At 60.4% G+C, this 56,411-nt stretch carries 51 protein-coding genes (1 of these 51 cut by a window edge); 19 read left to right on the top strand and 32 right to left on the bottom strand.

From position 1 onward, the window contains the following. Positions 1–358 carry the 5' portion of an LOG family protein gene (locus tag AC1DQM_RS21030; protein WP_018928486.1) on the bottom strand. It extends 230 nt beyond the left edge of the window, so 358 of the gene's 588 nt are visible here — the first part of the coding sequence; its start codon is at positions 356–358; its stop codon lies beyond the left edge, outside the window. A 345-nt stretch (positions 359–703) separates the two neighbouring features. On the opposite strand from AC1DQM_RS21030, the gene azu reads away from it, so the two are divergent. Then, a complete protein-coding gene (azu, locus tag AC1DQM_RS21035) occupies positions 704–1,150 on the top strand; it encodes an azurin (RefSeq protein WP_064616027.1) in 447 nt (148 codons plus the stop codon). A gap of 71 nt (positions 1,151–1,221) precedes the next feature. On the opposite strand, the gene nadE is transcribed toward azu, so the two are convergent. The 3 genes from nadE to AC1DQM_RS21050 form a co-directional block, all read right to left on the bottom strand. Then, positions 1,222–2,049 (bottom strand): ammonia-dependent NAD(+) synthetase, encoded by an 828-nt coding sequence (gene nadE, locus AC1DQM_RS21040; protein WP_018928484.1) that lies wholly within the window; start codon positions 2,047–2,049, stop codon positions 1,222–1,224. A gap of 4 nt (positions 2,050–2,053) precedes the next feature. Further along, positions 2,054–3,280: a nicotinate phosphoribosyltransferase gene (pncB, locus tag AC1DQM_RS21045; protein ID WP_019650677.1), complete on the bottom strand. Its 1,227-nt coding sequence runs from the start codon at positions 3,278–3,280 to the stop codon at positions 2,054–2,056. A 270-nt stretch (positions 3,281–3,550) separates the two neighbouring features. Further along, on the bottom strand, positions 3,551–4,462 hold the full coding sequence (locus tag AC1DQM_RS21050; RefSeq protein ID WP_305410956.1) for a LysR family transcriptional regulator: 912 nt from the start codon (positions 4,460–4,462) through the stop codon (positions 3,551–3,553). A 187-nt stretch (positions 4,463–4,649) separates the two neighbouring features. On the opposite strand from AC1DQM_RS21050, the gene amaB reads away from it, so the two are divergent. The 8 genes from amaB (at position 4,650) to AC1DQM_RS21090 (ending at position 14,483) form a co-directional block, all read left to right on the top strand. Next, positions 4,650–6,140: an L-piperidine-6-carboxylate dehydrogenase gene (amaB, locus tag AC1DQM_RS21055; RefSeq protein WP_477746789.1), complete on the top strand. Its 1,491-nt coding sequence runs from the start codon at positions 4,650–4,652 to the stop codon at positions 6,138–6,140. 94 nt (positions 6,141–6,234) lie between these two features. Beyond that, positions 6,235–7,518 carry an L-pipecolate oxidase gene (amaA, locus tag AC1DQM_RS21060; protein WP_477746790.1) on the top strand — a complete coding sequence of 428 codons (1,284 nt, stop codon included), beginning with the start codon at positions 6,235–6,237 and terminating at the stop codon, positions 7,516–7,518. 363 nt (positions 7,519–7,881) lie between these two features. Beyond that, complete coding sequence (locus AC1DQM_RS21065) at positions 7,882–9,015, top strand: branched-chain amino acid ABC transporter substrate-binding protein (protein WP_018928479.1); 1,134 nt, start codon at positions 7,882–7,884, stop codon at positions 9,013–9,015. Positions 9,016–9,186: 171 nt separating this feature from the next. After that, complete coding sequence (locus tag AC1DQM_RS21070) at positions 9,187–10,101, top strand: ABC transporter permease subunit (protein ID WP_007939055.1); 915 nt, start codon at positions 9,187–9,189, stop codon at positions 10,099–10,101. A gap of 3 nt (positions 10,102–10,104) precedes the next feature. Continuing rightward, positions 10,105–11,385 carry a high-affinity branched-chain amino acid ABC transporter permease LivM gene (gene livM / locus AC1DQM_RS21075; protein WP_018928478.1) on the top strand — a complete coding sequence of 427 codons (1,281 nt, stop codon included), beginning with the start codon at positions 10,105–10,107 and terminating at the stop codon, positions 11,383–11,385. Continuing rightward, a complete protein-coding gene (locus tag AC1DQM_RS21080) occupies positions 11,382–12,254 on the top strand; it encodes an ABC transporter ATP-binding protein (protein ID WP_018928477.1) in 873 nt (290 codons plus the stop codon). The genes livM and AC1DQM_RS21080 overlap by 4 nt, the downstream gene beginning before the upstream one ends. Then, on the top strand, positions 12,251–12,967 hold the full coding sequence (locus AC1DQM_RS21085) for an ABC transporter ATP-binding protein (RefSeq protein WP_086944073.1): 717 nt from the start codon (positions 12,251–12,253) through the stop codon (positions 12,965–12,967). Before AC1DQM_RS21080 ends, AC1DQM_RS21085 begins: the two co-directional genes overlap by 4 nt. A 745-nt stretch (positions 12,968–13,712) precedes the next feature. Further along, complete coding sequence (locus AC1DQM_RS21090; RefSeq protein ID WP_086944072.1) at positions 13,713–14,483, top strand: SDR family oxidoreductase; 771 nt, start codon at positions 13,713–13,715, stop codon at positions 14,481–14,483. A 117-nt stretch (positions 14,484–14,600) separates the two neighbouring features. Here the strand turns inward: AC1DQM_RS21090 and AC1DQM_RS21095 are convergent, their stop codons facing one another. The 7 genes from AC1DQM_RS21095 to AC1DQM_RS21125 all read right to left on the bottom strand — a co-directional run bounded on the left by AC1DQM_RS21095 (position 14,601) and on the right by AC1DQM_RS21125 (position 19,775). Beyond that, on the bottom strand, positions 14,601–15,728 hold the full coding sequence (locus AC1DQM_RS21095) for an AGE family epimerase/isomerase (RefSeq protein ID WP_477746791.1): 1,128 nt from the start codon (positions 15,726–15,728) through the stop codon (positions 14,601–14,603). A gap of 193 nt (positions 15,729–15,921) precedes the next feature. Then, positions 15,922–16,494: a HupE/UreJ family protein gene (locus AC1DQM_RS21100; protein WP_064616033.1), complete on the bottom strand. Its 573-nt coding sequence runs from the start codon at positions 16,492–16,494 to the stop codon at positions 15,922–15,924. A 28-nt stretch (positions 16,495–16,522) separates the two neighbouring features. Further along, on the bottom strand, positions 16,523–17,137 hold the full coding sequence (gene ureG, locus AC1DQM_RS21105) for an urease accessory protein UreG (protein ID WP_008001031.1): 615 nt from the start codon (positions 17,135–17,137) through the stop codon (positions 16,523–16,525). Positions 17,138–17,160: 23 nt separating this feature from the next. Further along, complete coding sequence (locus AC1DQM_RS21110) at positions 17,161–17,835, bottom strand: urease accessory protein UreF (RefSeq protein ID WP_018928471.1); 675 nt, start codon at positions 17,833–17,835, stop codon at positions 17,161–17,163. Beyond that, positions 17,832–18,332, bottom strand: a complete 501-nt coding sequence (ureE, locus tag AC1DQM_RS21115) for an urease accessory protein UreE (RefSeq protein ID WP_018928470.1) — start codon at positions 18,330–18,332, stop codon at positions 17,832–17,834. Before ureE ends, AC1DQM_RS21110 begins: the two co-directional genes overlap by 4 nt. Before the next feature lie 216 nt (positions 18,333–18,548). Further along, positions 18,549–19,181, bottom strand: a complete 633-nt coding sequence (locus tag AC1DQM_RS21120; protein WP_018928469.1) for a TetR family transcriptional regulator — start codon at positions 19,179–19,181, stop codon at positions 18,549–18,551. 159 nt (positions 19,182–19,340) lie between these two features. Next, positions 19,341–19,775, bottom strand: a complete 435-nt coding sequence (locus tag AC1DQM_RS21125; RefSeq protein ID WP_477746792.1) for a hypothetical protein — start codon at positions 19,773–19,775, stop codon at positions 19,341–19,343. 379 nt (positions 19,776–20,154) lie between these two features. On the opposite strand from AC1DQM_RS21125, the gene AC1DQM_RS21130 reads away from it, so the two are divergent. Beyond that, a complete protein-coding gene (locus AC1DQM_RS21130) occupies positions 20,155–22,230 on the top strand; it encodes an AsmA family protein (protein ID WP_111455291.1) in 2,076 nt (691 codons plus the stop codon). Between the two features lie 25 nt (positions 22,231–22,255). On the opposite strand, the gene AC1DQM_RS21135 is transcribed toward AC1DQM_RS21130, so the two are convergent. Beyond that, positions 22,256–23,200, bottom strand: a complete 945-nt coding sequence (locus AC1DQM_RS21135) for a LysR substrate-binding domain-containing protein (RefSeq protein WP_477746793.1) — start codon at positions 23,198–23,200, stop codon at positions 22,256–22,258. 121 nt (positions 23,201–23,321) lie between these two features. On the opposite strand from AC1DQM_RS21135, the gene AC1DQM_RS21140 reads away from it, so the two are divergent. From AC1DQM_RS21140 to AC1DQM_RS21150, 3 genes are all read left to right on the top strand, one after another. Then, entirely contained in the window at positions 23,322–23,960 is a 639-nt protein-coding gene (locus AC1DQM_RS21140) for an FMN-dependent NADH-azoreductase (RefSeq protein WP_477746794.1), read from the top strand. Next, positions 23,961–24,266, top strand: a complete 306-nt coding sequence (locus tag AC1DQM_RS21145; protein ID WP_007903452.1) for a DMT family transporter — start codon at positions 23,961–23,963, stop codon at positions 24,264–24,266. A gap of 108 nt (positions 24,267–24,374) precedes the next feature. After that, entirely contained in the window at positions 24,375–25,265 is an 891-nt protein-coding gene (locus tag AC1DQM_RS21150; RefSeq protein ID WP_018928464.1) for an esterase/lipase family protein, read from the top strand. 115 nt (positions 25,266–25,380) lie between these two features. Here the strand turns inward: AC1DQM_RS21150 and AC1DQM_RS21155 are convergent, their stop codons facing one another. After that, positions 25,381–26,268: a DMT family transporter gene (locus tag AC1DQM_RS21155; protein WP_477746795.1), complete on the bottom strand. Its 888-nt coding sequence runs from the start codon at positions 26,266–26,268 to the stop codon at positions 25,381–25,383. A 98-nt stretch (positions 26,269–26,366) separates the two neighbouring features. Between AC1DQM_RS21155 and AC1DQM_RS21160 the strand changes: the two genes are divergently transcribed. The 3 genes from AC1DQM_RS21160 (at position 26,367) to AC1DQM_RS21170 (ending at position 28,726) form a co-directional block, all read left to right on the top strand. Next, on the top strand, positions 26,367–27,155 hold the full coding sequence (locus AC1DQM_RS21160) for an AraC family transcriptional regulator (protein WP_477746796.1): 789 nt from the start codon (positions 26,367–26,369) through the stop codon (positions 27,153–27,155). A gap of 72 nt (positions 27,156–27,227) precedes the next feature. Next, complete coding sequence (locus tag AC1DQM_RS21165; RefSeq protein ID WP_305410970.1) at positions 27,228–27,533, top strand: PsiF family protein; 306 nt, start codon at positions 27,228–27,230, stop codon at positions 27,531–27,533. 179 nt (positions 27,534–27,712) lie between these two features. Beyond that, positions 27,713–28,726 (top strand): AI-2E family transporter, encoded by a 1,014-nt coding sequence (locus tag AC1DQM_RS21170; RefSeq protein ID WP_018928460.1) that lies wholly within the window; start codon positions 27,713–27,715, stop codon positions 28,724–28,726. A gap of 130 nt (positions 28,727–28,856) precedes the next feature. Here the strand turns inward: AC1DQM_RS21170 and AC1DQM_RS21175 are convergent, their stop codons facing one another. Continuing rightward, entirely contained in the window at positions 28,857–30,131 is a 1,275-nt protein-coding gene (locus AC1DQM_RS21175) for an Hsp70 family protein (RefSeq protein ID WP_018928459.1), read from the bottom strand. 296 nt (positions 30,132–30,427) lie between these two features. On the opposite strand from AC1DQM_RS21175, the gene AC1DQM_RS21180 reads away from it, so the two are divergent. Together AC1DQM_RS21180 and AC1DQM_RS21185 are read left to right on the top strand one after the other, a co-directional pair. Then, a complete protein-coding gene (locus AC1DQM_RS21180) occupies positions 30,428–31,375 on the top strand; it encodes a DnaJ C-terminal domain-containing protein (protein ID WP_018928458.1) in 948 nt (315 codons plus the stop codon). Positions 31,376–31,400: 25 nt separating this feature from the next. Beyond that, complete coding sequence (locus AC1DQM_RS21185) at positions 31,401–31,706, top strand: chaperone modulator CbpM (protein WP_018928457.1); 306 nt, start codon at positions 31,401–31,403, stop codon at positions 31,704–31,706. A gap of 163 nt (positions 31,707–31,869) precedes the next feature. On the opposite strand, the gene AC1DQM_RS21190 is transcribed toward AC1DQM_RS21185, so the two are convergent. Then, on the bottom strand, positions 31,870–32,997 hold the full coding sequence (locus tag AC1DQM_RS21190) for a sensor histidine kinase (protein WP_477746797.1): 1,128 nt from the start codon (positions 32,995–32,997) through the stop codon (positions 31,870–31,872). 259 nt (positions 32,998–33,256) lie between these two features. Here AC1DQM_RS21190 and AC1DQM_RS21195 point away from each other — a divergent pair, with 259 nt between their 5' ends. Continuing rightward, positions 33,257–38,176 (top strand): NEL-type E3 ubiquitin ligase domain-containing protein, encoded by a 4,920-nt coding sequence (locus AC1DQM_RS21195; RefSeq protein ID WP_477746798.1) that lies wholly within the window; start codon positions 33,257–33,259, stop codon positions 38,174–38,176. A gap of 67 nt (positions 38,177–38,243) precedes the next feature. On the opposite strand, the gene ureC is transcribed toward AC1DQM_RS21195, so the two are convergent. The 17 genes from ureC to AC1DQM_RS21280 form a co-directional block, all read right to left on the bottom strand. Further along, the gene (gene ureC / locus AC1DQM_RS21200) at positions 38,244–39,944 is read right to left on the bottom strand and encodes an urease subunit alpha (protein WP_477746799.1); all 1,701 of its coding nucleotides are present in this window, start codon (positions 39,942–39,944) and stop codon (positions 38,244–38,246) included. 184 nt (positions 39,945–40,128) lie between these two features. Next, entirely contained in the window at positions 40,129–40,437 is a 309-nt protein-coding gene (locus AC1DQM_RS21205; protein ID WP_018928453.1) for an urease subunit beta, read from the bottom strand. After that, on the bottom strand, positions 40,437–40,970 hold the full coding sequence (locus AC1DQM_RS21210) for a GNAT family N-acetyltransferase (protein ID WP_018928452.1): 534 nt from the start codon (positions 40,968–40,970) through the stop codon (positions 40,437–40,439). The genes AC1DQM_RS21205 and AC1DQM_RS21210 overlap by 1 nt, the downstream gene beginning before the upstream one ends. Before the next feature lie 6 nt (positions 40,971–40,976). Then, positions 40,977–41,510, bottom strand: coding sequence for an N-acetyltransferase family protein (locus tag AC1DQM_RS21215; protein WP_477746800.1), 534 nt, complete (start codon positions 41,508–41,510; stop codon positions 40,977–40,979). 9 nt (positions 41,511–41,519) lie between these two features. Next, positions 41,520–41,822, bottom strand: coding sequence for an urease subunit gamma (ureA, locus tag AC1DQM_RS21220; RefSeq protein ID WP_007937143.1), 303 nt, complete (start codon positions 41,820–41,822; stop codon positions 41,520–41,522). A gap of 143 nt (positions 41,823–41,965) precedes the next feature. Next, complete coding sequence (locus AC1DQM_RS21225) at positions 41,966–42,805, bottom strand: urease accessory protein UreD (protein ID WP_064616043.1); 840 nt, start codon at positions 42,803–42,805, stop codon at positions 41,966–41,968. Positions 42,806–42,836: 31 nt separating this feature from the next. Further along, the gene (gene urtE, locus AC1DQM_RS21230) at positions 42,837–43,535 is read right to left on the bottom strand and encodes an urea ABC transporter ATP-binding subunit UrtE (protein WP_019582243.1); all 699 of its coding nucleotides are present in this window, start codon (positions 43,533–43,535) and stop codon (positions 42,837–42,839) included. Positions 43,536–43,655: 120 nt separating this feature from the next. Continuing rightward, a complete protein-coding gene (gene urtD / locus AC1DQM_RS21235; RefSeq protein ID WP_018928448.1) occupies positions 43,656–44,525 on the bottom strand; it encodes an urea ABC transporter ATP-binding protein UrtD in 870 nt (289 codons plus the stop codon). Beyond that, positions 44,522–45,601, bottom strand: a complete 1,080-nt coding sequence (gene urtC / locus AC1DQM_RS21240; protein ID WP_477746801.1) for an urea ABC transporter permease subunit UrtC — start codon at positions 45,599–45,601, stop codon at positions 44,522–44,524. The genes urtD and urtC overlap by 4 nt, the downstream gene beginning before the upstream one ends. Then, positions 45,601–47,103: an urea ABC transporter permease subunit UrtB gene (gene urtB, locus AC1DQM_RS21245; protein WP_477746802.1), complete on the bottom strand. Its 1,503-nt coding sequence runs from the start codon at positions 47,101–47,103 to the stop codon at positions 45,601–45,603. Before urtB ends, urtC begins: the two co-directional genes overlap by 1 nt. A gap of 190 nt (positions 47,104–47,293) precedes the next feature. Continuing rightward, a complete protein-coding gene (gene urtA / locus AC1DQM_RS21250) occupies positions 47,294–48,559 on the bottom strand; it encodes an urea ABC transporter substrate-binding protein (RefSeq protein ID WP_019650644.1) in 1,266 nt (421 codons plus the stop codon). A 407-nt stretch (positions 48,560–48,966) separates the two neighbouring features. Further along, positions 48,967–49,338 carry a DUF6124 family protein gene (locus AC1DQM_RS21255; RefSeq protein ID WP_477744187.1) on the bottom strand — a complete coding sequence of 124 codons (372 nt, stop codon included), beginning with the start codon at positions 49,336–49,338 and terminating at the stop codon, positions 48,967–48,969. Between the two features lie 381 nt (positions 49,339–49,719). Beyond that, entirely contained in the window at positions 49,720–50,751 is a 1,032-nt protein-coding gene (locus AC1DQM_RS21260; RefSeq protein ID WP_477746803.1) for a FecCD family ABC transporter permease, read from the bottom strand. Next, positions 50,748–51,695, bottom strand: a complete 948-nt coding sequence (locus AC1DQM_RS21265; protein WP_413697091.1) for an ABC transporter substrate-binding protein — start codon at positions 51,693–51,695, stop codon at positions 50,748–50,750. The genes AC1DQM_RS21260 and AC1DQM_RS21265 overlap by 4 nt, the downstream gene beginning before the upstream one ends. Continuing rightward, positions 51,692–52,480 carry an ABC transporter ATP-binding protein gene (locus AC1DQM_RS21270; RefSeq protein WP_064616049.1) on the bottom strand — a complete coding sequence of 263 codons (789 nt, stop codon included), beginning with the start codon at positions 52,478–52,480 and terminating at the stop codon, positions 51,692–51,694. The genes AC1DQM_RS21265 and AC1DQM_RS21270 overlap by 4 nt, the downstream gene beginning before the upstream one ends. Before the next feature lie 231 nt (positions 52,481–52,711). Further along, positions 52,712–54,091 (bottom strand): PepSY-associated TM helix domain-containing protein, encoded by a 1,380-nt coding sequence (locus AC1DQM_RS21275; protein ID WP_204123891.1) that lies wholly within the window; start codon positions 54,089–54,091, stop codon positions 52,712–52,714. Between the two features lie 124 nt (positions 54,092–54,215). Continuing rightward, a complete protein-coding gene (locus tag AC1DQM_RS21280) occupies positions 54,216–56,333 on the bottom strand; it encodes a TonB-dependent copper receptor (protein ID WP_477746804.1) in 2,118 nt (705 codons plus the stop codon). Positions 56,334–56,411: the final 78 nt, after the last annotated feature.

Here is a 56,411-nt window from a genome sequence, read left to right on the forward strand (position 1 = left end):
AGACTTCGAACAGCTCTTCCAGCGTGCCCAGACCGCCGGGCAGGGCAATGAAGGCATCGCTGAGCTCGGCCATTCGCGCCTTGCGCGCATGCATGCCGTCGACCACTTCCAGGCGGGTCAGGCCACTGTGGCCGATTTCCTTGTCCTTGAGGCTCTGCGGAATGATCCCGATCACTTCGCCGCCGGCCGCCAGTGCGGCATCTGCCACAATTCCCATCAGCCCGACGGCGCCCCCGCCATAGACCAGGGTCAGCTTGCGCTCGGCCAATGCTCGCCCCAGGGCGACAGCCGCCTCACGATAAGCCGGATTGGTGCCGGTGCTGGCACCGCAAAATACACAAACGGACGTTAAAGACATGCCTTGCTCCATGGTCAATCAGGACCACAGAGTAAAGGCAGGCTCGTATCGTTCCAAGGGTTAAACCGCGCGTTCAGGTGTTTCGTAAGTGCCACTGGCGCCACAGGCGTAGGCGGCCAACAAACTGCTCAACAAGCTGCTGAAAGACATGACAGGCGCTCCAGGTGAGTAATGATGGCCCTGATGATAGGGCCGTCCCAGACGTCTGGCTGGTAGATTGTTTCGATGGGTGTCATAGCCCGAAAGTTGTATACAATTTTTGATTCAGGTCATAGGAACTTGCGAAGATTTCAGGCAGTCTTCTGTCCATTCGCACTTTCGTTAACCCTGCCTTGGAGATTCACCATGTTTGCCAAACTTGTTGCGGTATCCCTGCTGACACTGGCCAGCAGCCAATTGATGGCTGCCGAGTGCAAAACGACCATCGACTCCACCGATCAGATGTCCTTCAACACCAAGGCCATTGAAATCGACAAAAGCTGCAAGACCTTCACCGTTGAACTGACCCACTCCGGCAGCCTGCCGAAAAACGTCATGGGCCATAACCTGGTGATCAGCAAAGAGGCTGACATGCAGCCGATCGCCACCGACGGCCTGTCGGCTGGCATCGACAAGAATTACCTGAAAGAAGGTGATACCCGTGTCATCGCTCACACCAAAGTCATCGGCGCTGGCGAAAAGGACTCTCTGACCATCGATGTGTCGAAGCTCAATGCAGCCGAAAAATACGGCTTCTTCTGCTCGTTCCCGGGCCACATCTCGATGATGAAAGGCACGGTTACACTGAAGTAATCGATTCAAACGCATAAAAAAAGCGTCCACCCGGGACGCTTTTTTTGTGCTCATTTCTACAGGGGACAGAATCAAGGCGCGAACGGCATCACACGCTTGTGATGTGTTTTCTTGTACGTATCACAAATGATCTTGAACGCTTCCTCGCGCACCGGTTCGCCGTGCAGGAAGGCGTCGATCTCGGCGTAGGTCACGCCGTGGGATGCTTCGTCCGGTTTGCCCGGCGACAGGTCTTCGAGGTCGGCGGTCGGGATTTTCTCCACCAGCGACTCTGGCGCGCCGAAGCTGCGGGCAATTGCCCGGACCTGGTTTTTCACCAGGCCGCTCAGCGGTGCGAGGTCGCAGGCGCCGTCACCGAACTTGGTGAAGAAACCCATCACGGCTTCTGCCGCGTGGTCGGTGCCGATCACCAGGCCATGAGCCGCACCGGCGATGGTGTATTGCGCGACCATGCGCATCCGCGCCTTGGTATTGCCCAATACGAAATCCACCCAGACGGCCTCTTTGCCTTCGAAGGCTGCCACTTCGCCGGCCAGGGATTTGACTGCGGGGCCGATGTTCACCGTGTGGCGTTCGTCCGGGGCGATGAAGTCCACCGAGGCCTGGGCATCGTGTTCATCGAACTGCGTCTGGTACGGCAGGCGCACGGCGATGAACTTGTAGCTGTTATCACCGGTACGCTCACGCAGTTCACGGATGGCGCGTTGGGCCAGTAGGCCGGCGGTCAGGGAATCGACGCCGCCGCTGATACCGAGCACCAGGGTCTTGAGCCCGGAATTGACCAGGCAATCCTGAATGAAGGTGATTCGCCGGGCGACTTCAGCCTCAAGGGCGAGTTGATCCACGAACGGCGGTTGGACCTTGAGCTGTTCAGCAATCTCACGCTGTACGGCTTGCATGAATTCACTCCTTGCTTGATGTACTGGAAAGGGTGGCAGGTACTTGGAAAACGTGTCGCAAATAGGCGACGAAATTCGGGTCTTTGCAGTGAGTCTTGCCAGGCTCATCAGAAATCTTGGCCACCGGTTGGCCGTTGCATGCAGTCATTTTAAGCACGATGCTCATCGGTTCGACACCCGGAATATCGCAGGTCAGGTTAGTGCCGATGCCGAAACTGACATTGATCCGACCACGTAACGCCCGAAAAATCTCCAGAGACTTGGGCAACGTCAGGCTGTCGGAAAACACCAGGGTCTTGCTCATCGGGTCGATGCCCAGCTTGTGGTAGTGGGCGATGGCCTTTTCCGCCCAGAGCACCGGGTCACCGGAGTCGTGACGCAAGCCGTCGAAGAGCTTGGCAAAGAACAGGTCGAAATCGCCGAGAAACGCATCGGAAGTGATGCAGTCGGTCAGGGCGATCCCCAGCAGGCCACGGTACTCTCGGACCCAGCAGTCGAGGGCGGCGATCTGGCTGTCGATCAACCGCGGACCGAGTTGCTGGTGGGCCATGATCCATTCGTGGGCCATGGTGCCCAGCGGCTTCATATCCAGCTCGCGGGACAGGTGCACGTTGCTGGTGCCGACGAAACGACCAGGGAAGTCGTGCTTGAGCACGTTTACCACTTCTTCCTGCACGCGATACGAGAAGCGCCGGCGAGTGCCGAAATCGGCTACCTGCAACTCGGACAATTCATCGGTGCTGGCGTTGGCGGTCAACCAGTCGAACTTGCGATAGAGCTGCTCACGGGCCTGTTCCAGGACGATTTCCCGGTAGCGATAGCGGTTGCGCACTTCGCTGACCATGGCCAGCAACGGCACTTCGAACAGAATCACGTGCAGCCACGGCCCGCGCAGGCGGATGAACAACTCGCCGTTTTCAATGCCGGTGTGGATATAGCGCAGATTGAAACGGAACAGCCCGAGAAAGCGCAGGAAGTCCGGTTTCAGGAAGCTGATGCGCTCCAGGAAGCTCAACTGATCGGCGCTCAGGCTCAACTCGGCCAGGCGCTCGATCTGGAAACGGATCTCTGCCAGGTACGGGCGCAGATCCTCGCTGTTACGGCAACGAAACTCCCATTCGACTTCCACGTTAGGGTAGTTGTGCAGCACCGCCTGCATCATCGTCAGTTTGTAGAAGTCGGTGTCGAGCAGGTTCTGCACGATGCGATCGGCAAACACACTCTCGCTCATAACGGGTCTCCAGGCGGGTCGCGGCCCGTGGCAGCGACGTTGCAGCTGTTTCAATGAATGGGGCTAGTGGCGCATATCAGCGGTGAGGATTGCCAGCAATTTTTTAGACGCTAGAGATTTCCGTGGCGAGGGGGCTTGTCCCCGTTCGGCTGCGCAGCGGTCGTAAATTCGGTATGCACGATCTGTCTTAGGGGCCGCGATTGCAGGTTTTGGGGTCGCTACGCGACCCAACGGGGGCAAGCCCCCTCGCCACAGAGGTCGCGTGATATTTCAACTTTGCGGTGCATTCGGATTGTCCATCTGCTCCAGCATCCACTTCACAAAATCCCGCACCTTGGGCACTTCTGCCGAATGCTCCGGATACGCCAGGTAATAGGCGTCGGTGCTGGGCATTGCATGCTGCCAGGGAATGACCAACTTGCCGTCGGCCAATTCCTCTTCCACCAGAAACTTCGGCAACAGCGCCACGCCGCAGCCGACCTGGGCGGCGCGGATGCACATATAGAACGTTTCGAAACGCGGGCCGTGGTAGCTGTGTTCGGTGTGGTAGCCCTGGCTGTCGAACCAGTCGTGCCAGGCCTGGGGGCGGGAAGCGTTTTGCAGCAGGACCAGGTCGGTGAGTTGGGTCGGATCGGTGAACGGCGTGTCCGGCAGACTGCCCGGGGCACACACAGGAACAAGCTCTTCGCCGAACAGCTTCAGGCATTCGGTGCCGGGCCGTGAGCCCTGGCCGAAGTAGAACGCCAGGTCGCTGCGACCTTGCAGCAGGTCGTCGGCTTCCTGTTCGCTGCACAGGTCCAGATGGATTGACGGATGACGTAGGCGCCAGCCTTTCAAGCGTGGCACCAGCCAGCGCGCGCCGAAGGTCGGAGGCGTGGAGACGCGCAAGACTTCGGTGTCTCCGCCGTAGGAGCGCAGGTAATGGGTCGACATTTCGACTTGGGTGAGGATTTTTCGCACCTCCACCAAATACAAATCGCCAGCGGGGGTCATTTGCAGGCGTCGGCGCACCCGGCGGAACAACAGGTGCTGCAACAACTCTTCGAGTTGCGCGACCTGTTTGCTCACGGCGCTCTGGGTCAGGTTCAGCTCTTCGGCGGCGCGGGTGAAGCTCAAATGCCGGGTCACGGCCTCGAAACACTGCAGCGCAGTGATCGATGGCAAGTAGCGTTTATTCAGCATCGGTTCTCCTTGTTCTTGTCTCTCTACGTGGCACGCGTGTTACCGGCAGATTCGCAGCATGAATAAACGGAATGATATCTCGCTTAATCGTCGTTTGTTGGAGAACCTCGGGAGCGCTAAAACTACAGGTCAGATCAGTCGAATCAATCCGGCTGCACGTTTTCTGTTTCTGCTCGAGGAGTGACCCATGGTTGCCGCATTGCTTGATCGTCTTGGTGTGAACCCGGCTCTGTACCAGAACGGCAAAGTGCCGGTGCATTCGCCCATCGACGGTAGTCGGATTGCCGCCGTGAACTGGGAAGGCGCCGCTGAAGTCGAGCAGCACATCAGTCGCGCAGATCATGCGTTCGAATTGTGGCGCAAGGTGCCGGCGCCGCGCCGTGGCGAACTGGTTCGTCAATTGGGCGACATCCTGCGCGAGTACAAGGCCGATCTCGGTGAGCTGGTTTCCTGGGAAGCCGGCAAGATCACTCAGGAAGGCCTGGGTGAAGTTCAGGAAATGATCGACATCTGCGACTTCGCGGTCGGTCTGTCCCGTCAGTTGTACGGTTTGACCATCGCCTCCGAGCGCCCTGGCCACCACATGCGCGAAACCTGGCACCCGCTGGGCATCGTCGGCGTGATCAGCGCGTTCAACTTCCCGGTCGCCGTCTGGGCCTGGAACGCGACGCTGGCGCTGGTGTGCGGCAACCCGGTGATCTGGAAGCCGTCGGAGAAAACCCCGCTGACCGCGCTGGCCTGTCAGGCGCTGTTCGACCGTGTCCTGAAGAACTTCAGCGACGCCCCGCCGCACCTGAGCCAAGTGATCATCGGTGGTCGCGATGCAGGCGAAGCCCTGGTCGATGACCCGCGTGTCGCGCTGATCAGCGCTACCGGCAGCACCCGCATGGGCCGCGAAGTGGCGCCGAAAATCGCCGCACGTTTCGCCCGTAGCATTCTGGAACTGGGCGGTAATAACGCGATGATCCTCGGCCCAAGTGCCGATCTGGACATGGCCGTACGGGCGATTCTGTTTAGCGCCGTCGGCACTGCCGGTCAGCGTTGCACCACCTTGCGTCGCCTGATTGCCCACGAATCGGTGAAGGAAGAAATCGTCACCCGCCTGAAAGCCGCTTACTCCAAAGTGCGCATCGGCCATCCGCTGGAAGGCAACCTGGTCGGGCCGCTGATCGACAAACACAGCTTCGACAACATGCAGGACGCGCTGGAGCAAGCCTTGAGCGAAGGCGGCCGGGTGTTTGGTGGCCAGCGTCAGCTGGAAGACAAATTCCCCAACGCTTACTACGTTTCGCCAGCCATCGTCGAAATGCCGGAACAGAGCGATGTGGTGCGCGACGAAACCTTCGCGCCGATTCTGTACGTGATCGGTTACACCGATTTCGAAGAGGCATTGCGCCTGAACAACGCCGTGCCACAAGGCCTGTCGTCGTGCATCTTCACCACCGACGTGCGTGAAGCCGAGCGGTTCATGTCGGCGGTGGGCAGCGATTGCGGCATCGCCAACGTCAACATCGGCCCGAGCGGCGCGGAAATCGGCGGCGCGTTCGGCGGCGAGAAGGAAACGGGCGGCGGTCGTGAGTCGGGGTCCGATGCATGGCGCGGGTACATGCGCCGCCAGACCAACACCGTGAACTATTCGCTGGAGTTGCCGTTGGCTCAGGGGATTACGTTCGATTAAGCAGCAAGCTACAAGCTGTTGATCGATCGTTCCCACGCTCTGCGTGGGAACGATCGATGGTGTGTTGGTTAGGTTTCATTTTCGGAGTCTGGCAATGCCGTTACGCGAAGAGTGTCTGTGGGAAAAACTGACGCCGCAAAGGCCCGACAATGCGGCGCTCAAGGGTGAGGTGACGGTGGATGTCTGCGTCATCGGTGCCGGTTTCACCGGGCTGTCGGCGGCGGTGCATCTGCTGGAGCAAGGCAAAAGTGTCTGTGTGCTGGAAGCGCATCGCGCCGGCCATGGCGGTTCGGGGCGTAACGTCGGGCTGGTCAACGCCGGGATGTGGATTCCTCCGGACGAAATCGAAGCCGGTTTTGGCAAGGCGGTCGGCAGTCAGCTCAACCGTATGCTCGGAGCGGCGCCGTCGCTGGTGTTCAGCCTCGTCGACAAATACAACATCGATTGCCAGTTGCGCCGCGAAGGCACGCTGCACATGGCGCACAACGCGCGTGGCGAGGCGGACCTGCGCAGTCGCGAAGAACAATGGAAACGTCGTGGGGCACCGGTGGAATTGTTGACCGGAGCTGCCTGCGAACAAGCCACGGGCACCCGGAAGATCGCCGCCGCGCTGCTCGACCGGCGTGCCGGCACGATCAACCCGATGGCCTACACCACGGGGCTGGCCAACGCGGCTATCGGCCTTGGCGGTCAGTTGTTCGATCATTCCCCGGTGACCCGACTCGAACGTCAGGGCCAGCGCTGGTCGGTGCAGACCGTCCAGGGTTCGGTGCTGGCCGAACAGGTGGTGATCGCCTCCAATGCCTATACCGAAGGCGACTGGACGGAGCTGCGTCGCAACTTCTTCCCCGGTTATTACTATCAAGTGGCTTCGGTGCCGCTGACCGAAGACGCCGCGCAGCAAATTCTGCCCGGTGGTCAGGGTTCCTGGGACACCCGGCAAGTGCTCAGCAGCATCCGTCGTGATGCCGAGGGGCGGTTGTTGCTCGGCAGTCTCGGCAATGGCAACCAGAAACCGACCTGGTTCCTCAAAGCCTGGGCCGATCGGGTTCAGCAGCATTACTTCCCCTACCTGAAACCGGTGGAATGGGAATGCACCTGGACCGGTTGCATCGCCTTCACCCCCGATCATTTGATGCGCCTGTTCGAGCCGGCACCGGGTCTGGTGGCCGTTACTGGTTACAACGGTCGAGGCGTGACCACCGGCACAGTGGTCGGCAAAGCCTTCGCCGACTACTTGTGTAACGGAAATCCTCAAGCCCTGCCGATTCCCTTCGCACCCATGCAGCCATTGGCGGGCGTGGGGCTGCGAAGCTGCCTGTATGAGGCCGGTTTTTCGCTGTATCACGCGGGCCAGTGCCTGCGGATCGTGATCTGATTGTTGAAATATGTTGCTGGAAGCAGCGCTTTTCAGCGAAGCGGCTAGCCTGTAATGGTGCGGGTTGTAGCAGTTGTGCACCGGCAGTGTGCAGTTCGGTGACGCGGGCTGTTACAGGCAGGTTGCACATCGTTTGGCGCTGCGGTTGCAATGATGGCGCATGCGGGTTGCGCCTTTTGAAATAAATGGTTTCACCTCCCGCGGTTTAGACGGTTGCACGCCCAATGAAAATGGGATCGAAACAGTCGAAATAACAAGAAAGCAGCGACTTTTTTCAGAATAAAAAACCGATGGCACGGCCCTTGCTCTGAGCATTCAGTGAAGTCGCAGTGCCAACTAAAAAAAACCTTGGAGCACCACCTCATGTCCCAGACGTTTTACAAGAAAGGCTTTCTGGCCCTCGCAGTGGCAGCTGCGTTGGGTGTTTCTGCGTTTGCACAGGCTGATGTGAAAATCGGTGTGGCCGGCCCTATGACAGGCGCCAACGCGGCATTTGGCGAGCAGTACATGAAGGGTGCACAGGCAGCCGCTGATGCGGTCAACGCCGCCGGCGGTGTCAACGGGGAAAAAATCGTACTGGTCAAAGGCGATGACGCCTGCGAGCCGAAGCAGGCTGTGACGGTCGCCAAAGACCTGACTGAAAAGAAAGTCGTTGGTGTGGTAGGTCACTTCTGCTCCTCGTCGACCATCCCTGCCTCCGAGATCTACGATGAAGCCGGCATCATCACGATCACCCCAGGTTCCACCAACCCCAAGGTGACCGAGCGCGGCCTGAGTGCCATGTTCCGCATGTGCGGGCGTGACGACCAGCAAGGTATCGTGGCTGGCGACTATATCGTCGACGTGCTCAAGGGCAAGAAAGTCGCCGTGCTGCACGACAAGGACACCTATGGCCAAGGCTTGGCAGATGCCACCAAGGCTCAACTGATCAAGCGCGGCGTAACGCCAGTACTGTATGAAGGCCTGACTCGCGGCGAGAAAGACTTCAGCGCCGTCGTCACCAAGATCCGTGCGGCCGGTGCCGACGTGGTCTACTTCGGCGGCTTGCACCCGGAAGCCGGTCCACTGGTTCGGCAACTGCGTGAACAGGGCCTCAAAGACGTCAAGTTCATGTCCGATGACGGCATCGTGACTGACGAACTGGTGACCACCGCCGGTGGCCCACAGAACGTTGATGGCGTACTGATGACCTTCGGCGCCGACCCACGTCTGCTGCCAGACAGCAAGACCGTGGTAGACGCCTTCCGCAAGGCCGGCACCGAACCTGAAGGCTACACCCTGTACGCCTACGCTTCGGTCCAGACCCTGGCCGCAGCGTTCAATGGCGCCAAATCCAACAAGGGCGAGGACGCTGCCAAATGGCTGAAAGCCAACCCGGTCAAGACCGTCATGGGCGAGAAGACCTGGGACAGCAAGGGCGACCTGAAAGTCTCCGACTACGTGGTTTACAAGTGGGACAAGGACGGCAAATACCACCAGCTGGAAAAACAGAAGTGATATGAGCGGTTGATCTGCCCGGCGCCTTGCGCGCCGGGCAGTCCTGAAACATGTCCGTGCAGTACCTGTCTTTTCTCGTAGAGCTGCACACAACCGAGTTGCGCCGGCGGCTGAACCCCGGTCCGTCGCACCCGGCTTCTGTGCAGTCTCTCAAGTGCGTGAGATTGCGTTATGGATGGTATTTTCCTGCAGCAACTGGTCAACGGCCTGACCCTCGGGTCGGTCTATGGCCTGATCGCCATCGGCTACACAATGGTCTATGGCATCATCGGCATGATCAACTTCGCCCATGGCGAGGTTTACATGATCTCTGCGTACCTCGCGGCGATCAGTCTGGCTCTGCTGGCTTACTTCGGTATTGAATCCTTCCCGCTGCTGATGCTCGGCACCCTGGTTTTCACCATCATCGTCACCGCGGTGTATGGCTGGGTCATTGAGCGTGTCGCTTACAAACCGCTGCGCAACTCCACCCGACTGGCACCGCTGATCAGCGCCATCGGTATTTCCCTGATCTTGCAAAATTATGCACAGATCAGTCAGGGTGCCCGTCAACAGGGTGTACCAACACTGCTGACCGGTGCATGGCGAGTTGAAGTCGGGAGCGGCTTCGTTCAACTCACCTACACCAAAATCTTCATTCTGGTTGCCGCATTCGTCGGCATGGGCTTGCTGACCTATGTCATCAAGTACACCAAACTCGGCCGCATGTGCCGCGCCACCCAGCAAGACCGCAAGATGGCTTCGATCCTGGGGATCAACACCGATCGGGTGATTTCCTACGTGTTCATCATCGGTGCGGCGATGGCGGCCCTGGCCGGTGTGCTGATCACCATGAACTACGGCACGTTCGACTTCTACGCAGGCTTCGTCATCGGGATCAAGGCGTTCACCGCGGCAGTGCTCGGCGGGATCGGCTCACTGCCCGGCGCCATGCTGGGGGGGATCATTCTCGGGATCTCCGAGTCGCTGTTCTCGGGGCTGGTCAACTCGGATTACAAAGACGTTTTCAGCTTCTCGCTGCTCGTTCTTGTTCTGGTCTTTCGGCCTCAAGGCCTGCTTGGCCGTCCTCTTGTGTCGAAGGTGTAAGCGATGTCTTCAACCACTAAAACCATTGATGTCAAAAAAAGCCTGGTTGACGCGATTCTTGCCGGCCTCATCGCCCTGATTGTGTTCGGCCCGATTGTTGGTGTGGTCCTCGACGGCTACGGCTTCAACCTGCAGCCGACGCGCGTGGCATGGATAGTCGCCATCGTCATGGCTGGCCGCTTTGCCCTGAGCCTGTTCTTGCAAACCCCCAAAGGCCTGAGAATTCTCGAAGGCTTCGAGAGCACCGGTTCCGGGGTTCATGTTCTGGCGCCTGATTACAAATCCCGGTTGCGCTGGGTCGTCCCGCTGGTGATCGTTGTCGCCGTGGTATTCCCGTTCTTCTCCAACTCTTACCTGTTGGGCGTGGTCATCCTTGGGTTGATCTACGTGCTGCTGGGCCTGGGCCTGAACATCGTGGTCGGCCTGGCTGGCCTGCTCGACCTGGGTTATGTGGCGTTCTATGCCATCGGCGCTTACGGCCTGGCGCTCGGTTACCAATATCTGGGGCTGGGCTTCTGGACGGTGCTGCCTTTGGCGGCGATCACTGCCGGGCTGGCGGGGTGCATCCTGGGTTTCCCGGTGCTGCGTCTGCACGGCGACTATCTGGCAATCGTGACCCTGGGCTTTGGTGAAATCATCCGGTTGATCCTCAATAACTGGCTGTCCCTGACCGGTGGCCCGAATGGCATGGCGGCGCCGTTGCCAACTTTCTTCGGTCTCGAATTCGGTAAGCGGGCGAAGGACGGCGGGGTACCTTTTCATGAGTTCTTCGGCATCGCCTACAACCCGGACGTGAAGTACTACTTCATTTATGCGGTGTTGTTCCTGGTGGTGCTGGCCGTGCTGTACATCAAGCATCGCTTGACCCGCATGCCGGTCGGTCGCGCATGGGAAGCCTTGCGTGAAGACGAAATCGCCTGTCGCTCCATGGGTCTGAATCACGTACTGGTCAAACTGTCGGCGTTCACCATCGGCGCATCGACGGCGGGCCTGGCCGGCGTGTTCTTCGCGACCTATCAGGGCTTTGTGAACCCGACCTCGTTCACCTTCTTCGAATCGGCATTGATCCTCGCCATCGTGGTACTTGGCGGCATGGGTTCGACCATCGGCGTGGTGATGGCAGCATTCGTGTTGACCGTCGCCCCGGAACTGCTGCGCGGCTTCGCTGAATATCGCGTGCTGCTGTTCGGCATCCTGATGGTGTTGATGATGATTTGGCGACCGCGCGGCCTGATCCGGATCAGCCGTACCGGTGTGACCCCGCGTAAAGGAGTAGCGCCATGAGTGAAGTCGTACTCTCGGTCGAGAACCTGATGATGCACTTCGGTGGCATCAAGGCGTTGAGTGACGTCAGCCTGAAGGTCAAGCGCAACTCGATCTTCGCGTTGATCGGCCCCAACGGCGCGGGCAAGACCACTGTGTTCAACTGCTTGACCGGGTTCTACAAAGCGTCCGGCGGGCATATCGAGCTCAACACCCGTGGGGTGAAGACCAACGTCATCAAAATGCTCGGGGAGCCGTTCAAGGCAACCGATTTCGTTTCGCCCAAAAGCTTCATCAGCCGGCTCCACTACAAGATGTTCGGTGGCACGCACCTGATCAACCGTGCCGGTCTGGCGCGGACTTTCCAGAACATTCGCCTGTTCAAGGAGATGTCGGTACTGGAAAACCTGCTGGTGGCCCAGCACATGTGGGTCAACCGCGGCATGCTGGCCGGCATCCTCAACACCAAGGGTTATCGCAAGGCCGAAAGCGATGCACTGGACCACGCCTTCTACTGGCTGGAAGTGGTGGACCTGGTGGACTGCGCCAACCGCCTGGCTGGTGAACTGTCCTATGGTCAGCAACGCCGTCTGGAGATCGCCCGGGCCATGTGTACCCGGCCGCAGATCATCTGCCTCGACGAACCGGCCGCCGGTCTCAACCCTCAGGAAACCGAAGCGCTGAGCGCGATGATCCGGCTGCTGCGTGACGAGCATGATCTGACCGTGGTGTTGATCGAGCACGACATGGGCATGGTCATGAGCATTTCCGACCACATCGTGGTGCTGGACCACGGCGTTGTCATCGCCGAGGGCGGGCCTGATGCGATCCGACACGATCCGAAAGTGATTGCCGCCTACCTGGGCGCCGACGAAGAGGAACTGGTATGAGTCAACCGATCCTCGAACTGAAAGAGATCGACGTGTTCTACGGACCGATCCAGGCCCTGAAGAAAGTCTCGTTGCACATCAATGAAGGGGAGACCGTCAGCCTGATCGGCTCCAACGGTGCCGGCAAGTCGACCCTGCTGATGTCGATTTTCGGTCAGCCACGGGCGACTGACGGGCAAATCGTCTATCAGGGTGTGGATATCACTCACAAGTCGTCCCACTACATCGCCTCCAACGGTATCGCTCAGTCGCCGGAAGGCCGTCGGGTGTTCCCCGACATGACCGTCGAGGAAAACCTGCTGATGGGCACCATCCCGATCGGTGACAAGTACGCCGCCGAGGACATGGAGCGCATGTTCGAGCTGTTTCCGCGGCTCAAGGAGCGGCGTAACCAGCGGGCCATGACCATGTCTGGTGGCGAGCAGCAAATGCTCGCCATCGCCCGGGCGTTGATGAGCCGACCCAAGCTGTTGCTGCTCGATGAGCCGAGTCTGGGGCTGGCGCCGATTGTGGTGAAACAGATCTTCGCGACCCTGCGGGAACTGGCCAAGACAGGGATGACCATTTTCCTGGTGGAGCAGAACGCCAACCACGCCCTCAAGCTCTCGGACCGGGCGTACGTGATGGTCAACGGGCAGATCCGCCTCACCGGCACCGGCAAGGAGCTGCTGGTGAACGAGGAGGTGCGTAACGCCTATCTCGGCGGGCACTAAACCGAAGAGCCTGGAAAACGCCCTGACGAACTCAGGGCGTTTTTTTATGCCCGCACAATCCCTACACGAGGCTGTGGTTTGAGGTAAAGGGAAATTGTGGAAAACAATATTCATGACCTCTCAAAGCGCGACATAAAGCCGCTGCAAATTGCTGTTTTGTCACGGTTTTGACTTGTCCCCGTTTGCTGTGGAGCTGGCTGTGAATAACGTGGGAGTAGCTGGCTGTAAGCCTTTGAATCCGTGGCCTGCAGAGTGGTGATTGTTTTTTGATCAGGTGTTTTTGGCGAGCCTCAAGCCGGCTTTGTCAACCTTTTTGTTATGAGCGAACACGGTATGAGCCGAGGTGGACAAGCCTGTGGATAAGTCTGTGGTTAAACTCTGGAAAGACTCGGCTGAGGGCCGTGGTTGCTGGCTTGGCGCCATCGTCGCTCTGACCGCTCGGTCGTGCAAATTGCCCTGGGTTACACAGCGGGTGCCTCAGGGTCAAGCAAAAAACTTTCTAATCTGCCCGCAAAGCCTTGTGGATAGCGGCTTGCAGCTTTTCCACTTGCCCCCGGAAACTGTGGACCGGCCTGTGGATAAGGTGCGCGTACATGGCTGCAAGCCACGGGGCATGGGGTGTTGCCAGTATTGATCGTTTTTTGTACGTTTTTTGCCATGGTTGCCGCTGTGGAAAAGGCCGGGCATGCTGCCGGTTGATTTTCTATTCCAAGGGCTGACTGTCAGCCGACGCAAGGAGAACACGATGTCCAACACCCTGTTTATTACCGGCGCGACCTCCGGTTTTGGTGAAGCCTGTGCCCGTCGTTTTGCCGAGGCCGGCTGGAAACTGGTGCTGACAGGTCGTCGTGAAGAGCGCCTCAATGCCCTGTGCGCCGAGTTGTCGAAACAGACCGAGGTCCATGGCCTGGTGCTCGACGTACGGGACCGCAAGGCCATGGAGGAGGCGATTGCCAACCTGCCGCCATCCTTCGCCAAGCTGCGCGGGCTGATCAACAACGCCGGCCTGGCCCTGGGTGTGGACCCGGCGCCCAAGTGCAATCTCGATGATTGGGACACCATGGTCGACACCAACATCAAAGGCCTGATGTACAGCACCCGCCTGTTGCTGCCACGTTTGATCGCTCATGGTCGTGGCGCCAGCATCGTCAACCTCGGCTCCATCGCCGGCAACTACCCGTACCCGGGCAGCCACGTGTATGGCGCGAGCAAGGCGTTCGTCAAACAGTTCTCCCTGAACCTGCGCTGCGACCTGCAAGGTACGGGCGTGCGGGTCAGCAACATCGAGCCGGGCCTGTGCGAGAGCGAGTTCTCGCTGGTGCGTTTCGCCGGTGACCAGGAGCGTTACAACGCCACTTACGCCGGTGCCGACCCGATCCAGCCGCAAGACATCGCCGAGACCATTTTCTGGGTGCTCAACGCACCGGCCCACATCAACATCAACAGCCTTGAGCTGATGCCGGTGAGCCAGACCTGGAGCGGGTTTGCCATTGAGCGTAATGGCGGCAAGGCGTAATTGTGGCGAGGGGGCTTGCCCCCGTTCGGGTGCGAAGCAGCCGCCTGCGATGCAACTGATAAAACACTAGGGCTGCTGCGCAGCCCAACGGGGGCAAGCCCCCTCGCCACAAAAAACTCAGCAGAGATACTCGGCCAATCCGCGATAGCAGGTTGCCAAGTGATAAGGCGTGGTCGAAGGCATGTCCTTGCGGCTCACTTCGCCCTGCTCATCGCGACACTCATACCAACCGCCCGCATGCAGAAAGCTTTGTTGCAACGCCTGCAATTGGCGTTGCACCGATGCTTCGCTGTCCGGGCGCAAGGTCAGGGCGCGCAGGTATTCGGCTTGAGCCCAGATGCGTTGGGTTGCGTCACGAGGGTGATCATCCAGTTCCAGCATCGCTCGCACGGCACCGGTCTGCTGATCGACACCCCATTGCTCGGTGAACGCAAACGCGCGCTCCAGCGAGGCATGCAGTGTCGAGCCGCGCAGCAATGGCGAGGATTGCAGCAGGAAATACCATTCGAACTGATGGCCCGGCTCGAACCAGTTATCCACAGCTCCCAGCGGCTTCTCCATCAACACCGCATGTCGCGGGTCGATGAAACGCTTTTGCATGGCTGTGCATAACTCGATGAGTGCGTTCTGCACAGCCGCGTCTTCGCGCACCGAAAGGGTGGCGAGGAAGGCTTCGGCCAAATGCATCAGAGGGTTCTGCAATGGCCCGGAGTCGAGCGAGGACCAATCACGGTCCAGGCTGGCTTCGTACAGGCCGTCGCCCGTGGCGAAACGCTGCGCTACCACTTCCAGCGCGGCGTTGAGTACCGACTCCACCAGCGGTTCGCGAACCTTGTCCCAATAATGGGCGCAGGCGAACAGGATGAAGGCGTGGGTGTAGAGGTCTTTGCGCTGGTCCAGCGGCGTACCTTGCGGGTCGATGCTGTAGAACCAGCCGCCATGCTCGGCATCGTGGAAATGCCGTTGCAAGGAACGAAACAGCGCCGCCGCGCGCTCTTCAGCCTTGGGCACCTGGCCGATCAGGCTGGAGAACAGGTACAGCTGCCGCGCGCAGGCCATGGCCCGGTAGCGCTGAGGGGGCAGCGGTTTATGCTCGGCATCCAGCGCCTCATAAGGCAACGCCATGTCGGCGTTCCAGCCGGGGCCCTGCCAGAGCGGCACGATCACGTCCTGGAAGTGCTGGTGCACTGAGGCGAACAGGGCGGTCAATTCAGGCTGGGAGGCAGAGCGGGAAGCATGCGGCATTGGCTGGCGTCGTCACGGCAGGGTTAATTGCGCGACATGTTAGCAGGCCTTGGAGATGCGGTGTCTGTCAGGCCGCCTTCGCGGGCAAGCCTCGCTCCTACAGGTTTCGTGTCATGACACGAATTGCGGGGTCAAACACAATCCTGTAGGAGCGAGGCTTGCCCGCGAAGAGGTCAGTCCAGACGCTAGAGAATTAACCCGCTAATAACCAAGCTCCGGTTACCGCCGACGCCGCACCCGCCAGCCGAACCAATGGTGCCGCGGCCTGAGGCAAGACGCGAACCATCGCATAACCCGCGGCATGCAACGCCGCTGTCGCTGCCACAAACCCTGCGGCATACGCCCAGGGACTGGACATGTCCGGCAATTCCAGACCATGCGCCACGCCATGAAACAGCGCGAACAACGCGGTCGCCGCCACCGCCAGGCTCAGCGGCGGACGCACTGCCAACGCCACCGCCAGGCCCAGCGCCAATACCGATGCCGCAATCCCGCTTTCCAGCGCCGGCAGGTTCAGCCCTTCAAAACCCAGCAAGCCGCCGATCAACATGGTGCCCACGAATGTGCACGGCAGGGCCCAGCGCGCAGCGCCTTTCTGCTGCGCCGCCCACAACCCCACGGCAACCATCGCCAGCAAGTGATCGAGGCCGCCGATCGGGTGGCTGATGCCGGCGATCAAGCCGTTGTCGCCATGGCCCGGGTGGGCGAAGGCAATGGCTGGGGTCAGCAGCAGGGCCATGGCGCCCAGAATGCGTTTCAGTGTCATGGATAAGCTTCCTTGTTGATAAGTGTGATCAGGCCGCAGTCAGCAGGCCCTGGCGTTCGATGAAGGCGATGATTTCTTCAAGGCCCTGGCCGGTTTTCTGGTTGCTGAAGACAAACGGCTTACCGTTGCGCATGCGTTGGGTGTCGCTGTTCATCATCTCCAGCGACGCGCCTACCAGCGGCGCCAGGTCGATCTTGTTGATCACCAGCAGGTCGGATTTGCAGATGCCGGGGCCACCCTTGCGCGGCAGCTTGTCGCCGGCGGAGACATCGATCACGTAAATGGTCAGGTCGGACAGCTCCGGGCTGAAGGTCGCCGAGAGGTTGTCGCCGCCGGATTCCACCAGGATCAGATCCAGCCCCGGAAAGCGCCGGTTCAGTTGGTCCACGGCTTCGAGGTTGATCGAGGCGTCTTCGCGGATCGCCGTGTGCGGGCAGCCGCCGGTTTCCACGCCGATGATCCGCTCCGGTGCCAAGGCTTCGTTGCGCACCAGAAAGTCAGCGTCTTCGCGGGTATAGATATCGTTGGTCACGACGGCCAGGTTGTAGCGTTCGCGCAGGGCCAGGCACAGGGCCAGGGTCAAGGCGGTTTTGCCGGAGCCGACCGGGCCGCCGATGCCGACGCGCAGGGGTTGTGTGTTCATGTGATTCTCCAAACTAAAAGGCCCTAGGAACGGAACAGACGGCTGTACTGGCGCTCATGGGCCATGCACGCCAGGGACAGACCGAAAGCGGCGCTGCCAACGTGTTCGAGATTGATTCGGCTGGCGTCTTGCTGCGCCTGTTGCAGCAACGGCAGCAGTTCGCTGGTCAGGCGTTGTGCGGCTTGCTGGCCCAACGGCAGGGTTTTCATCAACACCGCCAGTTGGTTTTCCAGCCAGCTCCAGAGCCAGGCGGCCAGCGCATCTTGCGGGTTGATGTTCCAGGCGCGAGCCGCCAGCGCCCAGCCGAGAGCCAAGTGCGGTTCAGGGCGTTGCTCGAGAAAGGCGCGAGCAGGCTCGTCCAGCTCCGGCAAGCCGTTGAGCAGTTGCTGCAGCGAATAGCCCATCTGCCGGCTCTCCTGATGCAGCTCACGGGTTTCGCGGCTGGCGCGATGCTCTTCGCAGCGTTGCAGCAACTCGGCCCAGTTTTCTTCGGCTGCGGCGGTGCAATGGGCGAGCAGTAGCGGTGCTTCGAAACGCGCCAGGTTCAGCAGCAATTGATCGCTGATCCAGCGTCGCGCGCTGTCGGGATCATTGACCCGGCCGTTATCCACCGCCATTTCCAGGCCCTGGGAATAGCTGTAGCCGCCAATCGGCAGCTGCGGGCTGGCCAGGCGCAGCAGCGCCCAGGCGGGGTTCATAAACGCACGCCGAACTGGTGCAGTTTCGGCGGGTAGTTGAAGTCCTCGTCACCGTGGCGCGAGTGGTGATGGCCACCACCGTAGGCACCGTGTTCCGGCTGGAACGGCGCTTCGATGTTCTCGGCCTTGGCGCCAAGCTGTTCGAGCATGGCCTTGAGCACGTAATCGTCGAGCAGGCGCAACCAGCCGTCGCCGACTTGCAGGGCCACGTGGCGATTGCCCAGATGATAGGCGGCGCGGGTCAGTTCGAACGCATTGGCGCAGGTGACGTGCAGCAGTTGTTCGGGGCGAGCACAGACGCGAACGACGCGCCCGTCTTCGGCTTGCAGGCATTCGCCGTCATGCAGCGGCGGCTGGCCGCGCTCCAGAAACAAGCCGACGTCTTCACCCTCGGCACTGAAACAGCGCAAGCGACTTTTGCTCCTGGCTTCGAAGGTCAGGTGCAACTCGGCGGCCCAGACGGGTTGAGGGTCGATTCTGCGATGAATCACCAGCATCGGAAGGCTTCCAGCAATGAACAATGTTCAGGCTAGAGCAAGGGGCTTGCCAATCGGGTGAGAGGTAGGAAATGCCTGTCAGAGCGACGGGGGAGACTCACAATGTTGCAGGACTTTGATTGAAGTTGGTGCGTGGCGGGTGTTTACGCACCAATTTGCAGCGCACAAAAAAAGATCGCAGCCTTCCGCCGAAGGCTGCGATCTTTTTCTAACGGGTTACTCGGTACTGCCGAGTCCCTGCCAATGCTTCAGCCCGATAAAGATAAACCGCAACTGCTGGGTAATTTTCGCCTGGGGTGTCAGGTGCTCGGGCAATGCTTCGGCCGGCGGATCGATGATGTCCGGCAGGGTCGCGAACACGCTTTTGACGATCAGATCGGCCATGACGCTCAGGCCGGCGATGTCCAGATGCTGCAGTTTGGGCATCAGCGACAAATCGGCCGCCAGGTCCGAGCTGATGTCCTCGCGCAGGCGGCCGATGGCCTGGCGCACCGGCAGCGAGCCGCCGTACTGCTCGCGGGCAAGAAACAGGAACTGCGAGCGATTGGCCGTGACCACGTCGAGAAAGATCCGCACCGAGGCATCGATGATACCGCCCATGACGAATTCGTTATGGCGCACCAGGCGGATGGTTTCGCGGAAGGTCTGGCCGACTTCGCACACCAGCGCCAGGCCCAATTCGTCCATGTCGGCGAAGTGCCGGTAGAAACCAGTGGGCACGATCCCGGCGGTTCGCGTCACTTCGCGCAGGCTCAAGCTGCCGAATCCTCGGCCGCTTTCCATCAGGTGGCGGGCAGCGTCCATCAGGGCGTTGCGGGTCTGTTGTTTCTGTTCGGCGCGGGGCAGCATCGCAAGGGTGTTTTCTGGACAGGGACAGCGGCGCACTCTAGCAAATCGGCTTCGCTGGCGTCGAACGGACTGTCGGGGGATCACGCGGGGGAAATGCAGCTTCTATAAAGTCAAAAGCCCAATCCGGGGATTGGGCTTTTTTTCCAGGCCGCCATGGGCTTAGCTCACAGCGCTGTTGCGTTCGATCACACGGTCACCACCACCTTCAGCAAGGGTTTGGCCTTGTGGAGTGCGATCGGTACCGTCAGCGGCCAGGGTTTGGCCTTGTGGAGTGCGATCGGTACCGTCAGCGGCTAGGGTTTGGCCTTGTGGGGTACGGTCGGCACCGTCAGCAGCGAGGGTTTGGCCTTGTGGAGTGCGGTCAGTACCGTCAGCAGCCAGGGTTTGGCCCTGTGGAGTGCGATCCGAGCCATCCTGGGTGATCAGGCCTTTTTCTTTCAGGCGCTCGTTACCGTTGGCACCATCGGCAACGGTCTGGCTGAACACCGAGTGGCTGTCTTTGACTTGTGGAGTGGCCTGATCGGCAGCCGGCAGAGCAAAAGCGGTGCTGGCTAACATTGAGAGGGTCAGGCTAAGCAGTAATTCGCGTTTCATGATGGGTTGCTCCTTGGGAGGGCGATAAAGTGGGTACGAGTTCAATGCTACTCTCGATAAGTCGATATAAAAGTTCATAAACGCAATGGTAATAATCAACGGAATTGATTGTTTGGCCGAGCGGCTCTAGAACGGGCGTTTCCGGCGAACGTTTTTGCACTGAGGTGGGTATTTTCGACTCATTTTCGCCTCGCAAAAGTGCGGGGTCGGTAACGCTGAAAAGGGAGGGGCGAGACGGCTATTTGCGTTCGAATCGGCCTTCGGGTTAAACCTGCGGGCCGTTTTCCAGTCGTACATTTCATGGCAGGCCGGTTCTGGCCTAACGTTTCATCAGTGCGTCGCTGTCAGGGCGCTCAGTCGTATTCAGGAGCTCTGTGCAATGACGCGCACTCGTAAAATGCTTGCCTGGACCTCCGCCAGCCTCGTTGTGCTGCTGGCCGTCCTGGTGCTGATCATCGCGTTCTTCGATTGGAACCGGATCAAACCGCCCCTTAACGCCAAAGTCTCCGAAGAACTGCATCGTCCGTTCGCCATCAATGGCAACCTCGCGGTGGTCTGGCAGCGCGAGCCCGACGAAGGCGGCTGGCGGGCCTGGGTACCGTGGCCGCATGTGGTGGCCGAGGACCTGAGCCTGGGCAACCCGGACTGGTCGAAGCAACCGCAGATGGCCACCCTCAAACGCGTCGAGCTGCGTATTTCACCGCTGGCCTTGCTGACACAGCGGGTGACGATCCCGCGCATCGACCTGACCGAGCCCAATGCCGACCTGCAGCGTCTGGCCGACGGCCGCGCCAACTGGACATTCAAGTTCGACCCCAAGGACCCGAATGCCGAGCCTTCTAACTGGGTGCTGGACATCGGTGCCATCGGCTTCGACAAGGGCCATGTCACGCTCGACGACCAGAGCCTGAAAACCCGCCTCGACTTGCTGATCGATCCGCTGGGCAAGCCGATTCCGTTCAGTGACATCGTCGGCGACAAAGCGGCGAAAACCGCGCTTGAGAAGGGCGGTTCGCCGCAGGATTACGCGTTCGCGTTGAAGGTCAAAGGCCAATACCACGGCCAGAATCTGGCTGGCCAAGGCAAAATCGGTGGTTTGCTGGCCCTACAGGATGCCGCCAAGCCGTTCCCGCTTCATGCGCAAATGCAGATTGCCGACACCAGCGTCGAACTGGCCGGCACGCTCACCGATCCATTGAACCTCGGCGCCCTGGATCTGCGCCTGAAACTGGCCGGTGCCAGCCTGGGCAATCTCTATCCGCTGATCGGCGTGACCCTGCCGGATACCCCGCCGTACGCCACGGATGGGCATTTGACCGCCAAGTTGCATGAGTCGGGCGGGGCGGTGTACCGCTATGAGGACTTCAACGGCAAGATTGGCGAGAGCGACATCCATGGCAACCTGGCTTATGTCGCGAGTCAACCGCGGCCCAAGCTCAGCGGGGCGGTGGAGTCCAATCAACTGTTGTTTGCCGACCTGGCCCCACTGATCGGCGCCGACTCCAATGCCAAGCAAAAGGCCCGCGGCGGTGAAAGCAAGCAGCCGGCGGACAAGATACTGCCGGTCGAGGAATTCAAGACCGAGCGCTGGCGCGATATGGACGCTGACGTCGAGTTCACTGGCAAGCGCATCGTCCACAGCGAAAAACTGCCGTTCAACGACCTCTACACCCATTTGGTGCTGACGGATGGTGTGCTCAGTCTCGAGCCCCTGCGTTTCGGCGTGGCTGGCGGCAATCTGGATGCGCAGGTTCGTCTGAACGGGCGCGCTGAGCCATTGGAAGGCCGGGCCAAACTGACCGCGCGCAAGTTCAAGCTCAAACAGTTGTTCCCCTCCATTGAACGGATGAAAACCAGTTTCGGTGAGCTCAATGGCGATGCCGACCTTGTCGGTCGTGGCAACTCGGTGGCCAAGCTGCTGGGCACCGCCGACGGCAATTTGAAGATGCTGATCAATGACGGCGCGATCAGTCGTGAGTTGATGGAGCTGGCCGGGCTCAATGTCGGCAACTATGTGGTCGGGAAAATCTTTGGCGACAAGGAAGTGAAGATCAACTGCGCGGCGGCCAATTTCGACATCAAGAGCGGTCTGGCGACCACGCAGTTGTTCGTCTTCGATACCGAGAACGCGATTGTCTACATCGATGGCACCGCGAACATGGCGACCGAGCAACTGGACCTGACCATCAGCCCGGAATCCAAGGGTTGGCGCTTGATTTCGTTGCGTTCGCCGCTGTATGTGCGGGGCAAGTTCATCAAGCCGGATGCGGGGGTGAAAGCGGTGCCGCTGATGCTGCGCGGGGCCGGGATGGTGGCACTGGGTGTGATTGCCGCGCCGGCGGCGGGTTTGCTGGCGCTGATCGCGCCGAGCGCTGGCGAGCCGAATCAATGTGCGCCGTTGCTGGAGCAGATGAAGGCGGGCAAGGCGCCGGTGACGGTCAAGCCCACCCGGTAGATCAAAAGATCTCGGCCTGCGGCCGCTACATTGGAACGCGTTCCCCTGCAGGAGCTGCCGCAGGCTTCGATCTTGGCAATAGACCAGACAATCGAGCTTCCTCCTGCAACCACGCAAAAAACGCCCGCACCGGCGGATGCCGTTCGCGCCCTGGTACACACAGTGCGCTGTATCCGGCCCCGTCGACCTGAATCTCACCCCGGTAAGGCAGCAATAAGCCGCTGGCCACACTCTCCGACACCAGAATATTGCTCGCCAGCACCAAACCTTGCCCGGCGATGGCGGCTTGCAGGGCGTAATGTTCTTCGTCGTATTCACGCACCGCTGGCTGTCCGGCCAGCCAGGTTTCGCCGGATTGCGCGCACCAGGCTTCCCAGCCGTGGGCATACAGTTTGGAGTTATGCCACTGCACGCTGATCAGGGTAGGTACCCGACGGGTCGCCAGGGCCACTTGTTCAGGCGAGCCATAGACCCCGAAGGACTCGTCGAACAGGCACAACCCATACAGGTTCGGGTAATCGTCGAGGCTGTAGCGCAGCACCAGATCGACGCTGGCGTCCTGATGCAAATCGATGACTTCGCAGTGAGTGTCCAGCCGCACGTTGATGTTCGGATGCCGGGCATAAAACCGTCCCAGCCGAGGCACCAGCCAGAGGGCGGCGAAAGCGGCGGTGGTGGAGATCGTCAGGCTCGTGCCGCTGCGTTGCGGGCGCAAGGTATCGACGCTTTGCGCCACTTCCAGCAGGGCGCCATGCAGGCTACGGAACAGCCGTTCGCCGCCCTCGGTCAGGCGCACCTGGCGTGGCAGTCGTTCGAACAGCGGCACGCCGAGCCAGTTCTCCAGGGAGCGGATCTGGTGGGAAACCGCCGTCGGCGTCACGGACAGCTCTTCGGCGGCAGCCTTGAAACTCAGCAGGCGCGAGGCGGATTCGAAGGCCCGCAGGGCGGTCAATGGCAACGAGGCAAACATTTAAAACTCCATGGGTGAAATAGATTCATCCAGACTGATTTTTGCTCATTTGAAGGCAGGTGGCTGTGCGCTTCAAGCTGCAACCACAAGCCGTTTCAGTTTAGCCCTTAAGGAGATTCAGATGAGCACAATTCTTGCCATTCACGCCAGCCCCCGTGGCGAACGCTCTCACTCGCGGCGGTTGGCCGAGGTGTTTCTTTCAGCCTGGCAGGTCCGTAACCCGCAGTCGCAATTGACCCGCCGTGAAGTCGGCCGGGCGTTGATCCCGGCCGTCAACGAAGCCTTCGTAGCGGCTGCTTTTCATCCGGAGCCTCATGCGCGACCGTTGTCGATGCAGGCCGACCTGGCACTCAGCGATGAGTTGGTGGGGGAGTTGCTCGGTCATGATCTGCTGGTGATTTCCACCCCGATGTACAACTTCAGCGTGCCCAGTGGCCTCAAGGCCTGGATCGACCAGATTGTGCGGCTCGGGCTGACGTTCAATCACACCCTGGACAACGGCATCGCGCAGTACGAACCGCTGGTGCGGGGCAAGAAGGCGTTGATCGTCACCAGTCGCGGCGGGTTTGGTTTCGGCCCCGGTGGCGAGCTTGAAGCGATGAACCATGCCGACCCGTTGCTGCGCACGGCACTGGGGTTCATCGGCATCACTGACGTCACGGTTGTCGCTGCCGAGGGCGAGGAGTCCGCCGAGCGCACCTTCCAGGTTTCCGTAGCCGAGGCCGAACAGCGTTTGCTGGCGCTGGCCAGGGAGTTCTAGATGGCCTGGCTGTTCCTGCTGATTGCCGCCGGGTTCGAGGTCACCTTCGCCATGGGCATGAAGTACGCCGAAGGCTTCACCCGGCTCTGGCCTTCGGTGATCACCGTGGTGGCGGCCGTGGGTGGGATCTATTTCCTGACCTTGGCCATGCGCGAATTGCCGGTGAGCATCGCCTACCCGATCTGGACCGCCATCGGTTCATTGGGCACGGTGTTCCTCGGCTTTGCGCTGCTGGGCGAAAGCCTGACCGCGCTCAAACTGGTGTCGGTCGGGCTGATTGTGGCGGGCGTGGTGGGGTTGAAGTAGGGTGGATGTCATAGATTGGTCACCGGGTTGTCATCTTGGGTGGCGATGCTTGGCTGAGGCCTTGCATCCAGCCTTGCTTCATCTCACCGACCACAAGGATGTTCATCCATGTCGCAAGGCTCTGCCACGCGTTACCCGTTGGTGCTGGTCCCGGGGATGCTCGGGTTTATTCGTCTGCTGCTCTATCCGTATTGGTTCGGGATCATTTCGGCGTTGCGCCGGGACGGTGCAACCGTGATCGCGGTGCAGGTCTCGCCGCTCAACTCAACCGAGGTGCGTGGTGAGCAATTGCTGGCACGAATCGAGGAAATCTTGCGCGATACCGGGGCCGAGAAGGTCAACCTGATCGGCCACAGCCAGGGCTCGCTGACCGCTCGGTATGCTGCGGCAAAACGCCCGGACCAGGTGGCTTCAGTGACTTCGGTGGCCGGGCCCAATCACGGTTCGGAGCTGGCGGACTACCTGCACGATCACTACCCGGCAGACAGCGCCAGGGGCCGATTGCTCACCTTTTTTTTGTGGTTGATCAGCGCGTTGATGTGCCTGCTGGAAACCGGTTATCGCGGGCCGCGACTGCCGGTGGATATCCCGGCTTCGCATCAATCGCTGACCACGGCCGGCGTGGCGCTGTTCAATCAGCGTTATCCACAGGGGCTGCCTGACACCTGGGGTGGGCATGGCCCGGAAGTGGTCAATGGCGTGCGCTATTACTCCTGGTCCGGGACTTTGCAGCCGGGCAAGACCGATCGCGGGTGCAACCTGTTCGACGGCACTAACCGCAGTTGCCGGTTGTTTGCCAGAACCTTCGTGCGTGAAGCGGGGCATTGCGACGGGATGGTCGGGCGCTACAGCTCGCATCTCGGGACGGTGATTGGCGATCAATACCCGATGGATCACTTCGATATCGTCAACCAATCCCTGGGGCTGGTGGGCAAAGGGGCGGAGCCGGTGCGGTTGTTTGTCGAGCATGCCGCGCGGCTGAAGGCAGCAGGCGTTTAGACCGCGTTATCGTTCTTCGCGGGCAAGCCACGCTCCCACAGGTTTGGCGTCGTGCCCATTGCCAGCGTCCGACACAAAACCTGTGGGAGCGTGGCTTGCCCGCGAAGGCGTCCGGTCAGGCAACGCTGTTCTTGCGGCCCAGCACGGTAGTCCAGCGCTCCGACAAAATCACCCCACCCAGCGTCAACACCCCACCCACCAGGTGATACAACGCCAACTGCTCATGCAGCACCACCGCCGCAATCAGCGCGGTGATCAACGGCAGCAGGTTGAAAAACAGCGTGGTCCGGCTCGGGCCCAGGCGCACCACGGCCTGCATCCACGCCAGCGGCGCAAGCATCGAGGCCAGCAGACAGGCGTAAAGCACCAGCGGAATGTTATGCAGGGTCGGGCCGATTTTCGGTGAGGCGAGGAACAGCGGAAACAGCACCACCACCGCCACCAGCACCTGTAAATACAGCAACACCAGCGGCGGCAAGCGCAGCTGCCATTTTTTCAGCAAGGTGCTGTAAACCGCATACGCCAGCGTGGCGATCAGCATCATCGCGTCGCCCAGGTTCACCCCGTGCTCCAGCAACGCGCCAAGGCTGCCGGACGACACCACCACCAGAACACCGGCAAACGACAATACCGCGCCGACCAGGGCTCCGGCGGTCAGGCGTTGGCCGAGGCTGACTATCGCCATGGCCAGCGACATCAACGGCATCAGCGACAGAATGATCCCCATGTTGGTGGCCGACGTCAGTGTTGCAGCGAAATAGGCCAGGCTCTGATAAACCGCCATGCCGAGTACGCCGAGGATGAAGATCCTCCCCACGTTTGGGCGTATTACCGGCCAATGGGCGATCACCGGCTTAAGCATGAAAGGCGTGAACAGAATCCCGGCCAGCAACCAGCGGTAGAAGCCGATTTCGGCGGGAAAGATCGCGCCCACCGCGAGTTTGTTGATCACGGTGTTGCCGGCCCAAATGAAAATGGCCAGCAGGGGATAAGCGTATTGCATCGGGAAAAAGCCAGAACGTTAATGAGGGGCAATTATCCGTCTGTCTGGATGCAAGCCTATACTGCGATCCAGACAATCTGCCTCTGATTCCGGACAGCATGAACAGTAAACACATCGACCTGCTGGATTTCAGCGAACTGCCGTCGGCGGTGTATTTCCGCTATGCCGACTTCAACGCCCACGAATACGCTGCGCCTCACCGGCATCCGTGGGGCACGCTGGAGTACGCCGCCCATGGTGTGTTGCACATGGATGTCGACGGCAGCCGCTTCATGTCACCGCCGCAATACGCGGTATGGGTGCCGCCCGGGACCGAACACAGTTTCTATAGCCATCAGCCGATCAACTATCGCGCGGTCTGCCTCGCGCCGACGCTGTGCCGCAATCTGCCGCAACAGGCCTGCACCCTGGCGATCAGCGACATCCTCAAGGCGATCCTGAAAGACTTCGCCGCCCGCGATGTGAAAATTCCCGAGCACGACGCGGACCAGCGTCTGGCTCAAGTGCTGGTAGACCAACTGCAACAGGCGCCCATGCATGAGTGCTATTTGCCCTACGCCAGCAGTCCCGGGTTACTTGGCATTCTGGAAGCCTTGCAGGCCGAACCTGGGGATAACCGGCCGTTGGCGTATTGGGCCGGGCAGGTTCACGTCAGCGAACGCACGCTGGCCCGGCAGTTTGTTCGCGAGTTGGGCATGAGTTTCGGTGAATGGCGGCAACGGTTGCGGTTTCTGGCAGCGATCGAAGCGCTGGACAGCCACCGCAGCATTCAGGAAATCGCCTTCGACATGGGTTACAGCACCGGCTCGGCGTTTATCGCGATGTTTCAGCGCCAGGCCGGGTGCACGCCGGAACAGTATCGGCGCAGCCACCTTGATAGGAGATGAAGGTGTAACAGGCTTTGTCTACACTCCAGAGCGAGGCCGTACCCATCGGTGCGGTAACAAGGAGAAAACTCCATGAAGATGTTGCGTGCCCCGTTGTTGATGATCGGTCTGCTGCTCTGCTCCCAGGGTTTTGCTGCCACTGCCCAACAGAACAAAATGACTACCTGCAATGCCGACGCTACCGCCAAGAGCCTCAAGGGCGATGAGCGCAAAGCCTTCATGAGCACCTGCCTCAAAGCCGCGCCGGCCGCCGATGCCGCCAAGCCCATGACACCTCAACAAGAAAAGATGAAAACCTGTAATGCCGATGCCACTACCAAGGGCCTCAAGGGTGATGCGCGCAAAGCGTTCATGAGTGAGTGCCTGAAGAAAAAATAAGCAGTGTGGGGGCGAGCCTGCTCCGGACGGCGATCCGATGATGCAGGCGACTCGGTATCACGCAGAAGCGCGTTGATGCTATCGCGAGCAGGCTCGCTCCCAAGGTTCGTGTTTGCTCGCTTCGGCGCCGGAACGCTGGCAGACTGCCAATCCTTTCACGTCGTTCGTTTTGAGGCTGTATGTCAGCGTTTTCTCAGCGTCAGGTCTTGTTGCTCATCAGTTGGGTCATTATTTTTGGCGGTTTGCTGCTGGTGATCCCTCTGCGATTGCTGCCCAGCCTGCTGGCCGGGTTGTTGGTGTTCGAACTGGTCAACATGCTTACGCCGCAATTGCAACGGCTGATCGAGGGCCGCCGTGCGCGCTGGCTGGCGGTGGCGTTACTGGGGACTTTGGTGGTCAGTGTGCTGGCGCTGATCTTTGCCGGTGCGATCAGTTTTCTGCTGCACGAGGCGGAAAACCCCGGTGCTTCCCTCGATAAATTCATGGGCGTGGTCGACCGCGCACGCGGGCAGCTGCCGCCGTTCATCGACGCTTATTTGCCGGCCAGTGCCGCCGAATTCCGAGTGGCCATCGGCGAGTGGATGAGCAAGCACCTCAGCGACTTGCAACTGGTGGGCAAGGACGCGGCGCACATGTTCGTGACGCTGCTGATCGGCATGGTACTGGGGGCGATCATCGCCTTGCAGCGCGTGCCGGACCTGACCAAGCGCAAGCCCTTGGCCGCGGCGCTGTTCGACCGCTTGCACCTGTTGGTCCAGGCGTTTCGCAACATCGTGTTCGCGCAGATCAAGATTTCCCTGCTCAACACTTTCTTCACCGGGATTTTCCTCGCAGTGGTCCTGCCGATGTTCGGGATCAAGCTGCCGCTGACCAAAACCCTGATCGTGCTGACCTTCCTGCTCGGCTTGTTGCCGGTGATCGGCAACCTGATGTCGAACACCTTGATCACCATCGTCGGCCTGTCGCTGTCGATCTGGGTGGCGGTGGCGGCATTGGGGTATCTGATTTTTATCCACAAGCTCGAATACTTTCTCAACGCGCGCATTGTAGGCGGGCAGATCAGCGCCAAGTCGTGGGAGTTGCTGCTGGCGATGCTGGTGTTCGAAGCCGCGTTCGGCCTGCCGGGGGTGGTGGCGGGGCCGATTTATTACGCGTACCTGAAGAGTGAGTTGAAGCAGGTGGGGATGGTTTGATCCAGTGTTGATCTAATTGTGGCGAGGGAGCTTGCTCCCGTTGGGGCACGAAGCGGCCCCCCTTATCTCCAAAAGAAGGGACTGCTGCGCAGTCCAACGGGAGCAAGCTCCCTCGCCACAGGGTTTCAGGTCAATCCATCGGGCCGTAACGCTTGGCCGCCTCGATCGCCAACCCGCTGCCGATGCTGCCGAAGATGTTGCCTTCCACATGCTGCGCCTTCGGCAACATCGCCGAGACGCTGTTGCGCAGCGCCGGAATCCCGCTCGAACCGCCAGTGAAGAACACCGTATCTACCTGATCGACCCGCACATTCGCGTCGTTCAGCAATTGGGTCACGCTGTTGCGCACCCGCTCCAGCAAGTTGTCGATGGCTGATTCGAACAGCGCACGAGTCAGTTCCACACTCAAACCGGGCTCGATGCGGTCCAGCGGCACATGGCGGCTGTCGGCGTGGGTCAGCTGGATTTTGGTCTCTTCCACTTCCATCGCCAGCCAGTGCCCGGCGCGCTGGTCGATCAGCTTGAACAGGCGATCGATGCCGCCGGTGTCTTCAATGTCGTAACGCATGCTGCCCAGGGCCAGGGTCGATTTCTGCGAGTACACCGAGTTGATGGTGTGCCAGGTCGCCAGGTTCATGTGGTGGCTGGTGGGCATGTAGGCGCCGCTCTTCATCCGGCTGCCGTAGCCGAATAGCGGCATCAGTCCTTGCAGGCTCAGCTGTTTGTCGAAATCGGTTCCGCCGATGTGCACGCCACCGGTGGCGAGAATGTCGTCGTGACGGTTGTCGTGCCCGCGTCGCTCAGGGGACAGGCGCACCAGCGAGAAGTCCGACGTACCACCGCCGATGTCGACAATCAGTACCAGCTCTTCCTTTTCGATGGTGGATTCATAGTCGAACGCCGCTGCAATCGGCTCGTACTGGAACGAGACGTCCTTGAAACCAATGGCGCGGGCTACGTCCACCAGGGTGTTCTCGGCTTCCTGGTCGGCCAGTTCATCGTCATCGACGAAAAACACCGGACGGCCCAGCACCACTTCCTCGAACTCCCGACCGGCAGCGGCTTCGGCGCGCTTTTTCAACTGGCCGATGAACAGCCCGAGCAGGTCCTTGAACGGCATCGCCGTGCCGAGGACGCTGGTGTCGTGCTTGATCAGCTTGGAGCCCAGCAGGCTCTTGAGCGAGCGCATCAAGCGGCCCTCGTAACCTTCCAGGTACTCGTGCAGCGCCAGCCGGCCGTACACCGGGCGGCGTTCTTCCATATTGAAGAAGACCACCGAGGGCAGGGTTATCTTGTCGTCCTCCAGCGCGATCAGCGTTTCCATGCCGGGGCGCAGCCAGCCGACGGTGGAGTTGGACGTGCCGAAGTCGATACCGCAGGCACGGGCTGGAGATGCGTTTTTCATGTCTTTCAAGTTCCGGTTAAAAAACGGCCGCGCAGTGTATGTCAGTGCGGCGCAGATTCGAAGGCCGACTATCTGTTAAATCGCATTGATCTACGCTTGAAAGATGCGCCATCACCCCCAAACTTCCCTGCATAGGTTTGGCAATCCTTGGGCGACAGCAAGAACTGCGCCTGGCTGCCGATAAACTACTGATGCGCTGCCCGGTCACAAAATTGAGATTGATCAATCAAGACGCTGTAAACCAGAGCATGCTGTACCGAGTGGCGCGATTTCGATAATGGATGGTGATTCCCTCGATGGACTTCAAAGACTATTACAAGATTCTCGGCGTGGAGCCGACTGCGGACGATAAGGCGATCAAGGCCGCCTATCGGAAGCTGGCGCGCAAATACCACCCCGATGTCAGCAAGGAAAAGGACGCCGAGGCCAAGTTCAAGGATGCGTCGGAAGCCTATGAAGCGCTGAAAAGCGCCGACAAGCGCGCCGAATACGACGACTTGCGCAAATACGGTCACCACGGCCAGCCGTTCCAGGGCCCGCCGGGTTGGCAGAGTCGTGGTGGTTTCGGAGGCGGTGGTCAGGACACGGGCGATTTCTCGGACTTCTTCAGTTCGATCTTCGGCAACCGTGGTTCGGGTTTCGGTGGTGGTGGACGGTCGGGCCATAGCGCCGGTCGTCGAGGGCAAGACGTGGAAATGGAATTACCGGTTTTTCTGGAAGAAACCCTCTCGACCGAATCGAAGAAGGTCAGCTTCCAGGTGCCGCAGTACAACGCTGCCGGCCAGCATGTCAGCAACACCAGTAAAAGCCTGAACGTGAAAATTCCCGCCGGCGTGACCGACGGCGAGCGCATCCGCCTCAAGGGCCAGGGCGCTCCGGGCATCGGTGGCGGGGCCAATGGCGACCTGTACCTGACCATTCGTTTTGCGCCGCACCCCAAATTCGATGTCGAAGGCGAGAACCTGATCATCACCTTGCCACTGGCGCCGTGGGAACTGGCACTGGGGACCGAAGTCGCGGTGCCGACCCTGACCGGCAAGATCAACCTCAAGGTTCCGGCCGGCAGCCAGAATGGCCAGCGCATGCGCGCCAAGGGCCACGGCCTGATGCACAAGGCCGGGCACCGTGGTTACCTGTTCGTGCAGCTCAAGGCGGTGATGCCGAAAAAACTCGACCATGACGTCAAGGCGTTGTGGGAGGAGTTGGCGAAAAAAGCCGCTTTCGATCCGCGAGAGAATTTTTGATTCCGAGATAAGGAGGAGCCCAATCATGAGCGACCCCGTGATCGTTCTATTGGACCTGGCAGAATTCTGTGAGGCGACCGAGTTGTCGGACGTGCATGTGATCGAGATCGTCGAACACGGCATCCTCGAACCACAGGGTACAGAGCCCAAGGATTGGCGTTTCACCGACTACGAACTGGTTTTGGCCAAGCGCGCCGCCAAGCTGCGGCGCGACCTGGAGCTGGAATGGGAAGGTGTCGCCCTGGCGCTGGACCTGCTTGACGAGGTCCAGCAACTGCGGGCCGAGAACCGCATGCTCAAGCAGCGGTTGGGGCGCTTGGTGATCGAATAGCTGTAAACACTAAACCTGTGGCGAGGGGGCTTGCCCCCGTTGGGTTGCGTAGCGACCCCAAATCCGGTCATCGCGGTTTTTCAGACTGACCGCATGCGTCGATTTTACGACTGCTGCGCAGCCGAATGGGGGCAAGCCCCCTCGCCACAGCGGTCCCAAGGCGTTACACCTTCCTGGGCAACACCACGCTAAACAGTGTGCCCTCAGCCTCGCTGGAACTGACCTCGATCGTCCCTTGATGGGCATCAACCACTTCCTTGACGATGAACAGCCCCAGGCCAAGGCTGGTGCTCGGCCCGCCGAGTTCTTCGTCGGCACTGCGTACCAGTGGATCGAAGATTGTGCCGATGACCTCGGGCGGAATCGGCGTGCCGTCGTTGTGCACGGTGAGCCGAACGCTGTCCGTTTCACCCCTGAGGCTCAGCTTGATCACGCTGTGGTTCGAACCGTGCTGCAAGGCATTGCCGATCAGGTTCTGCAGCATTTGAGCGAGCCTTCGGCCATCCCATACACCCCGGGTATCGCCTTCGACGCTCAGTGTCGGATCGCATTGCGGATGAGCAGCGCAGGCTTGGGCAATCGCTTCGCGCGCCGCCTCGGCCAGGTCCATGGGCGCCGGTTCGATCGGCAGGCGCTTGCCCAGGCGACTGCGCACCAGTTCCAGCAAATCGCTGACCATCACCGCCATGTGCCGCGCGCCATCCTTGATATTGTTTGCACAGGTCAGCGCATCGCCTTCAAGCGTTGCTTTACGCAGCAGTAACTCGGTGGACATGCTTACTGCCTGCAATGGCGCTCGCAGGTCATGCCCGAGTATCGCCAGAAACAGATCCCGCGAATGGTTGACCTGTTCGGCATAGGCGGCGGTGGATTCGGCGAGGGCTTCATCGATGGCTTCGTTGAAACGGATCATGTCCTGGAAATAGGTCAGGTCCGGTGACTCCAGGCTGTCGACCCACAACCGAATCACACAGGCCCGCAAATGGCGGAACTCGCTGGTCATTTGCACCAGGTCGAAGCCCACGGTATGCCGCAGTTCGCCATGGCTGGCACCCGCTTCATCCAGGCTTGGGGTTTTCTCCGGGCCTTCGCCCTTGGCCTTGGCGAGCTGTTCGCTGGCGGTTTGCGCGGTGCTCATGTCCCGCGCTGCCGCCAGCAGAATGGCCTTGGCGTGATCGCGCAAGGCTGCTCGATCCATGCACTCGGCCGCCGGGGTGATCGTTCTGGCGAACTGTTCCCATTCATCGACGATACGGTCCACGTGTTGCCTGATGAATTCGGATAAGCGCATGGCCGTTACCTGCCTGGAGAGTCTGGGCATCTTAGCCTCTTTGTCGATCGGTAAAAACTACCGCTGACACACCGGATCATGCTTGCAGGTCTTGCAGGTCTTGCAGGTCTTGCAGGTGGTACTTATTTGTTTTTTAGATTCTTAAGTTGGAAGGTGTTGTTTGTTTTATCGCTATTTTCCAACAGTTATTTAATCTTTTGTTTTTGCAGGTATTGAATAAGCTTGGCGTTCTTCTTAAATGCATAGGGATACATGCGCAATGAATGAATTGTCAGAAGGGGGCGTTTCCAACATTTCTCAAGAGATGACAGCTGGCGCCAATGTTTATTTGAATTATCTTGCAACCAAAGTTCCCGCATTCATAAAGAAACCATCTGTATCAAGTTTTGTATCAACGACTGATATGAAACCGGACGTTCCCGAGTGGTACATCAAGGCGAGCGCTATCAACCGTCAATATCTCAACGAACTCATCAGTGAGCGCTGGCGGTTGCAAGACAGCCTGGATGACACACTGGGCGATTTACAAAAGGACATCAATAAGTTCGCCGAACCCTTGCTTGTTCAGGCCCTGAAAGAAAAGCTGAACCTGGATCTGGATGTTCATGCGACATCGGTACGGCTTTATATTCCGGCCCTCCTGGGTTTTGGCGTCGACACCAATGCCAGTCGGCTCAGGCAGTCAACACTGCTGGAGGCCGCCCTCCATAACTTCGAGGACTCTGAAACCCGTGCTGGCGCCTTTCGTGATGGCTCCGGCATTTTCATTACCGACGCCGAAGGAGCCCTGACGCGCCATTCATTGACCATCGAAAGTTTTGCGAGCCTTTGCAGGGATCTGGATCTCGGTGCGCAATATCAGCGGCACATCAAAGGGTTGCTGGCCCCTTCGGCGGTTGATGCCAAGGCCTCGCTTGAACAGCACTTCATCGGGACCGAAAAGGCCGCGTTCAATGAGTCAGCCCTGATTGCCTATTTGAAGAGTGATATCACTTCTTATGCATATGGCAAGTTGCAGCAACTGCGAGACAACCAGACAAACGTCACGATGGGCAATCGCCCGTTACAGTCTCATCGGCTGACTCTTTTGGGCGTGAAGCTGTCGGGTATCGTGTTGTTCAGTGCAGTGGCTGATCCGACACGAGTAAAGCGAATCTACAACAGCCTGGTTCCGGCAGACCAACGAACAATGATGGAGTGGTCGCGCAAACTGGCCATTTTACCCGGGCAGGAGTTTGATCAATTCAAACTGCTCAAGGCCTTTTTTGCCAACGGGCCAAGCGGTGTGGTCGACGAGGTGCTGGGCAGGAACGATATTTTTACGCAGAGCCGGCTCGATGGCACCTTGATCGCCTACGTCCCTGATGACCCTGAACATCCCTTGAAGGAATATCCGTCCTTCACCGACTTCATGAAGGAGCTGACGAGCCAGTTGCGCTCGTCGGACTATCAGCAGTTCTTCAGTCGGTTCGTACCGCAAAAAGACCAGAGCAGGTTTTTCGCTCGCGTCAGGGAGCGCTTCAGCACCTTCACCTGGCAGCAGCGGGAACCGTTGAACATGGGGCCATGGTGGCGGGAAACCGCAGTGGAAAACCCCGACGCAGAACCGATCACCCATGTGATCGAAGGCGCGCTCTGGCCTCAGTTCAGTCGATGGCGGCGCGACAAGGCCATCGCCGATGCGCGACATATCGCCGTGCCCACTGGCGATGAAGATGCCAATGCCCGCTGGGCGCGGCTGAGGAGTTACGCGAACATCGGCTGGAATGTGTTCAACTTCGGCGCAATGCTGGTGCCTGGCCTGGGGGAGGCCATGTTGGGTGTGATGGTCGGGCAAATGCTGCTCGAAACCATGGAGGGCATTGAGGACTGGAGCAAGGGAGACAAGGAAGAAGCGTCGGCGCTTCTGTGCGGTGTCCTGATCAATGCTGCCCAGTTGGCAATCATGGCGGCAGGGCATGTTTTACCCACGGGCGCAGCGCCAGCGGTCCGGCCTTCATCTTTTGTCGATCAGCTGAAGCCGGTGGTGCTCGCTGACGGCAAGACCCGTCTCTGGAATCCGGACCTGAGTCCGTATGAACATCAAGTCAGTCTGAGTCCGGGTACGAAGCCAAACGAGCGAGGCCTGTATCTGCACAACGATCAGGAATTCCTGTCGATCGGCGGTAAATACTTTGCGGTGCAAGACGATCCACTCACGGGGCAACCGCGGATTCTCCATCCGGATCGAGCGATGGCCTACCAACCGAAGCTTGAACACAATGGCGCAGGCACCTGGCATACCGAGCTCGACCGCCCTGTCGAATGGACCTCGACCGAGCTCATGCGGCGGTTGGGGGCGAGGGTAGAAACGTTCGACGATGCAACGCTTGAGCAGATCCGGATCGCCAGTGGCGTCGAAGCAGATGTGCTGCGTCGGCTGCATGTCGAAAACGAAGCACCGCCGGCGTTGCTGGTCGACACGATCGAACGGTTCAAGACGTGGTCGGACACGGGGAAGCTGCCACAGAGCGGTCTGTCGCCATCAGACAATGCCAATGTGCGGGTGCTTCAGGATGCTTTTGCACAATTGCCCGACGGCGTGGCCGAGGAACTGCTGGCCGCCGCTGCTCCGGCGGATTTGCGAGCACTGGCCGAACAAAAGCGCATTGCCTTGCATCTGCGGCAACAGGTGCGGGCGGCCTTGCTGGAAGTACGTTTGGCGCGCGCCTATGAAGGGCTGTTCCTTGACTCGATGCACGCTCCGGATACGGAACGGCTGGCGCTGCACACCCTGGAAACCTTGCCGAACTGGCCGGGCGACGTGCGCATTGAAGTTCGCGAACATTCGTTCACCGGGCACCTGCGCGACAGCATTGGCCCGGAGAACGCACGTACGCGCAAAGTGCTGGTCAGCACGGACGAGGGCTATGAAGCGCGGGATGCCGAGGATAACCATCTGCGGGGTGCCGACGATCTTTTTTCATCCGTCTTGCACGCTCTGCCCGACGCCGAACGCAAAGCGCTGGGGTACGAGATCTATCAAGGCGCGAACCTCAAACGCAGTGTTCAAAATGCCCCGTTGGCGCGTGACAAGCTGCGTCCGATGCTGGCGGACAACCCTCTGCGCAAGCCCGCCTACGATCCCGAAACGATGAAGTTGCGCGGTGGCATGTTTGCCCCCCAGGGCATTCGACAACTGACCGGCCGAGTGACGCCGCAGGAGCGGGTCAGGAGTGTGCGCCCCGGGTGGACGGAAACCGAGGCCCAGGCTTACCTGGACGGCGGGGGCGACGACGTTACTCCGGAACAGCGGGCAAGCGCATTGGAGGCGGAGTTCGATCGTCTCAATGCCAATTTCCGGCACTGGCTCAATTTACCCACCGAAGCGTTCAGGTACAGCCCTGCCGGCATTGCCGAATGGCAGACCCGAAACTCGATCTACACAACCATTCGCCAGTGCTGGCAGCACACCGGGCCCAGGGATGTGGACCCTTTGGGAAATATGTACGGGACAGCGCTTGATTTCAGAAACGTTCCCCTGGGGCGACACTTGGGAAGCATGCCTCTGTTGGAAGCCGATTTTCAGCACGTCACCAGCCTGAACTTGCTGGGCACTGAAATGAGCGATGCCCACGTCACGTTTCTGGTTCATTTCCCGAAACTCCGTTCGCTGAATCTCACCGGTAACCAGCTCACGCAATTTCCTCGTGCGGTGGGGCGAATGCGTGGGCTGACCGAACTGAACCTCGGCGATAACCGGATAGTGCTGGATGCCCAGGGAGCTACCTATTTGAGATGGCTCTCCCGGCTGAAAAGTCTGGATCTGCAAGGAAACCCGTTGGGGAGAGTGCCCGATATCGGTGGGATGCGCATGCTGCATACCCTGATGCTGGGTGACACCGGGATTGATACCTGGCCGGACGGGCTGTTCGCTCAACCCAGGTTCCGGCATTTTTACCTGAACCTGCAGCGCAACGAACTGACCGTTATCCCGCAGGTTACGCCCGGCTCAGCCTCCGCGGAGCTGTTGGCGCGCACGGTATTGAATCGCGATCCGCCGTGGTTGTCGGCCGAGAACCTGGAAACGCTCAGAGGTTATATCCGGTCCGTCGGCCTGGACCCCGATCGTCCGTATCCGCCTCGCGGCGTGCGCGACAGTCTTGATTGGGAGGAAGGCATGACGCGGCCTGATTGGGTCGCTAAACAGGAGATATGGAACAGCGTGGAGGATGAGTTCGGTTCGGTGCCTTTTTTCAATCAGATCAGGAAGCTCACCCAATCAACCGCCTTCAGAACTGACAAAGCCTTCAGGGTGGACATGACGCAAAAGCTCTGGCGAATGCTGGAGGCCATGTCCAAGGACAGCGAGCTGCGGCGCAATCTTTTCGTCATGGGCAGGGAGGAGGTCACTAACTGTGTTGACGCCGGGGCGCAGTTGTTCAATGCGATGGGCGTAGAAGTGCTGATCCATGAGGCTTACGCATTGGCCAACCCGGGCCTGGTGGAGGCCGAACTGGTGCAGCTGGCCAGAGGCAAGTCGCGGCTGGACGAGTTGAGCCGGATCGCCCACAAAGTGGTTGCCGAGCGCCTGGAAAATGGTGAGCAATTCAGGACTGTCGATGCTGAGGGCGCAGTGTCGGGAAGTATCGATGAAGTCGAGGTCCACCTGGCTTACATGACGGATCTGGCAGAGCGACTGGACCTGCCCTGGCAGTCCCGTGATTTGCAATTTCGCACGCACACCGGTGTGACTCCCGAGATGATCGAGAGTGCGTATCAGCGGGTCATGGAGCTGGAAACCGGCGATTTACTGCGTGATTCGATCATCGAACAACCGTTCTGGGAAACATACCTACGGGGCACAAATCGAAGCGCCTTCAAGGTTTTCAGGCGCCGAATCGATGCAACGACTGAGTTTTACATGGCGCTTGAAAAGAGGGCCTCCGAACCGAACCTTTCGTTGCAGGCAAAGGCCGATCTGAAGCAGGAGCTCCGGGTACTCGCCGCTGAACTGGGTAAGCTGGAAAGCGAAATTGCTCCGGGCCAGGTCATGACTGACCAAGCCTATGCCGCCGAGTTGAACCTGATCGATATCGAGATGAAAACGCTGCTTAAAACCCTGACCCAACAGGCGATGGATCGGGCGAAACTGCAAAGGGTGGACATCGCCTTTATGAACGCACCAGCAACGGATTGACCTGAGAAACAGCTAACCCGGTACGAAGAATGACACCCCTCGTGCCGGGTTTATGCCTGACCGAATCTCAAAACAGGAAGTAACGCTGAGCCATCGGCAACACATCCGCTGGCTCGCACCAGAGCAAGACACCGTCGGCCTTGACCTGATAGGTCTGCGGATCGACGTCGATGTCCGGCAGGTAGTCGTTGTGAATCAGGTCGGTTTTCTGCACCTCGCGGCAGCCTTTGACCACCGCGATTTTCTTCTTCAGCCCCAAGGCTTCAGGCAAGCCCGCCTCCTGCGCGGCCTGGCTGATAAAGGTCAGGCTGGTGGCATGCAACGAGCCGCCGTAACTGGCGAACATCGGGCGGTAGTGCACCGGTTGCGGCGTTGGAATAGATGCGTTGGCGTCACCCATCAGGCTGGCCGCAATGGCACCGCCCTTGAGGATCAGCGTTGGCTTTACCCCGAAAAACGCTGGACGCCAGAGCACCAGATCCGCCCACTTGCCCACTTCGACCGAGCCCACTTCATGGCTGATCCCGTGGGTGATCGCCGGGTTGATGGTGTACTTGGCGATGTAGCGTTTGGCGCGGAAGTTGTCATTGCCTTCGCCATCTTGTGGCAGCGGACCGCGCTGCTTCTTCATTTTGTCGGCGGTCTGCCAGGTGCGCGTGATGACTTCGCCGACGCGGCCCATGGCCTGGCTGTCGGAGCTGATCATCGAGAAGGCACCGAGGTCATGCAGGATGTCTTCGGCAGCAATGGTTTCGCGGCGGATGCGGCTTTCGGCGAAGGCCACGTCTTCGGCAATGCTCGGGTCCAGGTGGTGGCAGACCATCAGCATGTCGAGGTGCTCGTCGATGGTGTTGCGGGTGAACGGCCGGGTCGGGTTGGTCGAGCTCGGCAACACGTTGGCGAAACCGCAGGCCTTGATGATGTCCGGGGCATGACCGCCACCGGCACCTTCGGTGTGATAGGTGTGGATGGTGCGGCCCTTGAAGGCGGCGAGGGTGGTTTCGACGAAGCCGGACTCGTTGAGGGTGTCGGTGTGAATCGCCACTTGCACGTCGTACTGGTCGGCCACGGTCAAGCAATTGTCGATGCTCGCCGGGGTGGTGCCCCAATCTTCGTGCAGCTTCAGACCAATGGCGCCAGCCTTGACCTGCTCGATCAACGGCTCCGGCAGGCTGGCGTTGCCCTTGCCGGTGAGGCCGATGTTCATCGGGAACGCATCGGCGGCCTGGAGCATGCGCGCCAGGTGCCACGGCCCGGAGGTGCAGGTGGTGGCGTTGGTGCCGGTGGCCGGTCCCGTGCCGCCGCCGATCATGGTGGTGACGCCGCTCATCAGCGCTTCTTCGATCTGCTGCGGACAGATGAAGTGGATGTGGGTGTCGATGCCGCCGGCGGTGAGGATCATGCCTTCACCGGCGATCACTTCGGTGCTGGCGCCGACCGCGATGGTGACGTTGGGCTGGATGTCCGGGTTGCCGGCCTTGCCGATGGCCGCGATGCGTCCGTCCTTGAGGCCGACGTCGGCTTTGACGATGCCCCAGTGGTCGATGATCAGCGCGTTGGTGATCAGGGTGTCGACGACATCGCGTGCCAGCCGTTGGCTTTGGCCCTGGCCGTCGCGAATGACTTTGCCGCCGCCGAATTTCACTTCTTCGCCGTAGGTGGTGAAGTCCTGTTCCACTTCGATCCACAGTTCAGTGTCGGCCAGACGGACCTTGTCACCGACGGTGGGGCCGAACATGTCGGCGTAGGCTTGTCTTGAGATTTTCATGCGCTTGCCTTGAAAGTGAAGTGCGGTAGTCCGCGGTCCATTGTGGCGAGGGAGCTTGCTCCCGTTCGGCTGCGCAGCAGTCGTAAAATCTGCCGCTCCGCTTATTCAGATAGATCGCACCAGCTGTGTTGCGAGCGCTTCGCACTCGAGCGGGAGCAAGCTCCCTCGCCACAGGGTTTGCGTGTCAGTCGAGGTCGCCCATGATCCTGCCGGCAAACCCGAACACCCGGCGATGCCCGGCCAGGTCCACCAGCTCGACCTCGCGGCTCTGCCCCGGTTCGAAGCGCACCGCGGTGCCGGCGGGGATGTTCAGGCGCATGCCGCGGCTGGCGACGCGGTCGAAGGTCAGCGCGTCGTTGGTTTCGAAGAAGTGATAATGCGAGCCGACCTGGATCGGCCGGTCGCCGCTGTTGGCCACCTTCAGGCTGACAGTGCGTCGGCCCACGTTAAGCTCGATGTCGCCGGGCTGGATCTGGTACTCACCGGGAATCATCACTGGGCTCCTTGGAGAATCTTGTAGTAGAGGGCGGTCGGTTTGTAGCGCCCGTTCGGGTCGCAGGCGTAGTCCGGAATTTCGCCGGCACGGGTGTAACCCAGGGCCTTGTAGAAGTCTTCGGCGGGGGAGCCGGCCTCGGTGTCGAGGTAGAGCATGCCGCGCTTGTGCTGGCGGGCGGCGAGCTCCAGGGCATGCATCAACTGCTGGCCCAGGCCGCGACGACGGGCGTGTTCACGCACCAGCAGTTTCTGCACTTCGGCGCGATTCAGCCCATTGGCTTTCTGGCACAGGTTCAGTTGCACACTGGCCTGCACCTGTTCGTCCTTGACCACCACCCATAGCAGCACGTTGCCTTTGTTCAGGTTGTCCTGGACTTCATCGAAATGGGCTCGGGCCTGGGTGGCGTCCAGATCCGCCATGAACCCGACGCTGGCGCCATAGCCGACGGCGTCGAGCAGTAGATCAATCAATCCCTGACGATAGTGCGCAAAGCTTTCAACATTGACGCGTCGCAGTTGGGCGGCGTTCATGGGGCATCACTCCTTGTGGGGATCGGGTGGAATTGCGCCCGGATCGAGGATCAGTTGCATGAAGGTCAGGTCCAGCCAGCGGCCGAACTTGGTACCCACCTGCGGCATTTGGCCGGTGACGACAAAACCGGCCCGATCGTGCAGCCGGATCGAGGCGCTATTACCGCTTTCGATGGCGGCGACCATCACGTGTTTGTTGCAGCCTTTGGCGCGCTCGATCAGCGCTGCCATCAGTTGCGGGCCGAGGCCATTGCCACGCTGGTCGTTGCGCACGTACACCGAGTGCTCGACCGTGTGGCGGAACCCGTCGAAGGGGCGCCAGTCACCGAATGAAGCGTAGCCGAGTACGTTGTCGTCGCCGTCGACGATTACCAGAATCGGATAGCCCTGGGCTTGCCGCGCGCTGAACCAGGCCTGGCGGTTGCCCAGGTCCACGGCCTGTTCATTCCAGATCGCCGTGGTATTGAGCACCGCGTCGTTGTAGATGTCGCGGATCGCCGGCAGATCGGCGTGCAGCGCATCGCGGATGTGGTAAGTCATGGCGCAGCCTCAGGCGATCGGTTGGTGAACGGTGACCAGTTTGGTGCCGTCGGGAAACGTCGCTTCGACCTGGATCTCCGGGATCATTTCCGGGATGCCTTCCATCACTTGCTCGCGGCTGAGCAGGGTGGTGCCGTAGTGCATCAGCTCGGCCACGGTCTGGCCGTCACGCGCGCCTTCGAGCAGCGCCGCGGAAATGTAGGCCATGGCCTCCGGGTAATTGAGTTTCACGCCGCGAGCCAAACGCCGCTCGGCCACGAGGCCGGCGGTGAAGATCAGCAGCTTGTCTTTTTCGCGTGGGGTCAGGTCCATCGTAGAAATCCATAATCGGCAGTTAAAGGTGTACTCAACCTGTAGGCGCGAGGCTTGCCCGCGAAGGGGACGCCTCGGTTTAACGGGAAGACCGCGTTATCGTTCTTCGCGGGCAAGCCTCGCTCCTACAGAGTGGATCGTGTTCAGGTGGCCCATATTCTGGGCGGAACGGCTTCGCGGCCGAGCAACGCAGGCCGGAGCAATCGCCACAATTCAATTAGCCAACCCCGTGCCAACAACGCCTCGCTGGCCAGGCACCGGGCGACCAACAGCCCCGGCAGCTGCGTCAGATCCCCGCGCACCTCATTGGGCAGCGAGCGGCACTTCTCCAGCAATTCACTATCAATCTCTCCGGTCACCAGCAACGTCGCAAACACCGGTTGCCCATCCAGCCCGATCGGCGAGTCCAGCAAACCGTCATCCCCGGTAATGCGCTGGCGTTCGTGCCAGAGCAACTGGCCGTCGCGGCGGATATCCAGGTGGGCCTGGAAGTGCCCGAGGTCGAAGCGCTCGCCACTGGCCGGACGCCCCAGCGCTACCACGTCCCAGTAGAACAACCGGGCATCGCCCTCAAGATCAATGCTCGTGCTGAGTTCAGCCTGAGCGGCGCTGAAGATAATCGTCTCTTGCGGCAGCCACTCCAACGTAGCACCGGCGGCAACGCGCAAGTCGAGTTTCTGATAAGCCGGCCCGGCCGCGCGATACCACTTGGCAGCGCCGGGGCTGGTGATTTGCGCCCAGGCGTGGGTGCCGACGCTGGCCGATATATCCAGCCGATCACCGCCGGCAATCCCCCCCGGCGGGTGGACGATGATGTGCTGACACACCTCGGGGCCTTCGGCATACAAGTGCTTCTGCACCCGCAGCGGGCCTTGATGACGGCGCTGTACCGGGCGGGTGCTGGCGCCGAAACGGGCGTAGCCCAGCTCCAGCTCGGCATGCCAGCTCGGGGTAAACAGCGCAGTGGGGAGAGGTAAATTCATATCGTCTAATTTATCGTCAGAAGGCTGCAGGTTAGATCGTAACCAGCCCGCGCACACCTTCGGCTTCCATATTTTCGCCACGACCCTGCTGCACGATCTCACCCCGGGACATCACCAGGTACTGATCGGCCAGCTCGGCGGCGAAATCGTAGAACTGCTCCACCAGCAAAATCGCCATGTCGCCACGGGCCGCGAGCTTTTTGATCACCGCGCCGATTTCCTTGATCACCGACGGCTGGATGCCTTCGGTGGGCTCATCGAGAATCAGCAGCCGTGGACGACTGGCCAATGCCCTGCCGATCGCCAGCTGCTGTTGCTGACCGCCGGACAAGTCACCGCCACGCCGTTGCTTCATTTGCAGCAACACCGGGAAAAGCTCGTAGATGAACGCCGGGACCTCTTTGGCTTCGGAACCCGGAAACCGCGACAGGCCCATCAGCAGGTTTTCTTCCACGGTCAGCCGGCCGAAGATTTCCCGGCCCTGAGGCACGTAGGCGATCCCGGCGTGAACCCGTTGGTGCGGCTTGAACGTGGTGATCGGTTTACCTTCCCAGTTAACCGCGCCCTCCTTGGCCGGCAGCAAACCCATCAGGCATTTGAGCAAGGTGGTCTTGCCCACGCCGTTGCGCCCGAGCAGGCAGGTGACTTCGCCGACCTTCACCTCAAACGTCAGGCCCCGCAGGATGTGGCTACCGCCGTAGTACTGGTGCAGCTTGTCGACTTGCAGCATCTTCAAATTCCTCTCATTCCCTGTAGGAGCGAGGCTTGCCCGCGAAGGGGACGCCACGGTTGAACTGAAACACCGCGTTATCGTTCTTCGCGGGCAAGCCTCGCTCCGACAAAGGCAAAATCATCGACCGAGGTAGACCTCGATCACCCGCTCATTGTCCTGCACCTGCTCCAGCGACCCTTCGGCCAGTACGCTGCCCTGGTGCAACACGGTGACGTGGTCGGCGATCGAGCCGACGAAGCCCATGTCGTGTTCCACCACCATCAGCGAATGCTTGCCGGCCAGGCGCTTGAACAGCTCGGCGGTGAATTCGGTTTCGGCGTCGGTCATGCCCGCCACCGGCTCGTCGAGCAACAGCAGTTGCGGGTCTTGCATCAGCAGCATGCCGATTTCCAGAAACTGCTTCTGCCCGTGAGACAACAACCCTGCCGGGCGATTGACCGAACTGGTCAGGCGAATGGTTTCCAGCACTTCACTGATGCGATCTTTTTGTTCGCCGCTCAGGCGAGCCCGCAAGCTGGCCCACACCGACTTGTCGGTTTTCTGCGCCAGCTCCAGGTTTTCGAACACGCTCAGGGCTTCGAACACGGTTGGTTTCTGGAACTTGCGACCGATACCGGCCTGGGCGATTTGCACTTCGCTCATCTGCGTCAGGTCCAGGGTTTCACCGAACCAGGCCTTGCCGTGGCTGGGGCGGGTCTTGCCGGTGATCACGTCCATCAGCGTGGTTTTGCCCGCGCCGTTGGGGCCGATGATGCAGCGCAATTCGCCAACGCCGATGTACAGGTTCAGATTGTTGAGTGCCTTGAAACCATCGAAGCTGACGCTGATGTCTTCCAGGGTCAGGATGGTGCCGTGGCGCGTATTCAGGCCGGGGCCGACGCGTTGGCCGAGGCCAATGGCATCGCGGCTGCTGCCGGCATCCTTGTTGGGCTGCGGTGGAAAAAAGGCCGGTTCGAGCATGAATTCCGCAGTCGCTGTGATTCTCATGATTCACCCCTTTTCTTCAGCAGACCGATCACACCCTTAGGCAGATACAACGTCACGACGATGAACAGCGCGCCGAGGAAGAACAGCCAGTATTCCGGAAACGCCACGGTGAACCAGCTCTTCATCCCGTTGACCACGCCGGCACCCAGCAGCGGGCCGATCAGCGTGCCGCGCCCCCCCAAGGCAACCCAGACCGCCGCTTCGATCGAGTTGGTCGGCGACATTTCGCTCGGGTTGATGATCCCGACTTGCGGCACATACAACGCCCCCGCCAGGCCACACAACACCGCACTCAACACCCAGACAAACAGCTTGAAGCCGCGCGGGTCGTAGCCGCAAAACATCAGGCGGTTCTCGGCATCGCGCAACGCGGTCAACACCCGGCCGAACTTGCTTTGCGCCAGCCGCCAGCCGATGAACAGACTCGCCACCAGCAACAGTACCGTGGCGAAAAACAACACCGCGCGAGTCCCCGGTTCCGTGATGCCAAACCCGAGAATGCTGCGGAAGTTGGTGAAGCCGTTGTTGCCGCCAAACCCGGTTTCGTTGCGGAAAAACAGCAGCATCCCGGCGAAGGTCAGGGCTTGGGTCATGATCGAGAAATACACGCCCTTGATCCGCGAGCGGAAGGCGAAGAAACCGAATACCAATGCCAGCAATCCCGGCGCCAATACCACCAGGCACATGGCCCAGAGGAAGCTGCTGGTGCCGGTCCAGTACCACGGCAATTCGGTCCAGGACAGGAACGTCATGAACGCCGGCAAGCCGTCACCCGAGGCTTGGCGCATCAGGTACATGCCCATCGCATAACCGCCGAGGGCGAAGAACAGACCGTGACCGAGGGACAGGAGGCCGGCGTAACCCCAGACCAGATCGAGGGCGAGGGCGACGATGGCGTAGCAAAGAATCTTGCCCACCAGTGTCAGCGTGTAGGCCGAGACGTGCAGCGCGCTGTCGGGCGATAACAACGACAGCAATGGCAACGCCAGTAGCAAAACCAGAATCACCGCGCCAACAGTGATGGTGACTTTGGGGCCGGCTTTTTTTGTCGCGGTAACGAGCAGAGGCTGGTTCATCAGTCGATCACCCGTCCTTTCAGTGCGAAGAGGCCTTGCGGACGTTTCTGGATGAACAGAATGATCAACGCGAGGATCAGGATCTTTCCGAGTACCGCACCGATCTGCGGTTCAAGAATCTTGTTGGCGATGCCCAGCCCGAATGCGGCCAACACGCTGCCGGCCAATTGACCGACACCGCCGAGCACCACCACCAGGAACGAATCGATGATGTAGCTCTGGCCGAGGTCCGGGCCGACGTTGCCGATCTGGCTGAGCGCCACGCCACCGAGGCCGGCGATGCCCGAGCCTAAGCCGAAGGCGAGCATGTCCACGCGCCCGGTCGGCACCCCGCAGCACGCCGCCATGTTGCGGTTCTGGGTGACGGCGCGCACGTTCAAGCCAAGGCGCGTCTTGTTCAACAGCAGCCAGGTCAGCACCACCACAAACAAGGCAAACGCGATGATCACGATGCGGTTGTACGGCAGCACAAGATTGGGCAGCACCTGAATTCCGCCCGACAACCACGCCGGGTTGGCCACTTCGACGTTCTGCGCGCCGAACACCAGCCGCACCAACTGGATCAGCATCAGGCTGATGCCCCACGTGGCGAGCAGGGTTTCCAGCGGGCGGCCGTAGAGGTGGCGAATCACCGTGCGCTCCAGCGCCATGCCGATGGCGGCGGTAACGAAAAACGCCACCGGCAGCGCAATCAGCGGATAGAACTCGATGGCTTGTGGGGCGAAGCGCTGGAACATCAGCTGCACCACGTACGTCGAGTACGCGCCGAGCATCAACATCTCGCCGTGGGCCATGTTGATCACCCCGAGCAGGCCGAAGGTGATCGCCAAGCCCAATGCTGCGAGCAGCAGAATCGAACCCAGGGACATGCCACTGAAGGCCTGACCGAGCATCTCACCGATCAGCAGTTTGCGTTTGACCTGGGCCAGGCTGGTTTCGGCGGCGGTGTGCACACTGGCGTCGGCTTCGACGCCGGGTTCGAGCAAGCCTTCGAGGCGGGTGCGGGCCAGTGGGTCGCCGGTTTCGCCGAGCAAACGCACGGCGGCGAGGCGCACGGCGGGGGCACTGTCGACCAGTTGCAGATTGGCCAAGGCCAGGCTCAGGGCGGCGTGAACGGTTTCGTCTTGTTCGCTGGTCAGCTGTTGATCGAGGAATTTCAGCTGCGCCGGTTTGGCGCTTTTCTGCAATTGCTGCGCGGCGGCCAGACGGATTTTGGCGTCGGCGGCGAGCAATTGGTGGCTGGCCAAAGCGGTGTCGATCAGACCCCGCAGGCGATTGTTCAGGCGCAGGGTTTTCGGTTGGCCATCGATGGTCAGCTCGCCTTGTTGCAGGGCGTTGATCAGTTCGATGCGGGCCGGATCGGGCTGCGCGGCCCAGGCTTCCAGAAGCTTGGCTTGCTGCACGGGATTGGCCGCGACGAAGTCTTCGGCGTCGCCGGCGTGGGTGACCATCGGCAGTAACAGTGCGATGGCAAGGATCAAGCGGTAAAAGGCAGTGGGCATGTCAGTGTCCTTGCGCGGACTAAGTGTGGGAGCAAACTTTGTGGCGAGGGAGCTTGCTCCCGCTGGACTACGCAGTAGTCCCGTTTTTTGGGGCCGCTTCGCAGCCCAACGGGGGCAAGCCCCCTCACCACAAAGCCCGCTCACACAGGAGTTGTGTCGGGCCTGAGCTCCATGCTCAGGCCCCAGTGGCTTAGTTGCTCTTCACCGCATACTCCGGCTTCTTGTCGTTGCCCGGAATGAACGGGCTCCACGGTTGGGCGCGGATCGGCCCTTCGGTCTGCCACACCACGTTGAACTGACCGTCGGCCTGGATCTCGCCGATCATCACTGGCTTGTGCAGGTGATGGTTGGTCTTATCCATGGTCAAGGTGTAGCCGGACGGTGCGGCAAAAGTCTGGCCGGCCAGGGCTTCGCGGACTTTGTCGACGTCGGTGGATTTGGCTTTCTCGGCGGCTTGCGCCCACATGTGGATGCCAACGTAGGTGGCTTCCATCGGGTCGTTGGTCACCGCTTTGTCGGCGCCCGGCAGGTTGTGTTTCTTGGCGTAGGCTTTCCAGTCATTGACGAACTTCTTGTTCACCGGGTTTTCCACCGACTCAAAGTAGTTCCACGCCGCGAGGTTGCCCACCAGCGGTTTGGTGTCGATGCCGCGCAGTTCTTCTTCACCCACGGAGAACGCCACGACCGGTACGTCGGTGGCTTTCAGGCCCTGGTTGGCCAGCTCTTTATAGAACGGCACGTTGGAGTCGCCGTTGACGGTGGAGATGACCGCCGTCTTGCCACCGGCAGAGAATTTTTTGATGCTGGCCACGATGGTCTGGTAATCGCTGTGGCCGAACGGGGTGTAGACCTCTTCGATGTCCTTGTCCGCCACACCTTTGGAGTGCAGGAACGAGCGCAGGATCTTGTTGGTGGTGCGCGGGTAAACGTAGTCGGTGCCGAGCAGGAAGTAGCGCTTGGCGCTGCCGCCTTCTTCGCTCATCAGGTATTCCACTGCCGGGATCGCCTGTTGGTTGGGCGCCGCGCCGGTGTAGAACACGTTTGGCGACATCTCTTCGCCTTCGTATTGCACCGGGTAGAACAGCAGGCCGTTGAGCTCTTCGAACACCGGCAGCACCGATTTACGCGATACCGAGGTCCAGCAACCGAACACCACCGCCACTTTGTCCTGGGTCAGCAACTGCCGGCCCTTTTCGGCGAACAGCGGCCAGTTCGATGCCGGGTCCACGACCACAGGCTCCAGCATCTTGCCGTTCACGCCGCCCTTGGCGTTGATTTCGTCGATGGTCATCAACGCCATGTCTTTGAGCGAGGTTTCGGAGATCGCCATGGTCCCGGACAACGAATGCAGAATACCGACCTTGATGGTCTCGGCGGCCTGGACAGTCCAGGTCATGCCCATCGCGGCAATGCTTGCCGTGAGTGTGAAAGCCTTGATCAAACTGCGACGCTTCATTGTGCGATCTCCATGAACGTTAAAGTTTTTTATGGTTGGCAGATGCGGACGACTGAAGGCTGTTTTGCAAGGGCTGTGCCCGGTCGGGGACGGGCAAGGAAATGTCGTATTAGAGTGGTTGCGGGGTTTGCGTGACGCACCATGAAGGGACGGGGCTGGCGCGTTGGTGCGAGAAGATGCGCCACATTGGGGCGAAGGATTGCCCCAATGCCGGTCAGTTAAGGTAAAGGCGCTGTGAATACAAAACCTGTGGCGAGGGGGCTTGCCCCCGTTGGGTCGCGAAGCGGCCCCAAAACCTGCAACTGCGGTGTATCGGGTACACCGCGTGCAATGGTTTTACGACTGCTTCGCAGCCGAACGGGGGCAAGCCCCCTCGCCACAAAGGCTCTTTCCCAAAGAGCGGGGGATTACGCTGGGTCGACGTTATCCAGTGCCCGGTTTACCGCCAGCTCCGCCAGCATGATGCTCTGTTGAATCGCCAGCGCCGTGTAGCGCTGTGGGGCGGTCAGGTCGTTGGCGAAGTCGCTGGCCAGGACACTCGCCGTGGCTAACGATTCACAGGCGTGGGCCAGCAGGCTTTCGGTATCCATATTCGGTGCGACGATGAACATGGTGCTGGGGCGGCGGGGTTTTTCGGTGTAGGGCGCCGGGGGATCGAGATAGTAGTCGAGGGCGCGTTTTATGGCTTCGCGGTCTTTGAGCAGGTCTTCAGCGCGCAAGGTTTCGGGGTCGGGAGTGCTGGTGTTGACGGGTGGATCGGGAACAATTTTTTTATTCATTAGGGGCACCAAATCAAATGGAGCCACCACTTATCGTTTCTCACGCGATGAAGGGGTGGCAGCTATGTGCGGAGTGAGAAACCGGTCGTACCCCAAACCCGGCCGGACCGAAGTCCGCCCGCACACAGCCGCCATAGAGCATTGCACGCAGCGGTAAGCTGGCGGCAATTATGGTGGTACTGATGTTGGATTAACAGGGCTACCGGGTTCTCACGCCCGATCGCTGAGTTGTCAGCGACAGCCAAAGACTAGAGAGCCCGCTTCCGACGGACAACCTGAAAGATGCGTGGGAAAGGTCTGCGTTCTGATACATCCGTTAAACATTCAAAGCGGAGCGCGGAGCGTCCCTGGCGGCATTCCCACGCAGGAGCGTGGGAACGATCACCCTGTGGGAGCGGTGAGTCGGCGCCGGCGCATAAGACCGATGAAGAACAGCCCGCCAATCGCGGCGGTGGCGACGCCGATGGGCAGGTCTTCCGGGGCGATCAGGGTGCGTGCGGCTACGTCGACCCAGACCAGGAACAGGCTGCCCAACAACACGCACACCGGCAGTAACCGTCGATGCTCGGCCCCCACCAACCGTCGTGCAATGTGCGGCACCATCAACCCGACAAAACCAATCGAGCCGCTGATGGACACCAACACCCCGGTCATCAATGAGGCAATCAAAAACACCCGCAGCCGCACGGTGCGGGCATTGAGGCCCAGGGTCACGGCGGTCTGCTCGCCGGCCATCAACGCATTCAACGGCCGGGCCATGCCCAGCAACAACACCAACCCGAGCAACACACTCGCGGCGGGCACGGCGAGCAATTCCCAACGCGCCAGCCCGAGGCCGCCGAGCATCCAGAACATCACCGCCGAACTGGCGCGATGGTCGCCCAGAAACAGCAGCAGGTTGGCGATTGCCATCATCACGAATGACACCGCGACACCGCACAGCAGCAGCCGATCACTGTCCAGCCGCCCATGACGGTTGGCGATCATCAGCACGACCAGCATGCTCAGCAGCGCGCCGATAAACGCCGCGATGGGCAAGGTCAGCAGGCCGACGATTTCACCGACATGCAACACCACGATCACCGCGCCGAGGGTCGCGCCGGAGGTCACGCCCAACAAGTGCGGATCGGCCAATGGATTGCGCGTCACCGCTTGCAGCACCGCACCGATCAGCGCCAGGCCGGCGCCCACCAGCGCGCCGAGCAACATGCGCGGCACGCGGATCAGCCAGACGATGTGTTCCTGGCCGGCCGTCCAGTTCTGCTCGCCAACACCGAACGCCTTGTGCAGCAGAATCCGCCACACCACGTCCACCGGCACCCGCGCCGGGCCAAAACCCAGCGACACCACACACGACATCAGCAACAGCACGCCGAGGCCGATCAGCAACAAGGCATAGCGACGGTCGATCATTCGCCGTGGAAACCCTTGGCCAGGGTTTCGACCGCCAGCACGTTGTCGATCCCCGGCGTGGCTTGTACGTAAGGAATGACGATGAAGCGCTGGTTCTTGATCGCGTCCACCGATTGCAGGGCCTGGTTGTTCAGCAAAAACTGCTCCTTCTGTTCAGCGGTGACTTCGCCGTAATCGACGATCACGATCACCTGCGGATTACGCTCGACCACGTTTTCCCAGTTGACCCGGGTCCAGCTCGCCTCGACGTCGTCGAGAATGTTGCGCCCGCCGGCCGCGTCAATCAGCGCCTGGGGCATGCCCAGGCGCCCGGAGGTCATGGCCCGGTCTTCACCGCTGTCGTAGAGAAATACCCGAGGCTTGTCCGCTGGCAGATCCTGGCGCACCTCGGCGACTTGCGCCTGCATCCGGGCGATCACGGCATTGGCGCGATCCTGCACGTCGAAGATTTTGCCGAGGTTGCGCAGGTCGTTGTAGGTGTCATCCAGGCTGGCCGGTGGGCGCTTCATCACGAACGCGCAGGACTCGGTGAGCTCGTAGACGTTGATGCCCAGCGGTTGCAGGGTTTGCGGCGTGAGATCACCACCGACGCGCATGCCGTAATCCCAACCGGCGAAGAAGAAATCGACGTTGGCGTTGAGCAGGGTTTCCACCGACGGGTACTTGGCTGCCAGTTCCGGCAAGCCATCGAGGATGGTCTGCATCTGGGGCGTCACCGATTTCCATCCGGTCACGCCGCTGTAGCCGGCCATCCTGGGTTTGAGACCGAGGGCGAGCATCATCTGGGTCATGTTGATGTCGTGGCTGACCGCGTGTTTCGGCGCTTGCTTGAAGGTCACTGCGCGGTTGCAACTCTGGACAGTCAGCGGGTATTTCGTGGCCTCGGCGAAGGCATGGGCACTGCCCAGCAACAACGCGACGCAAAGCAGGGAACGCAAAGTCATGGTTGGGTTATCCAGGTGATTCGTGGGTAGCCGTGCAAGGGATGGTCATCGATCAGGGCGTCGACGCCGAACACGTTGTGCAATAGGTGTGTGGTCAGGACTTCTTTGGGGGTGCCACTGGCCACGATGCGACCGTGATGGATCACGTACAGCCGATCGCAGAAGGCTGCCGCCAGATTGAGGTCGTGGATGCTCGCCAATGTGCCGATCTGCAGGCGTTTGACCAGTTGCAGCAGTTCCAGTTGATAGCGCGGGTCGAGGTGGTTGGTCGGCTCATCGAGGATCAGCAATTGCGGTTGCTGGGCCAGGGCGCGGGCGAGGATCACCCTCTGCTTTTCACCGCCGGACAGGGTGGCGAAGGCGTGGTCTTCGAAGCCCTTGAGGCCGACTGATTCCAGGGCGTGGGCCGCGAGGTTGCGGTCGTGCACGGTGTCGCCGTCGAACAGTCCTTTGTGCGGCGTGCGGCCCATGGCGACCACTTCATCGACGGTCAGGCCGAAGGCGTCGGGAAATTCCTGCAACACCACGGCGATGCGTTGCGCACACCAGCGTGAGGACTGCTTCCAGACGTTGTGATGGTCGAGTTTTATCTCGCCATGTTCCGGTTTGCTGAAGCGATAAGCGCACCGCAGCAGGCTGGTTTTACCGCTGCCGTTGGGGCCGATCAACCCGACGAACTCACCGGCAGCCACGTGCAAGGAGGCGTCACGCAGCTGGAACTGGTGATGGCAGTGGCCGTGGCCCAGGGGTGTCCAGGCGAGGTTGGTGAGGTTCAGCGAAGTCATTTCATTCCTGATGATCGTTCAAGCCAGCACACAGAACTGTGGCGAGGGGGCTTGCCCCCGTTGGGTTGCGCAGCGACCCCAAACCTGACACCGCAGTTTCTCCGGGTTTACTGCGTTGTCGGGTTTTACGACTGCTGCGCAGCCGAACGGGGGCAAGCCCCCTCGCCACGCCAAGGATTCAATGCTGGCCCGCATTGTATTGGCTTTACGCGTACGCGTATCTCGCCTGTTTCATGATGAAGGTGAGGTGGATTCAATTTGCCGGCCCAGGCGTGACAGCAGCCCCCAATCCAATAGCCACACGACAACCAGCGAAGCCCCCACCAACGGAAACATCACCGCCAGGGCGAACATGATGACCATTGCGGTTTTCCATTTCGGCAGGTCGTGACGCAACGGTGGCACACCGAACTTGCCCTGTGGCCGACGCTTCCACCAGATCACCACGCCGCTGACGGCGCTGAGCAAAATCATCAGGCAGATCAGCAGCACGATGATCTGATTGAACGGGCCGAACATCTTGCCTTCGTGCAGCATCACGCCGACTTCCGTGGCGCGGGCGACGTTGCTGTAATGCTGCCAGCGCACGTCGGCGAGGACGTCGCCGGTGTACTGGTCGACGTGCAGGGTGGCATCGTTGCGCGGGTCATCGGCGAACACCGCGATGGTGAACACACCGGTGGCGGTGGTCGGGAAGGTGATGCTGTAGCCGGGCTCGACCTTGCGCTGCACGGCAATGTTTTGCACGTCTTGCAGGCTGATGGTCGGCGCCGCCGGGCCGGCTTGCGTGCTGGCGTGAGCCATGTGTTCGGCGTGGTCGCCGGACATTGGCATCGGCGTGTTCTCCATGGCCCACGGCACGGTCTGGCGTGTGGCGCTGTTGAGGCTGCGGGCCTCGACGTCGGACTTGGGCACGTCATTCCACATGGCGACCGGAAAGCGGTTCCAGAGGTCGGCGTATTGCTTACCCCAGAAGCCGGTCCAGGTCATGCCGCTGAGCAGCATCACCAGCAAAAACGCCGCGCCCCAGAAGCCAGTCACTGCGTGCAGATCACGCCACAGCACGCGGCCGCGACTGTTCAAGCGCGGCCAGAGAATGCCGGCGCGCTGGCCACGCGGCCACCACAAAAATACCCCGGAGACCACCAACACCACACCCCAACCGGCGGCCAGCTCCACCAGCCGATCACCGACGGTGCCGATCATCAACTCGCCGTGAATCGAGCGTGCGAGCGCCTGCAGATTGTTCTTCGCATCCTGCTCGCCGAGGATGTCGCCGTGGTACGGATCGATGAACACGTTTAGTTCATGACCTTCATTGATCACCACGAATTGCGCGCTGCGTTCAGCGTTGACCGGCGGCAGGTATTGTTTGATCCGGGCCTGTGGATACGCCTCTTTCACCCGTTTGAGCAGGTCGTCGGCGGCCACGGTGTGATGACCGGCCGGGATGTTCATCAGGCTGCCGTACATCAATGGATCGAGTTGCGGTTTGAACAGGTAGACGATGCCGGTCAGGGCCAGCATCACCATGAACGGCGCGACGAACAGGCCGGCATAGAAATGCCAACGCCAGGCCAGGTTGTAGAAATTCGGTTTGGGCTGTTTCACTTCGAGTGCTCCGCTAGGCTTGGATCTTTTGTCATTGTCTGGTGACTGCTGCGCAGTCATTCGCGGGCAAACCCGCTCCCACGGCGGTGTTGAAGCTGTGGGGACGGGCTCGCCCGCGATGCTCTTAGAAGCTCATGTCGACCTTGGTCCAGAGCGTGCGCCCCGGTTCGTTGATGGCTTGCGGATCATTGGCAGGGAAGCCGAAACCGGCGTTACCGGCCAGGTTCAGGTGTTCGGCGTAGGCCTTGCCGAACAAGTTGTCGACGCCGCTGCTGACCTTCCAGTTCTTGTTGATCCGGTACGCGCCGTTGAGCGAGAACACGCCGAACCCCGAGCTTTTGTCGAAGTCTTTGCCGACCACGTTGCCCTTGTTCCGATCGATGCGGTTTTGCGCCGCGACCACCCGCCACAAGGCGCCGGCGCTCCAGTTGTCTTCGCTGTAGGTCAGGCCGAAACGTGCATCCAGCGGTGGCATTTGCGGCAGGGCAGTGCCGTCGCTGCTGTTCTTGCCCCAGGCATAGGCCAGGGTCGCGTCGGCTTTCCAGTTGGCCGTCAGTTTGTAGGCTGCACCGAGTTCGCCGCCCATGATTCGCGCGTCGATGTTCTCGGCTTGCGAGGTCATGCCCATCATTCCCGGCGTGTAGTTGAACAGGATGTAGTCACGCACCTGCCCGACATATCCCGAGGCCCAGGCTTCGAGGTCGGCGGTCTTGTATTGCAGGCCGAAGTCGAGCTGGGTGGTTTTCTCCGGCTTGATCGCGTCGAACGCATTCACCGAACCGGCAGGGCCGGACTTGGGTGAAAACAGCTCCCAGTAATCCGGGAACCGCTGGGCATGGCCGAGGCCCGCATACAGCGTGGTCGGGCTGTCGGCCAGGTCATGCTCGTAACGCACGAAACCGCTGGGCAGGGTGTCGGCGCGGGTGTCGTCGGCGGTCGGGTTGGGGCGGGCCATCATCCCGGAGCCGATGGTCTGCCGATAATCCTTGGCCGAAGCACGGTCCAGTCGTGCGCCGGTGATCAGCCGATCACGGTCGGCGGCGTACCAGGTCAGTTCGCTGAACACGCCGTAGTTGTGGAAGTCGGCGTCCTTGTTGCGCGGCACATCCTTGTAGGCGTCGACGCCCATGGCGCTGCGTTGGCGGTGTTCGTTGGTTTGCGCGTCCAGGCCACTGATCAGTTGCACATCGGCCCAGCGCCAGGTGGCTTTGATCCGCGCGCCGAGGGTTCGGCGATCGACATTGGAGGCCATGGGACCGGCCATCATCCCGTTGCCGGATGGCGTGCGCAGGGTGTAGTTGTCCATCACGTGGTCGGCGTAGTTGTAGTAGACCTGCGCCTCGACCTTATCCAGCACCTCACCGATGTTCGACTGCTCGAAGCGCAGGCCCAGGCTTTCGCGCAAGAACTGCGAACCGTCCATGCCGCGCCCGGCGTAACGGGCTTCGCCGTCGCCCTTGCCGGCAGTCAATTCCAGCAGGGTGTCGGCGTTCGGCGTCCAGCCCAGCGCTATATCACCGTTCCATTTGTCGTAGCGCGAGGGCACGGTGTCGTTGTTGCCGTCCTTGTAGTCATCGGAGTGCGCGGTGTTGCCGATCACGCGCACGTAACCCAGCGGCCCGCCAGCGGCGGCGTCCACCACTTTGTCGAAGCGGCTGTTGGAGCCGGCCAATACGCTGGCATTCACCCGGGTGCCGAGTTCGCCGAAGCTTTCCGGCTCCCGGTCGAACAGGATGGTGCCGGCCGATGCGCCGGGGCCCCAGAGCACGGTTTGCGGGCCTTTGATCACGGTGAGTTTGTCGTAGGTTTCCGGTGAGATGTACGAGGTCGGCGCGTCCATCCGGCCGGGGCAGGCGCCGAGCATCATGCTGCCGTTGGTGAGGATATTCAGGCGCGAACCGAACATGCCGCGCAGCACCGGGTCGCCGTTGGTGCCGCCGTTGCGCACCAGCGCGAAGCCGGGGATGGTCTTCAGATAATCACCACCGTCGCTGGCCGGCACCGGTTGGCGCGGCTCCTTGGGGTTGGTGACGACAGTCAGCGGCGAGCTCGGCGCGATGGCGGTGATCACCGTCGGGCTCAGTTCTTCGGTGTGGCCGGCGTGTTCATCGGCCAGCACCATTGGCGTCAGCAACAAGCCGCAAAGAGCGGCGGTGGCGTGCCTGAAGCGAACGCGGGATGGATTCAGGGCAAAAAAAGCCTGGGCAGCGCCCAAACGTGTGTCAGCAGAAAACCTGGACATGAAAATTTCCATCGAACAGTCGTAAACGACACGGCCCGGAACCGACGCAATCCGTGTGGGAGCGAGCTTTGTGTGGCG

The sequence above is a fragment of the Pseudomonas sp. 01L34 genome, from assembly GCF_056400265.1.

Bases quoted from the DNA above. Each gene is read 5' to 3' on its own strand.
- azu (WP_064616027.1), top strand. From the start codon at position 704: ATGTTTGCCAAACTTGTTGCGGTATCCCTGCTGACACTGGCCAGCAGC.
- nadE (WP_018928484.1), bottom strand. From the start codon at position 2,049: ATGCAAGCCGTACAGCGTGAGATTGCTGAACAGCTCAAGGTCCAACCG.
- pncB (WP_019650677.1), bottom strand. From the start codon at position 3,280: ATGAGCGAGAGTGTGTTTGCCGATCGCATCGTGCAGAACCTGCTCGAC.
- AC1DQM_RS21050 (WP_305410956.1), bottom strand. From the start codon at position 4,462: ATGCTGAATAAACGCTACTTGCCATCGATCACTGCGCTGCAGTGTTTC.
- amaB (WP_477746789.1), top strand. From the start codon at position 4,650: ATGGTTGCCGCATTGCTTGATCGTCTTGGTGTGAACCCGGCTCTGTAC.
- amaA (WP_477746790.1), top strand. From the start codon at position 6,235: ATGCCGTTACGCGAAGAGTGTCTGTGGGAAAAACTGACGCCGCAAAGG.
- AC1DQM_RS21065 (WP_018928479.1), top strand. From the start codon at position 7,882: ATGTCCCAGACGTTTTACAAGAAAGGCTTTCTGGCCCTCGCAGTGGCA.
- AC1DQM_RS21070 (WP_007939055.1), top strand. From the start codon at position 9,187: ATGGATGGTATTTTCCTGCAGCAACTGGTCAACGGCCTGACCCTCGGG.
- livM (WP_018928478.1), top strand. From the start codon at position 10,105: ATGTCTTCAACCACTAAAACCATTGATGTCAAAAAAAGCCTGGTTGAC.
- AC1DQM_RS21080 (WP_018928477.1), top strand. From the start codon at position 11,382: ATGAGTGAAGTCGTACTCTCGGTCGAGAACCTGATGATGCACTTCGGT.
- AC1DQM_RS21085 (WP_086944073.1), top strand. From the start codon at position 12,251: ATGAGTCAACCGATCCTCGAACTGAAAGAGATCGACGTGTTCTACGGA.
- AC1DQM_RS21090 (WP_086944072.1), top strand. From the start codon at position 13,713: ATGTCCAACACCCTGTTTATTACCGGCGCGACCTCCGGTTTTGGTGAA.
- AC1DQM_RS21095 (WP_477746791.1), bottom strand. From the start codon at position 15,728: ATGCCGCATGCTTCCCGCTCTGCCTCCCAGCCTGAATTGACCGCCCTG.
- AC1DQM_RS21100 (WP_064616033.1), bottom strand. From the start codon at position 16,494: ATGACACTGAAACGCATTCTGGGCGCCATGGCCCTGCTGCTGACCCCA.
- ureG (WP_008001031.1), bottom strand. From the start codon at position 17,137: ATGAACACACAACCCCTGCGCGTCGGCATCGGCGGCCCGGTCGGCTCC.
- AC1DQM_RS21110 (WP_018928471.1), bottom strand. From the start codon at position 17,835: ATGAACCCCGCCTGGGCGCTGCTGCGCCTGGCCAGCCCGCAGCTGCCG.
- ureE (WP_018928470.1), bottom strand. From the start codon at position 18,332: ATGCTGGTGATTCATCGCAGAATCGACCCTCAACCCGTCTGGGCCGCC.
- AC1DQM_RS21120 (WP_018928469.1), bottom strand. From the start codon at position 19,181: ATGCTGCCCCGCGCCGAACAGAAACAACAGACCCGCAACGCCCTGATG.
- AC1DQM_RS21125 (WP_477746792.1), bottom strand. From the start codon at position 19,775: ATGAAACGCGAATTACTGCTTAGCCTGACCCTCTCAATGTTAGCCAGC.
- AC1DQM_RS21130 (WP_111455291.1), top strand. From the start codon at position 20,155: ATGACGCGCACTCGTAAAATGCTTGCCTGGACCTCCGCCAGCCTCGTT.
- AC1DQM_RS21135 (WP_477746793.1), bottom strand. From the start codon at position 23,200: ATGTTTGCCTCGTTGCCATTGACCGCCCTGCGGGCCTTCGAATCCGCC.
- AC1DQM_RS21140 (WP_477746794.1), top strand. From the start codon at position 23,322: ATGAGCACAATTCTTGCCATTCACGCCAGCCCCCGTGGCGAACGCTCT.
- AC1DQM_RS21145 (WP_007903452.1), top strand. From the start codon at position 23,961: ATGGCCTGGCTGTTCCTGCTGATTGCCGCCGGGTTCGAGGTCACCTTC.
- AC1DQM_RS21150 (WP_018928464.1), top strand. From the start codon at position 24,375: ATGTCGCAAGGCTCTGCCACGCGTTACCCGTTGGTGCTGGTCCCGGGG.
- AC1DQM_RS21155 (WP_477746795.1), bottom strand. From the start codon at position 26,268: ATGCAATACGCTTATCCCCTGCTGGCCATTTTCATTTGGGCCGGCAAC.
- AC1DQM_RS21160 (WP_477746796.1), top strand. From the start codon at position 26,367: ATGAACAGTAAACACATCGACCTGCTGGATTTCAGCGAACTGCCGTCG.
- AC1DQM_RS21165 (WP_305410970.1), top strand. From the start codon at position 27,228: ATGAAGATGTTGCGTGCCCCGTTGTTGATGATCGGTCTGCTGCTCTGC.
- AC1DQM_RS21170 (WP_018928460.1), top strand. From the start codon at position 27,713: ATGTCAGCGTTTTCTCAGCGTCAGGTCTTGTTGCTCATCAGTTGGGTC.
- AC1DQM_RS21175 (WP_018928459.1), bottom strand. From the start codon at position 30,131: ATGAAAAACGCATCTCCAGCCCGTGCCTGCGGTATCGACTTCGGCACG.
- AC1DQM_RS21180 (WP_018928458.1), top strand. From the start codon at position 30,428: ATGGACTTCAAAGACTATTACAAGATTCTCGGCGTGGAGCCGACTGCG.
- AC1DQM_RS21185 (WP_018928457.1), top strand. From the start codon at position 31,401: ATGAGCGACCCCGTGATCGTTCTATTGGACCTGGCAGAATTCTGTGAG.
- AC1DQM_RS21190 (WP_477746797.1), bottom strand. From the start codon at position 32,997: ATGCGCTTATCCGAATTCATCAGGCAACACGTGGACCGTATCGTCGAT.
- AC1DQM_RS21195 (WP_477746798.1), top strand. From the start codon at position 33,257: ATGAATGAATTGTCAGAAGGGGGCGTTTCCAACATTTCTCAAGAGATG.
- ureC (WP_477746799.1), bottom strand. From the start codon at position 39,944: ATGAAAATCTCAAGACAAGCCTACGCCGACATGTTCGGCCCCACCGTC.
- AC1DQM_RS21205 (WP_018928453.1), bottom strand. From the start codon at position 40,437: ATGATTCCCGGTGAGTACCAGATCCAGCCCGGCGACATCGAGCTTAAC.
- AC1DQM_RS21210 (WP_018928452.1), bottom strand. From the start codon at position 40,970: ATGAACGCCGCCCAACTGCGACGCGTCAATGTTGAAAGCTTTGCGCAC.
- AC1DQM_RS21215 (WP_477746800.1), bottom strand. From the start codon at position 41,510: ATGACTTACCACATCCGCGATGCGCTGCACGCCGATCTGCCGGCGATC.
- ureA (WP_007937143.1), bottom strand. From the start codon at position 41,822: ATGGACCTGACCCCACGCGAAAAAGACAAGCTGCTGATCTTCACCGCC.
- AC1DQM_RS21225 (WP_064616043.1), bottom strand. From the start codon at position 42,805: ATGAATTTACCTCTCCCCACTGCGCTGTTTACCCCGAGCTGGCATGCC.
- urtE (WP_019582243.1), bottom strand. From the start codon at position 43,535: ATGCTGCAAGTCGACAAGCTGCACCAGTACTACGGCGGTAGCCACATC.
- urtD (WP_018928448.1), bottom strand. From the start codon at position 44,525: ATGAGAATCACAGCGACTGCGGAATTCATGCTCGAACCGGCCTTTTTT.
- urtC (WP_477746801.1), bottom strand. From the start codon at position 45,601: ATGAACCAGCCTCTGCTCGTTACCGCGACAAAAAAAGCCGGCCCCAAA.
- urtB (WP_477746802.1), bottom strand. From the start codon at position 47,103: ATGCCCACTGCCTTTTACCGCTTGATCCTTGCCATCGCACTGTTACTG.
- urtA (WP_019650644.1), bottom strand. From the start codon at position 48,559: ATGAAGCGTCGCAGTTTGATCAAGGCTTTCACACTCACGGCAAGCATT.
- AC1DQM_RS21255 (WP_477744187.1), bottom strand. From the start codon at position 49,338: ATGAATAAAAAAATTGTTCCCGATCCACCCGTCAACACCAGCACTCCC.
- AC1DQM_RS21260 (WP_477746803.1), bottom strand. From the start codon at position 50,751: ATGATCGACCGTCGCTATGCCTTGTTGCTGATCGGCCTCGGCGTGCTG.
- AC1DQM_RS21265 (WP_413697091.1), bottom strand. From the start codon at position 51,695: ATGACTTTGCGTTCCCTGCTTTGCGTCGCGTTGTTGCTGGGCAGTGCC.
- AC1DQM_RS21270 (WP_064616049.1), bottom strand. From the start codon at position 52,480: ATGACTTCGCTGAACCTCACCAACCTCGCCTGGACACCCCTGGGCCAC.
- AC1DQM_RS21280 (WP_477746804.1), bottom strand. From the start codon at position 56,333: ATGTCCAGGTTTTCTGCTGACACACGTTTGGGCGCTGCCCAGGCTTTT.